The organism is Pseudorhodoferax soli, assembly GCF_003337555.1.
Taxonomy (GTDB): Bacteria; Pseudomonadota; Gammaproteobacteria; order Burkholderiales; family Burkholderiaceae_C; genus Pseudorhodoferax; species Pseudorhodoferax soli.
Genome location: NZ_QPJK01000008.1, coordinates 331,853 through 386,410, shown reverse-complemented (window position 1 = coordinate 386,410; position 54,558 = coordinate 331,853). Strand labels below are relative to the sequence as shown.

At 70.6% G+C, this 54,558-nt stretch carries 54 protein-coding genes and 1 pseudogene (2 of these 55 only partly in view); 26 read left to right on the top strand and 29 right to left on the bottom strand.

The annotated features are described in order from the left end of the window. Nucleotides 1-405 carry the 3' portion of an aminotransferase-like domain-containing protein gene (locus DES41_RS27145; protein WP_114470721.1) on the top strand. Its footprint begins 930 nt before the window's first position, so only the last 405 of its 1,335 coding nucleotides appear in the window; the start codon falls outside the window, past its left edge; the stop codon is at nt 403-405. Nucleotides 406-507: 102 nt separating this feature from the next. Here DES41_RS27145 and DES41_RS27140 read toward each other — a convergent pair whose 3' ends face one another. Continuing rightward, entirely contained in the window at nt 508-1,497 is a 990-nt protein-coding gene (locus tag DES41_RS27140) for an NAD(P)H-quinone oxidoreductase (RefSeq protein WP_114470798.1), read from the bottom strand. A 102-nt stretch (nt 1,498-1,599) separates the two neighbouring features. On the opposite strand from DES41_RS27140, the gene DES41_RS27135 reads away from it, so the two are divergent. Both DES41_RS27135 and DES41_RS27130 read left to right on the top strand, forming a co-directional pair. Then, nucleotides 1,600-2,475, top strand: a complete 876-nt coding sequence (locus DES41_RS27135; protein WP_114470797.1) for a LysR family transcriptional regulator — start codon at nt 1,600-1,602, stop codon at nt 2,473-2,475. A 249-nt stretch (nt 2,476-2,724) separates the two neighbouring features. Then, nucleotides 2,725-3,237, top strand: a complete 513-nt coding sequence (locus DES41_RS27130) for a GAF domain-containing protein (protein ID WP_114470720.1) — start codon at nt 2,725-2,727, stop codon at nt 3,235-3,237. Here the strand turns inward: DES41_RS27130 and DES41_RS27125 are convergent. From DES41_RS27125 to DES41_RS27110, 4 genes are all read right to left on the bottom strand, one after another. Further along, on the bottom strand, nt 3,234-4,787 hold the full coding sequence (locus DES41_RS27125) for a malonate--CoA ligase (protein ID WP_114470719.1): 1,554 nt from the start codon (nt 4,785-4,787) through the stop codon (nt 3,234-3,236). The two genes, DES41_RS27130 and DES41_RS27125, sit on opposite strands and share 4 nt — an antisense overlap. 19 nt (nt 4,788-4,806) lie before the next feature. Continuing rightward, on the bottom strand, nt 4,807-5,793 hold the full coding sequence (locus DES41_RS27120) for a Bug family tripartite tricarboxylate transporter substrate binding protein (protein ID WP_114470718.1): 987 nt from the start codon (nt 5,791-5,793) through the stop codon (nt 4,807-4,809). Nucleotides 5,794-5,880: 87 nt separating this feature from the next. Continuing rightward, nucleotides 5,881-7,302, bottom strand: a complete 1,422-nt coding sequence (locus DES41_RS27115; RefSeq protein WP_114470717.1) for a malonyl-CoA decarboxylase — start codon at nt 7,300-7,302, stop codon at nt 5,881-5,883. Nucleotides 7,303-7,324: 22 nt separating this feature from the next. Then, the gene (locus tag DES41_RS27110; RefSeq protein WP_114470716.1) at nt 7,325-7,993 is read right to left on the bottom strand and encodes a GntR family transcriptional regulator; all 669 of its coding nucleotides are present in this window, start codon (nt 7,991-7,993) and stop codon (nt 7,325-7,327) included. Nucleotides 7,994-8,182: 189 nt separating this feature from the next. On the opposite strand from DES41_RS27110, the gene DES41_RS27105 reads away from it, so the two are divergent. Genes DES41_RS27105 through DES41_RS27095 form a run of 3 tightly spaced genes read left to right on the top strand, consistent with a single transcriptional unit; the run spans nt 8,183 to nt 9,245 of the window. Continuing rightward, nucleotides 8,183-8,689, top strand: a complete 507-nt coding sequence (locus DES41_RS27105; protein ID WP_114470715.1) for a CinA family protein — start codon at nt 8,183-8,185, stop codon at nt 8,687-8,689. Next, nucleotides 8,686-8,904 carry an oxidoreductase-like domain-containing protein gene (locus tag DES41_RS39340; protein ID WP_245965884.1) on the top strand — a complete coding sequence of 73 codons (219 nt, stop codon included), beginning with the start codon at nt 8,686-8,688 and terminating at the stop codon, nt 8,902-8,904. Before DES41_RS27105 ends, DES41_RS39340 begins: the two co-directional genes overlap by 4 nt. After that, a complete protein-coding gene (locus tag DES41_RS27095) occupies nt 8,904-9,245 on the top strand; it encodes a tetratricopeptide repeat protein (RefSeq protein WP_114470714.1) in 342 nt (113 codons plus the stop codon). Before DES41_RS39340 ends, DES41_RS27095 begins: the two co-directional genes overlap by 1 nt. Nucleotides 9,246-9,289: 44 nt before the next feature. Here the strand turns inward: DES41_RS27095 and lgt are convergent, their stop codons facing one another. The 8 genes from lgt to DES41_RS27055 form a co-directional block, all read right to left on the bottom strand. Beyond that, nucleotides 9,290-10,111, bottom strand: coding sequence for a prolipoprotein diacylglyceryl transferase (gene lgt / locus DES41_RS27090; RefSeq protein ID WP_114470713.1), 822 nt, complete (start codon nt 10,109-10,111; stop codon nt 9,290-9,292). Nucleotides 10,112-10,146: 35 nt separating this feature from the next. Next, nucleotides 10,147-10,725, bottom strand: a complete 579-nt coding sequence (locus tag DES41_RS27085) for a DUF924 family protein (RefSeq protein WP_114470712.1) — start codon at nt 10,723-10,725, stop codon at nt 10,147-10,149. Then, nucleotides 10,700-12,490, bottom strand: coding sequence for a monovalent cation:proton antiporter-2 (CPA2) family protein (locus DES41_RS27080; protein WP_114470711.1), 1,791 nt, complete (start codon nt 12,488-12,490; stop codon nt 10,700-10,702). The genes DES41_RS27085 and DES41_RS27080 overlap by 26 nt, the downstream gene beginning before the upstream one ends. 83 nt (nt 12,491-12,573) lie before the next feature. Next, nucleotides 12,574-13,764 carry a low temperature requirement protein A gene (locus tag DES41_RS27075; RefSeq protein ID WP_245965883.1) on the bottom strand — a complete coding sequence of 397 codons (1,191 nt, stop codon included), beginning with the start codon at nt 13,762-13,764 and terminating at the stop codon, nt 12,574-12,576. Between the two features lie 11 nt (nt 13,765-13,775). Next, entirely contained in the window at nt 13,776-14,045 is a 270-nt protein-coding gene (locus tag DES41_RS27070) for a hypothetical protein (RefSeq protein WP_114470710.1), read from the bottom strand. Nucleotides 14,046-14,084: 39 nt separating this feature from the next. Next, nucleotides 14,085-14,618 (bottom strand): hypothetical protein, encoded by a 534-nt coding sequence (locus DES41_RS27065; RefSeq protein WP_147282972.1) that lies wholly within the window; start codon nt 14,616-14,618, stop codon nt 14,085-14,087. Nucleotides 14,619-14,720: 102 nt separating this feature from the next. Further along, nucleotides 14,721-16,097, bottom strand: a complete 1,377-nt coding sequence (locus tag DES41_RS27060; protein ID WP_114470708.1) for an aldehyde dehydrogenase family protein — start codon at nt 16,095-16,097, stop codon at nt 14,721-14,723. Nucleotides 16,098-16,132: 35 nt separating this feature from the next. Then, complete coding sequence (locus tag DES41_RS27055; protein ID WP_114470707.1) at nt 16,133-16,906, bottom strand: SDR family oxidoreductase; 774 nt, start codon at nt 16,904-16,906, stop codon at nt 16,133-16,135. Nucleotides 16,907-17,010: 104 nt separating this feature from the next. Between DES41_RS27055 and DES41_RS27050 the strand changes: the two genes are divergently transcribed. The 4 genes from DES41_RS27050 to DES41_RS27035 all read left to right on the top strand — a co-directional run bounded on the left by DES41_RS27050 (nt 17,011) and on the right by DES41_RS27035 (nt 23,754). Beyond that, the gene (locus DES41_RS27050) at nt 17,011-17,916 is read left to right on the top strand and encodes a LysR family transcriptional regulator (protein ID WP_114470706.1); all 906 of its coding nucleotides are present in this window, start codon (nt 17,011-17,013) and stop codon (nt 17,914-17,916) included. 140 nt (nt 17,917-18,056) lie between these two features. After that, nucleotides 18,057-21,461, top strand: a complete 3,405-nt coding sequence (amt, locus tag DES41_RS27045; protein WP_211333089.1) for an ammonium transporter — start codon at nt 18,057-18,059, stop codon at nt 21,459-21,461. A 97-nt stretch (nt 21,462-21,558) separates the two neighbouring features. After that, nucleotides 21,559-22,779, top strand: a complete 1,221-nt coding sequence (locus DES41_RS27040) for an MFS transporter (protein ID WP_245965882.1) — start codon at nt 21,559-21,561, stop codon at nt 22,777-22,779. A gap of 84 nt (nt 22,780-22,863) precedes the next feature. Next, entirely contained in the window at nt 22,864-23,754 is an 891-nt protein-coding gene (locus DES41_RS27035; RefSeq protein ID WP_114470704.1) for a LysR family transcriptional regulator, read from the top strand. 35 nt (nt 23,755-23,789) lie between these two features. Here DES41_RS27035 and DES41_RS27030 read toward each other — a convergent pair whose 3' ends face one another. The 4 genes from DES41_RS27030 to DES41_RS27010 all read right to left on the bottom strand — a co-directional run bounded on the left by DES41_RS27030 (nt 23,790) and on the right by DES41_RS27010 (nt 27,858). Continuing rightward, on the bottom strand, nt 23,790-24,452 hold the full coding sequence (locus DES41_RS27030; protein ID WP_114470793.1) for a carboxymuconolactone decarboxylase family protein: 663 nt from the start codon (nt 24,450-24,452) through the stop codon (nt 23,790-23,792). 139 nt (nt 24,453-24,591) lie between these two features. Further along, nucleotides 24,592-25,077: a (R)-mandelonitrile lyase gene (locus DES41_RS27020; RefSeq protein WP_114470703.1), complete on the bottom strand. Its 486-nt coding sequence runs from the start codon at nt 25,075-25,077 to the stop codon at nt 24,592-24,594. Nucleotides 25,078-25,120: 43 nt separating this feature from the next. Then, entirely contained in the window at nt 25,121-27,391 is a 2,271-nt protein-coding gene (locus DES41_RS27015; protein WP_114470702.1) for a xanthine dehydrogenase family protein molybdopterin-binding subunit, read from the bottom strand. Further along, entirely contained in the window at nt 27,388-27,858 is a 471-nt protein-coding gene (locus DES41_RS27010) for a (2Fe-2S)-binding protein (RefSeq protein WP_114470701.1), read from the bottom strand. The genes DES41_RS27015 and DES41_RS27010 overlap by 4 nt, the downstream gene beginning before the upstream one ends. Before the next feature lie 201 nt (nt 27,859-28,059). Here DES41_RS27010 and DES41_RS27005 point away from each other — a divergent pair, with 201 nt between their 5' ends. Continuing rightward, nucleotides 28,060-28,533, top strand: a complete 474-nt coding sequence (locus tag DES41_RS27005; RefSeq protein ID WP_245965881.1) for a cyclophilin-like fold protein — start codon at nt 28,060-28,062, stop codon at nt 28,531-28,533. A gap of 11 nt (nt 28,534-28,544) precedes the next feature. On the opposite strand, the gene DES41_RS27000 is transcribed toward DES41_RS27005, so the two are convergent. After that, a complete protein-coding gene (locus DES41_RS27000) occupies nt 28,545-29,474 on the bottom strand; it encodes a LysR family transcriptional regulator (RefSeq protein WP_114470700.1) in 930 nt (309 codons plus the stop codon). A 112-nt stretch (nt 29,475-29,586) separates the two neighbouring features. Here DES41_RS27000 and ilvD point away from each other — a divergent pair, with 112 nt between their 5' ends. Then, a complete protein-coding gene (gene ilvD / locus DES41_RS26995) occupies nt 29,587-31,278 on the top strand; it encodes a dihydroxy-acid dehydratase (protein WP_114470699.1) in 1,692 nt (563 codons plus the stop codon). Nucleotides 31,279-31,293: 15 nt separating this feature from the next. Here ilvD and DES41_RS26990 read toward each other — a convergent pair whose 3' ends face one another. Continuing rightward, entirely contained in the window at nt 31,294-31,536 is a 243-nt protein-coding gene (locus tag DES41_RS26990; RefSeq protein WP_114470698.1) for a TIGR04438 family Trp-rich protein, read from the bottom strand. Between the two features lie 95 nt (nt 31,537-31,631). Between DES41_RS26990 and DES41_RS26985 the strand changes: the two genes are divergently transcribed. The 3 genes from DES41_RS26985 (at nt 31,632) to DES41_RS26975 (ending at nt 33,419) form a co-directional block, all read left to right on the top strand. Further along, the gene (locus DES41_RS26985) at nt 31,632-31,943 is read left to right on the top strand and encodes a c-type cytochrome (protein ID WP_114470697.1); all 312 of its coding nucleotides are present in this window, start codon (nt 31,632-31,634) and stop codon (nt 31,941-31,943) included. Nucleotides 31,944-32,028: 85 nt separating this feature from the next. Then, entirely contained in the window at nt 32,029-32,742 is a 714-nt protein-coding gene (locus DES41_RS26980) for a helix-turn-helix transcriptional regulator (protein WP_114470696.1), read from the top strand. 62 nt (nt 32,743-32,804) lie between these two features. Further along, the gene (locus tag DES41_RS26975) at nt 32,805-33,419 is read left to right on the top strand and encodes a glutathione S-transferase family protein (RefSeq protein WP_114470695.1); all 615 of its coding nucleotides are present in this window, start codon (nt 32,805-32,807) and stop codon (nt 33,417-33,419) included. Between the two features lie 126 nt (nt 33,420-33,545). On the opposite strand, the gene acs is transcribed toward DES41_RS26975, so the two are convergent. Beyond that, nucleotides 33,546-35,549, bottom strand: a complete 2,004-nt coding sequence (acs, locus tag DES41_RS26970; RefSeq protein ID WP_170168303.1) for an acetate--CoA ligase — start codon at nt 35,547-35,549, stop codon at nt 33,546-33,548. 324 nt (nt 35,550-35,873) lie between these two features. Then, nucleotides 35,874-36,032, bottom strand: a pseudogene (locus DES41_RS39910) (SDR family oxidoreductase); the annotation flags it as partial. Between DES41_RS39910 and DES41_RS26965 the strand changes: the two are divergent. Together DES41_RS26965 and DES41_RS26960 are read left to right on the top strand one after the other, a co-directional pair. Next, on the top strand, nt 36,025-36,279 hold the full coding sequence (locus DES41_RS26965) for a trehalase family glycosidase (RefSeq protein WP_425466398.1): 255 nt from the start codon (nt 36,025-36,027) through the stop codon (nt 36,277-36,279). The pseudogene DES41_RS39910 and the gene DES41_RS26965 overlap by 8 nt on opposite strands. 45 nt (nt 36,280-36,324) lie before the next feature. Beyond that, on the top strand, nt 36,325-37,215 hold the full coding sequence (locus DES41_RS26960; RefSeq protein WP_114470791.1) for an ion transporter: 891 nt from the start codon (nt 36,325-36,327) through the stop codon (nt 37,213-37,215). Nucleotides 37,216-37,261: 46 nt separating this feature from the next. Here DES41_RS26960 and DES41_RS26955 read toward each other — a convergent pair whose 3' ends face one another. Both DES41_RS26955 and DES41_RS26950 read right to left on the bottom strand, forming a co-directional pair. After that, nucleotides 37,262-38,536 carry a cation:proton antiporter gene (locus DES41_RS26955; RefSeq protein WP_114470692.1) on the bottom strand — a complete coding sequence of 425 codons (1,275 nt, stop codon included), beginning with the start codon at nt 38,534-38,536 and terminating at the stop codon, nt 37,262-37,264. After that, nucleotides 38,520-39,866 (bottom strand): DUF2254 domain-containing protein, encoded by a 1,347-nt coding sequence (locus DES41_RS26950; protein ID WP_114470691.1) that lies wholly within the window; start codon nt 39,864-39,866, stop codon nt 38,520-38,522. The genes DES41_RS26955 and DES41_RS26950 overlap by 17 nt, the downstream gene beginning before the upstream one ends. Nucleotides 39,867-40,046: 180 nt before the next feature. On the opposite strand from DES41_RS26950, the gene DES41_RS26945 reads away from it, so the two are divergent. The 3 genes from DES41_RS26945 (at nt 40,047) to DES41_RS26935 (ending at nt 42,861) form a co-directional block, all read left to right on the top strand. Continuing rightward, complete coding sequence (locus DES41_RS26945) at nt 40,047-40,652, top strand: TIGR00645 family protein (RefSeq protein ID WP_114470690.1); 606 nt, start codon at nt 40,047-40,049, stop codon at nt 40,650-40,652. A 74-nt stretch (nt 40,653-40,726) separates the two neighbouring features. Continuing rightward, nucleotides 40,727-41,392: a response regulator transcription factor gene (locus DES41_RS26940; RefSeq protein WP_114470689.1), complete on the top strand. Its 666-nt coding sequence runs from the start codon at nt 40,727-40,729 to the stop codon at nt 41,390-41,392. Further along, the gene (locus tag DES41_RS26935; protein WP_114470688.1) at nt 41,389-42,861 is read left to right on the top strand and encodes an ATP-binding protein; all 1,473 of its coding nucleotides are present in this window, start codon (nt 41,389-41,391) and stop codon (nt 42,859-42,861) included. The genes DES41_RS26940 and DES41_RS26935 overlap by 4 nt, the downstream gene beginning before the upstream one ends. On the opposite strand, the gene DES41_RS26930 is transcribed toward DES41_RS26935, so the two are convergent. Together DES41_RS26930 and DES41_RS26925 are read right to left on the bottom strand one after the other, a co-directional pair. After that, nucleotides 42,786-43,976, bottom strand: a complete 1,191-nt coding sequence (locus tag DES41_RS26930; RefSeq protein WP_114470687.1) for an alpha/beta hydrolase — start codon at nt 43,974-43,976, stop codon at nt 42,786-42,788. The two genes, DES41_RS26935 and DES41_RS26930, sit on opposite strands and share 76 nt — an antisense overlap. Continuing rightward, a complete protein-coding gene (locus DES41_RS26925; protein WP_114470686.1) occupies nt 43,976-44,788 on the bottom strand; it encodes a MipA/OmpV family protein in 813 nt (270 codons plus the stop codon). The genes DES41_RS26930 and DES41_RS26925 overlap by 1 nt, the downstream gene beginning before the upstream one ends. Nucleotides 44,789-45,317: 529 nt before the next feature. Between DES41_RS26925 and proV the strand changes: the two genes are divergently transcribed. From proV to DES41_RS26900, 5 genes are all read left to right on the top strand, one after another. After that, nucleotides 45,318-46,517 (top strand): glycine betaine/L-proline ABC transporter ATP-binding protein ProV, encoded by a 1,200-nt coding sequence (proV, locus tag DES41_RS26920; RefSeq protein WP_114470685.1) that lies wholly within the window; start codon nt 45,318-45,320, stop codon nt 46,515-46,517. Nucleotides 46,518-46,539: 22 nt separating this feature from the next. Further along, a complete protein-coding gene (proW, locus tag DES41_RS26915; RefSeq protein WP_114470684.1) occupies nt 46,540-47,793 on the top strand; it encodes a glycine betaine/L-proline ABC transporter permease ProW in 1,254 nt (417 codons plus the stop codon). A 25-nt stretch (nt 47,794-47,818) separates the two neighbouring features. After that, the gene (gene proX, locus DES41_RS26910) at nt 47,819-48,838 is read left to right on the top strand and encodes a glycine betaine/L-proline ABC transporter substrate-binding protein ProX (RefSeq protein ID WP_114470683.1); all 1,020 of its coding nucleotides are present in this window, start codon (nt 47,819-47,821) and stop codon (nt 48,836-48,838) included. Nucleotides 48,839-49,007: 169 nt separating this feature from the next. Continuing rightward, entirely contained in the window at nt 49,008-49,859 is an 852-nt protein-coding gene (locus DES41_RS26905; RefSeq protein WP_114470682.1) for a hypothetical protein, read from the top strand. After that, nucleotides 49,856-50,065, top strand: a complete 210-nt coding sequence (locus DES41_RS26900) for a hypothetical protein (protein WP_114470681.1) — start codon at nt 49,856-49,858, stop codon at nt 50,063-50,065. The genes DES41_RS26905 and DES41_RS26900 overlap by 4 nt, the downstream gene beginning before the upstream one ends. A 30-nt stretch (nt 50,066-50,095) precedes the next feature. Here the strand turns inward: DES41_RS26900 and DES41_RS26895 are convergent, their stop codons facing one another. After that, a complete protein-coding gene (locus DES41_RS26895) occupies nt 50,096-50,533 on the bottom strand; it encodes a hypothetical protein (RefSeq protein WP_147282971.1) in 438 nt (145 codons plus the stop codon). 160 nt (nt 50,534-50,693) lie between these two features. On the opposite strand from DES41_RS26895, the gene DES41_RS26890 reads away from it, so the two are divergent. Continuing rightward, nucleotides 50,694-51,458 carry a PEP-CTERM sorting domain-containing protein gene (locus DES41_RS26890; protein ID WP_170168299.1) on the top strand — a complete coding sequence of 255 codons (765 nt, stop codon included), beginning with the start codon at nt 50,694-50,696 and terminating at the stop codon, nt 51,456-51,458. Here the strand turns inward: DES41_RS26890 and DES41_RS26885 are convergent. The 3 genes in view from DES41_RS26885 to DES41_RS26875 are tightly spaced (at most 22 nt apart) and all read right to left on the bottom strand, a layout consistent with a single transcriptional unit that may run on beyond the window. After that, on the bottom strand, nt 51,455-52,447 hold the full coding sequence (locus DES41_RS26885; RefSeq protein WP_114470678.1) for an acrylyl-CoA reductase family protein: 993 nt from the start codon (nt 52,445-52,447) through the stop codon (nt 51,455-51,457). The genes DES41_RS26890 and DES41_RS26885 overlap by 4 nt on opposite strands. A gap of 1 nt (nt 52,448) precedes the next feature. Next, the gene (locus tag DES41_RS26880) at nt 52,449-53,447 is read right to left on the bottom strand and encodes a tripartite tricarboxylate transporter substrate binding protein (RefSeq protein WP_114470677.1); all 999 of its coding nucleotides are present in this window, start codon (nt 53,445-53,447) and stop codon (nt 52,449-52,451) included. A gap of 22 nt (nt 53,448-53,469) precedes the next feature. Then, nucleotides 53,470-54,558, bottom strand: the 3' portion of a protein-coding gene (locus DES41_RS26875) for an acyl-CoA dehydrogenase family protein (RefSeq protein ID WP_114470676.1). The gene runs 81 nt beyond the window's last position; only the last 1,089 of its 1,170 coding nucleotides appear in the window; its start codon lies off the right edge, out of view; it ends in the stop codon at nt 53,470-53,472.

Genomic DNA, 54,558 nt, shown 5'->3' with positions numbered 1-54,558 from the left:
CGCATCGAGCGCGCCATCCGCGCGACGACCTGGAACACGCCTGGCGTGATGACGGCCATCGCCTGCGGCTGGATCGAGGACGGCACCGTGTTGCAGCTCGAAGCCGGCAAGCGCCAGGACGCCGCGGCGCGCCAGGCGCTGGCAAGCCTGGCCTTCGCCGGGCTGCGCACGGTGCGGCATCCGAACGGCTACTTCGTCTGGCTGCCGCTGGCCGCGGAACTGCGGGCCGACAAGGTGGCGCAGGCACTGCTGCACGAGGGCGTGGCGGTGTCCACGGCCGAGCCGTTCTCGGCCTCGGAACATGTGCCGCACGCGCTGCGCGTGGCGCTCGGCTCGGTCCCGCTGGAGACGCTGGGCGCGGCACTGGCCACGGTGCGCCGTGTCATCGACGCACAGCCGCCCTGACCAGGGGCCGGGCCACAGCTTCGCCTTGCCGGGCCAGGCGGAGCGGCGATCGCTCCGGCTCCCGTGCCGGCCCGGGCCGCGCACCTTGGCCGGCCTGCATGGTCAGGACGCGTCCGGCAGCAGCAGGATCTTGCCCACGCTGCGCCCCGATTCCATGCGCCGGTGCGCCTCGGCCGCCTGCGACAGCGGATAGCGGCTGTCGATGACGGGCCGGATGCTGCCGTCGGCCAGCGCGGGCAGCCAGCGCGCGGCGAAGCGCTGCACCATGGCCTGCTTGACCGCGGGCGGGCGCGACTTCATCACCGTGCCGAAAATCTGCAGGTGGCGGAACAGCAGCAGGTCCATCGGCAGCGGCGCCGCCTCGGCACCGCCCAGCAGGCCCACGACCACCAGGCGGCCGCCCAGCGCCAGCGAACGCAGGTTGCGCTCCAGGTAGGGCGCGCCGATGAAGTCGATCACCACGTCCACGCCCCGCCCCGCGGTCTCGCGCGCCACGGCGGCCTGGAAATCCTCGCCGCGGTGGTCGATGAAGACATCCGCACCGAAGCCCGCCACGGCCTCGCGCTTGTCGGCACTGGCCGTGGCGAACACGCGCGCACCCGCCGCGTGCGCCAGCTGCACCGCCGCCGAACCGACACCGCCCGCGGCCGCATGGACCAGCACCGACTCGCCGGCCTGCAGCCGGGCCAGGTGGAACATGGCCTCGTGCGCGGTCACGAAGACCTCGGCCACTGCACCCGCATCGGCCAGCGCCAGGCCCGGCGGCACCGGCATGGCCATGCGGTGGTCGATGCGCGAATACTCGGCATAGGCGCCGCCGCCCACGATGCCCATCACGCGGTCGCCCACGGCGAAGCCCTGCACCTGCGGTCCGGCCTCCACCACGGTGCCGGCGATCTCCAGGCCCATGGTGTCGGCGTCGCCGAAATGGGCGCGGCCGTAGGCGCCCTTGCGGTGCGCGACGTCGGCGCGGTTCACGCCGATGGCGGCGTTGCGCACGAGCAGGTCGTGGGGGCGCAGTTCGGGCCGCGGGAGCGCGCGCGCCACGAGCACGTCGGGGCCGCCGAACTCGTCGAAGACGATGGCTTGCATGGTGTGGTGTGTCATAGGCTGCGCAGCTTAGGGCAGGACAGCGCATGCAAAGTGCAGCGATTTCGCTCTACAGTGCTGCAAATCTGCATCACCGCCATCACCATGAACTGGGACGACGCCCGCATCTTCCTCGCCTTGACGCGCCAGCCATCGCTGCGCGCGGCGGCACGCAGCCTGGGCATCGACCAGGCCACGGTGGGCCGGCGCCTGAATGCGCTGGAGGCCGAGCTGGGCGCCAAGCTGTTCCTGCGCGCCCGCGACGGCTACCTGCTCACCGCGGCCGGCGAAGCCGCCCTCGGCGCGGCGCGTCGCATGGAAACCGCGGCCCTGGAGCTGCGCAGCAAGATCGAGGGCCAGGACGAGAACCCCACGGGGCTGGTGCGCGTGACCAGCTCGGACAGCATCGCGGCCGAATACCTGCTGCCCGCCATCGCCCGCCTGCAGCAGCGCTGGCCGCAGATCCGCGTGGACCTGGAGGTCTCGGCCGAGCTGCTCAACCTCGGCCGCCGGCAGGCCGACATCGCCTTGCGCAATGTCCGGCCCGACACGCCGGACCTCGTCGTGCGCCGCGTCGCAGCGTGGCCGGTGGGCCTGTTCGCAAGTGCCTCCTACCTGGCCCGCTGCGGCGCACCCGCGCCGGAGGACGAGCTGCGCGGCCACCAGCTCGTGGCCTACGGCCCCTATCTCGCCCAGGCCCCTGCGCCCACCGCGGCCGACGTGCCGGCCCGCCATGCCAGGATCGCGCTGGCGGTCAACTCCAGCCTGCTGCTGCGCAAGGCCGTGGCGGCCGGCATCGGCATGGGCGAGATGCCGGTGCAGATGGGCGAGCGCGAAGGCCTGGTGCGGGTCTGGCCGGGCCGGCACCGTGCCCGCGCGCACGAGGTCTGGCTGGTCATGCACCCGGACCTGCAGCGCACGGCCCGCGTGCGCGCGACGGCGCAGTGCCTGGCGGAGGCATTGGCAGAACCGCCTGGCTGAGCCGACCGCGCCCGCACTGGACGCACCCCCGCTGCGCGTGGTGCCGGCGACACGCCCATGCAGCTGCCGAAAAGGCTCGCGGGAGGCACGGCCGGCGCACCGCATGCCCGTGCCGGCGGCGGGGATCGTCGCCATGCCGGGCGCAGGCCACGGCCGCCCTGGCTAGACTGCGCAGCAGACGAGAGCGCCGGCGCCACAGCGTGCCGGCAGCGAACCACCCACGACGATGCAAGAGGACGACTGGCTGGCATGCACCTGAACTACAACCCCGACGACCTGGATGTGCAGATTTCCGAGCTGCTCGTGGCCACCTGCGACGCAGCCGACCCGGCGCTGCCGCCGGCGGTGCAGGAGGTGCTGCAGCTGCTGCGCGTGCGCCTCGGCATGGACGTCGCGTTCGTGTCGCAGATCGCCGATGGCCGCCGCACCCTGCAGATCGTGGACAGCGCGCCCGACTTCCCGCTGCTGCAGCCCGGCATGTGCGACCCGGTCGAGGAAAGCTGGTGCCAGCGCGTGGTGGACGGCCGGCTGCCCGAACGCATGGACGATGCCGCGCCCTACGTCGCCACGGGGCGGGCGCCCGATCCCGGGTTTCCGATCGGCACGCACCTGAGCACGCCCGTGCGGCTCGCCGACGGGCGCGTCTACGGCACGCTGTGCTGCTTCAGCCGCGGCGTGCAGGCCGGGGCAGACATCGACCGCCTGCGCTACACGGCGCGCCTGCTCGCCGACCGGCTGTCGCCCCGGAGCGCGGCGCCCTAGGCAGCGAACAAGCCCTTGTGCTGCTCGCGCAGCAGGTTCTTCTGCACCTTGCCCATGGTGTTGCGCGGCAGGCTCTCCACCACGAAGGCGCGCTTGGGGATCTTGAAGTTGGCCAGCTGCTGCCGCAGCGCGGCCAGCAGCGCATCGCCGTCGAGTGCCGCGCCGGGTTTGCCGATCAGCACGGCCACGCCGACCTCGCCGAAGTCCGGGTGCGGCACGCCGACCACGGCGCTCTCGGCCACGCCCGGCATCTCGTTCAGGAAGCCCTCGATCTCGGCCGGGTAGACGTTGTAGCCGCCGCTGATGATGAGGTCCTTGCTGCGGCCCACGATGGTCACGTAGCCCGCGGCATCCACGCGGCCCACGTCGCCGGTCTTGAAGAAGCCGTCCGCCGTGAACTCCTCGGCCGTCTTCTCGGGCATGCGCCAGTAGCCCTGGAAGACATTGGGGCCGCGCACCTGGATGCCGCCGATCTCGCCCGGCGGCACGGCCTGGCCCGCATCGTCGACCACGCGCAGATCCACGCCCGGCAAGGGGAAGCCCACGGTGCCGCCGCGGCGCTCGCCGTCCTCGGCGCGGTAGGGGTTGGAGGTCAGCATGGCGGTCTCGCTCATGCCGTAGCGCTCCAGGATGGTGTGGCCGGTGCGCGCCTGCCAGTCCTTGAAGGTCTCGATCAGCAGCGGTGCAGAGCCCGAGATGAACAGGCGGATGTTGCGCACCGCATCCTTCGTGAGTGCAGGATCGGCCAGCATGCGCACGTAGAGCGTGGGCACGCCCATGAAGACCGTCGCCTCGGGCAGCTTGGCGATGGCCACCTTGGGGTCGAACCTGGCCATCCACAGCATCTTGCTGCCGTTCAGCAGCGCGCCGTGCAGCGCCACGAACAGGCCATGCACATGGAAGATGGGCAGCGCGTGCAGCAGCACGTCGCCCTCCTTCCAGCCCCAGTAGTCCTTGAGCACGCGCGCGTTGCTGAGCAGGTTGCCATGGCTCAGCATGGCGCCCTTGCTGCGGCCCGTGGTGCCGCTGGTGTACAGGATGGCGGCCAGGTCGTCGGCTGCGCGCTGCACGGGCGCGTGCTGGTCGCTGCAGTGCGAGGCGCGCTCCAGCAGCGTGCCGCTGCGGTCATCGCCCAGCGTGAACACGTGGCGCGTGCCGGCCTTGAACGCGATCTTGCTGACCCAGCCATGGTTGGCCGGGCTGCAGACCACCACGGCAGGCTCGGCGTTGCCGACGAAGTAGCCGATCTCCGCGCTCTGGTAGGCCGTGTTGAGCGGCAGGAACACATGGCCGGCGCGCAGCGTGGCCAGGTACAGCAGCACGGCCTCGACAGACTTCTCGACCTGCACGGCGATGCGCGAGGCCGGCGGCAGCTCCAGCGAATCCAGCAGGTTGGCGACCATGGCGCTGGCGCGTTCGAGGTCGCGCCAGCTGTAGCGCAAGGGCTGGCCGCCGGGCTCGGTGGCGTCGATGGCGACCGCGTCCAGGTCGGCGGGGAACGCCGCGCGCAAGGCGGCGTAGAGGTTCTGGTTCTCGGTGGCGGTGCTCATGGTCACGGGAAGGAAAGGCTCATTCGAGTTTTGCGCCGGATGCTTGCACGACGGCGGCCCAGCGCTTGATCTCGGCGCTCACGAAACTGCCGAACTGCGCGGGCGTGAGGGTACCGAATTCTGCGCCGTTGCTGGCCCAGACCGTCTTGATCTCGTCCGAGGCGCCGGCGCGCCGCACCTCCTCGACCACGCGGGCCTGGACCTCTGCCGGCGTGCCCTTGGGCGCCCACAGGCCATACCAGGTCGTCACGGTGTAGTCGGGCAGGCCGACCTCTGCCGCGCAGGGCACGTCCGGCAGGGCCGGATTGCGCTTGGCCCCCGACACCATCAGCGGCTTGATGCGGCCGCCCTTGATGTGCGCGGCCGATGAGCCCAGGCCGTCGAACATCACATCCACGTTGCCGGCGATCAGGTCGGCCAGCGCCGGGCCGGCGCCGCGGTAGGGAATGTGGGTGATGAAGGTGCCCGTCTGCTGCTTGAAGAGTTCGCCGGCCAGGTGGTGCGAGGTGCCGGCGCCGGCCGAGGCGTAGTTGTAGCGCGCCGGGTTGCGCTTGACGAGCGCGAGGAAGCTCTTGAGGTCGGCGACTTCCACGCGCCTGGGGTTCACCACCACCACCTGCGGCACATTGGCCAGCAGCGTGAGCGGGATGAAGTCCTTCTCCAGGTCGTAATCCAGCCGGGGGTACATCGAGGGCGCGATGGCGTGGTGCACGGCGCCCATGAAGAGGCCATAGCCATCGGGCTGCAGCTTGGCCGCGACGCTGGCGCCCAAGGTGCCGCCGGCGCCGCCCCGGTTGTCGATGACCAGCGTCTTGCCCGTGAGCTTGGCAAACTGGGCCGCCAGCGGCCGCGCGAAGGCGTCGGTGCCGCCGCCAGCCGGGAACGGCACCACCATCGTGACGGGTTTGCTCGGCCAGCCGGACTGGGCACGGGCCGCCAGCGCCACCGGCAGCAGGCCGGCGCCTGCGAGCCGCAATGCAGCGCGGCGCGTGATGTGAACATCCATGTCTTGTCTCCTGTCGTTGCGAAAGAAAAGGCGGTCTGCTGCCGCCTGCGGTGCTGCCGCCTGCGGTGCTGCCGCCTGCGTGTGCTGCTAGAGCAGCCAGCGCTCGACCTCGGACGACAGCGGGATGTTCCCCGCCACCGTCATGGCCCGGTGCTTGTCGAGCCGGCGCAGATCGTACAGATAGTTGACCATGAGCCCGCAGGATTGCTTGAAGCCCTTGGCCGAAGGATCGCCGGCCCAGTTGATGCGCTCCACGCGCGCGCCGTTGCCCAGGTGGAAGCGCGCCACGGGATCGAGCGGGCGGCCCTGGTCGAGCTCGCGGCCCAGGTACTCGGCCGCGCAGCGCATCAGGAACTGGCGCGCGGGCGACTTCTCCTCCAGCGCCAGCACGCGCTCGGTGGCGGCCAGCACATGCTCGGCCTCGGGCACCTTGGCACCTAGCGCGCGGCCGAGTTCGGCGCGCGCCTTGTCGGGCATGCGGCCCAGCATCGCCCCGGCGTTCTTCGCCAGCCAGGCGCGAAAGCCCGGGATCGGCGACAGCGTGGCGAACTGCTTGAGCTTGGGGAACTCGGCGCGCAGCGTCTCCACCACGCGCTTGATCAGCGAGTCGCCGAACGAGACGCCGCGCAGCCCGGTCTGCGTGTTGCTGATGGAGTAGAAGATCGCCGTCGTGGCCTTGCCGATGTCGTGCACGGCCGCCTGCTCGTCCAGCAGCGGCGCGATGCCGCCGGCCAGGTGGTCGATCAGGGCCACCTCGACGAAGATCAGCGGCTCGTTTGGCATCCGCGGGTGGAAGAAGCCGTAGCAGCGCCGGTCGCTGTCGAGCCGGTTCTTCACGTCGGCCCAGCTGCGGATGTCGTGCACGGCCTCGTACTTGATGAGCTTCTCGATCAGCGAGGCCGGCGAGTCCCAGCTGATGCGGCGCAACTCCAGGAACGGCAGGTCGAACCAGCTGGAGAACAGCGCCGCCAGTTCGGCGTCCAGCGGCTGCAACCGGCGCTCGGACTTGAGCTGCGGCAGCAGTTCGGCGCGCAGGTCGACCAGGAAGTGCAGGCCCTGCGGATCGACGGCGAAGCGCTGCAGCATGCGCGTGCGCGGCGAGATGAAGGCGCTGCGCAGCCGGATCTCGGCAGCGCCCTGCTCCGGCGTGCCGTGCACGGCGTCGTAGTGCTCGCGCGCGGCGCGCACCTCGTCGGCGTCGGGCGCGAACTGCTCGACCAGCAGCAGCCACAGGTCGCGCCGCTCGCTGGCCGCGGCTGCGCCGTACCAGGCCATGACCTGCTGCGCGCGGCGGCCGGCCTCGGCCTCGCTGACATGCGGGTCGACCACGGCCTGCAGCTGCGCAAGCAGGCGGCGCAGCGCGCTGGGCGTCAGCGCCTCGGGCTCGCGGCGCAGCGTGGCGCGCAGGCGCTCGGCCATGGGGCGCGGCGTGTCGGCAGCGGCGGCCGGTGGCTTGGCGGCCGGCTTGAGCAGCGCCAGGCTGCGGGCAATCCAGTCGGTGGCGTTCATGGTGTGTCCTTGGAATGCATGTTCAGGGAGCGATGCGGTTGGCCTGGCTGCGCGCCACCTCGCGCAGCGCCTCGCGCTGGCGCACCAGGTGCTCGTGCATGGCCGCCTGGGCCGCCGGCGCATCGCGCGCCTGCAGGGCGGCGAACAGCGCCAGGTGCTCGGCGCAGCTTTGCTCCAGCCGGCCCGGCGCCTGCAGCTGCTGCAGCCGCGCGAGCTTGGCCAGCTTGCGCAGGTCGCCGATCACCATGGCCAGCCACGGGTTGTCGGCCAACGCGATGATGGCTTCGTGGATGGCGACGTTGGCGGCGTAGTAGTCGGTGATGCGGCGGGCCCTGGCATGGCGCTGCAGCCGCGCGTGCAGCTCCTGCAGCGCCTGCAGTTCGGCGTCGCTGGCCTGCTGGGCGGCCTCGAAGGCGGCGCGGCCCTCCAGCAGCGCGAGCATCGGAAAGATCTGGTCCAGGTCCTGTGCGGTCACCTGGTTCACGAAGCTGCCGCGGCGCGGCTCGTGCCGCACCAGGCCCTCGGCCGCGAGCACCTTGAGCGCCTCGCGCAGCGGCGTGCGCGAGATCGCCAGGCTGGCGCACAGCGCGGGCTCGTCGATGAAGCTGCCAGGCGCCAGTTCGCCGTCGAAGATCAGCGTGCGCAGCCGCTCGGCGACCTCGTCGTGCAGGGAGCTTCGGACAGCGCGCATGGCGTGGTGGGCAGATGGGGTGGCGCCCCGCAGCCGCGGTGGCGCCGTAATTTCCAGTAATTACGGCTAATTATTGAGCCGGCTTTGCCATCCTGCAATTCCGGGGGATGCCCCGCCGGCCGCTGCGGCCACTGCGGGCGGCAGCCCTTCCGGGGCACCCCTGCGGCGCGGCTGACACAATCGCGGCCCATGTCCGCACCCACCGAACTGCCCTCCCTGTCCGATCTGGCCGCCCGTGTGGCCGCGCGCCTGCGCGAGCGCCGCGACACCGTGGCCGTGGCCGAGTCCTCGGCCGGCGGGCTCGTCGCCGCCGCGCTGCTGGCTGTGCCAGGCGCCTCCAGCTACTTCCTGGGCGGTGCCGTTGTCTACTCGCGCCGTGCCGGCAAGGCCCTGCTGGGCCTGGTGCCGGCCGACATGGAAGGCCTGCGCGCCGAAACCGAGCCCTATGCGCTGCTGCTCGCCGGCAAGGTGCGCGCGAACCACCGCGCCAGCTGGGGCCTGGGCGAGACCGGGGCGGCCGGCCCGTCCGACAGCCCGGCCGGCGATCCGGCCGGCCGCGCCTGCCTGGCCGTGGTCGGCGCCGCGGAACGCAGCCGCACGGTGCTGACGGGCAGCACCGAGCGTGCCGCCAACATGGAGCTGTTCGCGCGGGAGCTGCTGGCCCTGTTCGACGACGTGCTGGCCGAGGCGCCGTGACGCCGCCGCCGACCGACGCAGCGTCGGCGCGCACCGCCATCGCGGCGGTCGCGGCGCAGCTCGCGGCATGCGGCATCGACGGCATGCGCGCACCGCCGCCCGAGCCCACCACCTGCTGCGGCCGCGGCTGCAACGGCTGTGTCTGGGAGGGCTACCTGGGCGCTGTTGCCTGGTGGTGCGAGGACGCCCAGGCCCTGCTGGCCGAGGCCAGCTGATGGCGGCCGACGCCCGCGCCGCGCTGCGCGCCAACCTGGAGAAACTGCTGGCCAGCGGCCGCGACGGCGCGTTGCTGCGCTTCGGGCTCGGCCAGGCGCTGCTGCAGGAAGACCAGCCACAGGAAGCGGCCCTGCACCTGCAGCAGGCCACCGCCCAGGACCCGCACTACTCGGCCGCCTGGAAGCTGCTGGGCAAGGCGCTGGAGCAGCTGGGCCGTGCGGACGAGGCCGAAGCGGCCTGGAGGCAGGGCCTGGCAGTCGCCGGGGAGCGCGGCGACATGCAGTCCGTCAAGGAAATCACCGTGTTCCTCAGGCGCCTGCAGCGCGCGCGCGGCGGCTGAGCAGCCGAACGCTCAGAACGTGCGAGCGGTGCGTTCACACGTTCTCAGGCCCGGGCCGGCAGCGCGGCGGCGCGCCGCCCGCACCAGACCCACATCACGATGCCCGCCAGCACCATGGGCACGCACAGCCACTGGCCCATGCTCATGCCCAGCGACAGCAGGCCCAGGAAGGCATCGGGCTCGCGGAAGAACTCCGCCGTGAAGCGCAGCAGGCCATAGCCGATCAGGAACATGGCGGCGACCTGCCCTTCGGCGCGGCGCTTGCGCGCGTACAGCCACAGCAGCACGAACAGCAGCAGGCCTTCCAGCAGGAACTGGTAGACCTGCGAGGGGTGGCGCGGCAGCATCGAGCCGCTTTGCGGGAACACCATGCCCCAGGGCAGGTCTGCGCTGGAGAAGCGGCCCCACAGCTCGCCGTTGATGAAGTTGCCGACGCGGCCGGCCGCCAGGCCCGTGGGCACGCAGGGCGCGACGAAGTCGGCCACCTGCATCCATGGCCGCTGGCGCGAGCGCGCGAACCAGACCATGGCCGCGATCACGCCCAGCATGCCGCCGTGGAAGGCCATGCCGCCCTGCCAGACGTAGAAGATCTCCAGCGGGTGCGTGAGGTAGTGGCCCGGCTTGTAGAACAGGCAGTAGCCCAGCCGGCCGCCGACCACCACGCCGACGACGCCCAGGAACAGGATGTCTTCCACGTCCTTGCGGGTCCACGGCGGCACCAGCGAGGCGAAGGGTTCGTGGCGCAGCCGCAGGTTGCCCAGGAACATGAACAGGCCGAAGGCGACCAGGTAGGTGATGCCATACCAGTGGATGGCGACAGGACCGATCTGCAGCGCGACCGGATCGATCTGGGGGTACAAAAGCATCCGGCCATTTTGCCTGCCATGCCCGCCGGCCCGGCTCAACCCGAAAAGCCGCCCTCGGCCAGAAAGGCCTGCTCGGCCGCCGTGGTCTCGCGCGCCAGCAGCGCATTGCGGTGCGGGAAGCGCCCGAAGCGCGCCACGATGTCCAGGTGGCCCTGTGCATGGCTGCGGAACGGCTCGCCCAGGGCCCGGTTCAGCGCCAGCGCACGCTCCTGGTCCGGCAGGTGTTCGGCGTGCGAGAGCGGCAGGTAGAAGAACAGCCGCAGTTCTTTGTCGACCTGCTGGTCCAGCCCCGCGTCCAGCGCCTGCCTGGCGAACATGCGCGCCAGCGGATCGGTCGCGTACATGTGGGCGGTGCCACGGAAGCTGTTGCGTGGGTACTGGTCCAGCAGCAGCAGCAGGGCCAGCGCGCTTTGGGCCGTCGCTGCCCAGGCATCGCAGCGGCGCGCCGCCGCCGCGAAGTGCAAGTCGTGGAAGCCTTCGCGGAACTGGCGGTCGAAGGCGGTGTCCTTGGCGAACCAGCGCGCCGAGCCGGCGTCGCGCCAGAACTGCACGACGCCGGCGGCTTGCGCCGGCGGCACTGCGGCGCCTTCAGGCGGGCCTGGCCTGCGTGCCATCGCCGTTCTCCTTGCTGCGCAGGTGGCCCAGCACCAGGGCCCGGCCGGCAAAGGCGTCGCCGGCCACCTCGAGGTCGAAGCGCTCACCGTCCAGGCGGCGCAGGTCGGCCATCACCGCATCGGCCTCCTCGGGCGTGGCGCCCGTGGCCAGCACGGCCTCGCGGCCCAGCAGCATGGCCGATTCGAAGGTCTCGCGCACCACGTAGTCCGCGCCCCCGGCCTTGACCAGATCCAGCGCATGCTCGCGGTCGAAGGCCCGCACCAGCACGCGCGCATGCGGGCATTCGGCCTTGGCGCTCTCGGCGATGCGCGTGGCGGCGGCCTTGTCGTCCACGCAGACCAGGATCGCACTGGCGCTGTGGGCGCCGGCCGCGTGCAGCACGTCGGCGCGGGCGCCGTCGCCGTAGTAGACCTTGAAGCCCAGGTACGACTGGGCATCGCGGATCACCTGGGTGTCGTTGTCGATCACGGTGAGCGAGGCGCCGCGCGCCACCACGCCCTGGCTGGCGATCTGGCCGACGCGGCCGAAGCCGATCACGAGCACGCTGGCCTGTCGGTCCTGCGCCGCCTCGGCGCCCTCCATCGACACCGTGGCGCGCGGCCCGAAGCGCCCGTGCAGCAGCACCACCAGCGGTGTGAGCGCCATCGACAGCACCACGATGGCCGTCATGTTGGCGTTGACGGTGGCGTCGATCACCCCCGCACCCAGCGCCGCGGCAAACAGCACGAAGGCGAACTCGCCGCCCTGGGCCATGAGCACGGCGCGGTCGAGTGCGTCGGCATGCGAACTCCTGGCCAGCCGCGCCACGCCGTAGATGCACAGCGCCTTCACCGCCATCATCGCGACCACGCCGGCCGCGATCAGCGGCCAGTTGCGCGCCACCACGGCCAGGTCCAGCGACATGCCGACGCCCAGGAAGAACAGGCCCAGCAACAGGCCGCGGAAGGGCTCGATGTCGGCCTCCAGCTGGTGGCGAAAGGTCGATTCGGACAGCAGCACGCCGGCCAGGAAGGCGCCCATGGCCATGGACAGGCCGCCCAGCTGCATGAGCAGTGCCGCGCCCAGCACCACCAGCAGCGCCGCGGCCGTCATCACCTCGCGCGCCTTGGCGGTGGCCAGCACGCGGAACAGCGGGTTGAGCAGCCACACGCCCGCCGCCACCAGCGCGGCCAGCGCCGCCAGCGCCAGGCCGATGACGCTCCAGCGCGATGGCACCACCGCGGCCGCGTCCAGCGCTGGCGGCGCGATGAAGGCGACGATGGCCAGCAGCGGCACGATCAGCAGGTCCTCGAACAGCAGGATGGACACGATGCGCTGCCCGCGCGGCGCGGCGATGTCGCCGCGCTCGCCCAGCAGTTGCATGACGATGGCCGTGGAAGTCAGCACGAAACCCATGGCACTCACGAAGGACACCGCCAACGGGAAGCCGAAGCCGATGCCCACCAGCGTCAGCAGCACGCCGCACACCAGGCACTGCAGGCTTCCGAGGCCGAAGATCTGGCGGCGCAGGCTCCACAGGTGCGAGGGCTGCATCTCCAGCCCGATGACGAACAGGAACATCACCACGCCGAGCTCGGCCACGTGCAGGATGGCCTGCGGATCGTCGAACAGCTTGAGCCCGAACGGCCCGATGGCCAGGCCCGCGGCCAGGTAACCCAGCACAGAACCCAGGCCGAGCCGCTTGAACAAGGGCACGGCCACCACGGCCGCCCCCAACAGGCTCACGACCTGGACCAGATCGCTGCCACTCCCCTCGATTGCCATATCACGTTCCCCCCGTCAAAGCGGGGGCGACCATAGCAGAACGCCGCCAGTGGACGACACGGCTGCGCCGTGCCGGCAGGCTGTCACGCAGCGTGGCGCACACCACCGCGGGCAGCCGCCAACCGCCGCGCCAGCGACGATTCCCACGCCGTGACGGCGACCATCACGGCCGTGGTCAGCAAGCCGGCCATCAGCAGGTTGAGCTGCGGCATCAGCGGCAACAGCGCCAGCAGCAGGACCATGCCAATGGCGTGCGATCGCGGGAAGCGGCCATAGACGATGCGCTTGAACAGCGCGTTGCCCAGCAGGTACACCAGCGGCCCGCCGGCCAACACCAGCGCGTACTTGAGCTTGACGGCGTCCAGCGGATGGGCCACCACCAGGTCGTCGGCCACCGCGCAGACAATCACGCCGGCGATCAGCACCACATGGATGTAGTGGAAGTACGAACCGAGGCGGCCCGGATCGTCCGAATGCTCGATCACGTGCGCGGCGTCGCCGCTGGAGGTGTCGAAGTACATCCACCACATCGCCACGCAGCCGACGAACGAAACGACCATGGCCAGCCACACCGCCGGGCCGGGATGCGCGGCATTGGCGAACGAGGCGCCTGTCGCGAGCACCGATTCGCCGAGCGCGATGATGACGAACAGCTGGCAGCGCTCGGCCAGATGGCCGCCGTCGATGGTCCAGTCAGACGTCTGCGAGCGGCCCAGGCCCGGCACCGGGAACCCTGCCATGGGCGAGAGGTACTCGCAGGCCACGGCCGCCAGCCACAGGCCCAAGCGCAGGTCGCCTTCGCTCAGCCCACCAGCGATCCACAGCGCGCCCGACAACAGCAGCCAGCACAGCATGCGCAGGAAGTTGGGCCGCAGAACGTGGCCCCGGCCCAGGCTCCACAGCACGAACAGCGTGCGGCCGACCTGGATGGCGGCATAGCTGCAGGCGAACAGCAGGCCCTGCGCGCCAAAGGCATCGGGAATGGCAGCCGACACCAGCAAGGCCAGGCCCATCAGCGCCATCAGCATGAGGCGCATGACCAGGTGGTCGGGGTTGAACCAGTTGGTGACCCAGGCCGTGTACTGCCAGCCCAGCCAGACCGCGAACCACAGGGTCGCGGTCTGCAGCGCCCCCATGGGTGTCAGGTGCTCCAGCAGGTAGTGCGACAGCTGGGTGATCGCGAAGACATAGACCAGGTCGAAGAACAGCTCAAGGTTCAAGACCTTGGCGGCCTTGTCGCGCGTGCGCAGCAGCGAGATGGAGGGCGAACTCAAGATGCCGCCTGTCAGCCGCGGGATAGTTGCCAGGCAGCGATGCCGGCCACGACCGCCGGCACGGCGAACACGATCAGCAGGATCGGCAGTTCCTCGCGGACGGTGTAGCCGGCGTGCGTCACGCCGACCCACATGTTCGCCAGCGCCACCAGCAGCCACACCGGCATGAATGCCTTGGCGGCCAGCGCCATGGCGGCGCCGCTCGCACCCCACTGCCAGCCGAACAGCACGAACACCACGAGCAGCAACACGCCCCCACCCATCGTCATGGCCATGTGCATGGCACCCTCCCTTTCATTGTTGAAGAACCGTGTCCCGGGTCAGCTGCGGGCCAGCGTGCGGTAGAAGTCCGCGCCGGCCTGCAGATGCGGTGCCAACGGTAGCCCACGGCGCAGCATGTCGTCCAGCTCCGGCTGGGCGATCTCCATCACATAGCTGGGCCGTGTGGCCACGAGCCGCGTCGGCGGCAGGCCCAGCGCCTGCATGGCGCGCCCGCCATACCACTTGGCGGGATCGGCGTGGCCGGCATCCACATGGCGGCCGGCCACTTCCACGCGCCAGCCGCCATCCAGCAGCGTCCAGAAGCTGTCGATCCCGCGCTGGCTGCTGGCGACCTCGGCGCCGGGCTGGACCGACCATTCACGCGAATGGTCGATCACCCACTGCAGCTGCTCGTTCGACATGCCGCGGAACATCGGCACCTTGGCTAGCAGGTGCAGGTAGGTGACCGAGGCCTTCATGCCCGGGCCGGGTGGCGTGGCGCCGGAGCTGGCACAGCCCGGCAATACTGTGCCGAGCGGCAGCGCGGCCAGGGCCATGAGCCAGCGGCGCCTTGCAGGTGCGGGCGCTGTCATTGCGCCTGCCCGGTCCAGGCGGGGCTGTCGCCGCGCTGCAGGGCTTCGATGGCGGCACGCACGATGGGGCGCCGCAGCTGTTCGGTTCGAATGCGCATGAAATCACTCCGAGAAGACGGACAGGTTCTTCGCGATGTCCTTGCCCGCATAGGGCGGGAAGACGTCGAGCACCGTGTCGGGGTTGCCCACCAGCAGGGCCTTGGTGTTGGACAAGGCATCGAAGCCCGCCTTGCCGTAGTACTTGCCCATGCCCGAATAGCCCACGCCGCCGAACGGCAGGCTGTCGATCCAGCAATGCAGGTTGGTCTGGTTCACGCAGCCGCCGCCGAAGGACACACGGCCCAGGAAGTCGTCGATGTGGTCCTGGTTCTTGCTGAAGATGTAGGCCGCCAGCGACTTGGGCTTGCGCATCACCGTCTCCACCATGGCGTCGAAGTCGTCGTAGGGCAGCACCGGCAGCACGGGGCCGAAGACCTCCTGCTGCATGGCCGGATCGTCCCAGGTCGAGGGGTAGAGCACGGTGGGCTCCACATAGCGGTCGGCTACGTCGACCCGGCCGCCATGCACCACCTTGCCGGGCAGGATGTAGGAGGCCACGCGCTCGGTGTCGTGCGCGCTGATCATGCGTGCGAAGTCGGGGCTCTGCTGCGGGTCGGTGCCGTACATGGCGGCCAGCGAGCGCTTGAGGCGGGCGATGAAATCGTCGGCGATGGAGCGGTGCACATACACGTAGCCCGGCGCGATGCACCATTGGCCCGAGATGGCGTTGTGGCCCCAGGCGATGCGGTCCACCGCGATGTCCAGGTTGGCGGTCTCGTCCACCACCGTGGGGTTCTGTCCACCCAGCTCCAGGATGACCGGCGTGAGGTGCTCGGCGGCGGCGCGCATGACGACCTTGCCGACGGCGGAGCTGCCGGTGAAGAAGATGAAGTCGAAGGGCAACTCCAGCAGCGAGGCAATCTCCTCGCGCCCGCCCGTGACGATGGCAACCGCCTCGGGCTCGAAATAACGCGGCACCAGTTCAGCCAGCAGCGCGGCTACGCGCGCCGTGGTGTTGGCGGGCTTGAGCACCACAGTGTTGCCAGCCGCCAACGCGGCGATGGCCGGGTCGAGCAGCAGCAGGATGGGCGCATTGAATGGCCCGATCACCAGCGTGACGCCGTAAGGCTCTTTGTGGACCACGCCACGGTTGCCCGTCGCCTCCAGCCCCTTGGGGATCGCCACCGGCTGCGGCGCCATCAGTTCGGCCAGGTTCTTGCGGTAGTAGCCGATGACGCCCAGCGGCACCGTGATCTCGAACAGCTGCTCGAACGGCGGCTTGCGGAAATCCTGGTACAGCGCGTCGCACAGGGCCTGCTGGTTCTCGCGCAGCAGGCGTTCCATGCGGTCCAGTTGGTCCAGCCGCCACGCGAGCGAGCGGCTCGCGCCGCCGAAGAAGAACTCACGTTGACGGTCCAACAGAGGTTGGAAGCGGTTCATGGCGGTCCTTCCGGGGGGCGCGTGCTGGGCCGGCTTCAGCGGGTGGTGTAGCCGCCGTTGACGAAGATCGTCTGGCCGGTCATCCACCAGCCTTCGGTCACCAGGAACTTGACGAACGGGGCGATGTCCTCGATGTCGGTCAGGCCCTTCTTGGAGTAGCCCGACAGCGCCGCAGCCGACGAGTGGTAGGCGACCGCCTCCTTGGACTCCTGGCCATAGAAGAACGATGTGTCCATGGGGCCGGGGCCGATGGCGTTGACGCTGATGCCGCGCGCGCCGAACTCCTTGGAGGCCGCGCGCGTGTAGTGCTCCACGGGCGCCTTGCTGCCGGGGTAGATGGCATAAGAGTCGGTGTAGGCAGCCAGCAGCGAGCTGACGATGGTCACGATGCTGCCGCGCTCGGCCAGCACGCGGCCAGCCTGCTGGATGAAGAAGAACGCGGCCTTCGAATTGGCGGCAAAGCTCTTCTCGTAGTCGGCCTCGGTCACCTGCAGAATGGGCTTCTTGATGACGACACCGGCGGTGTTGATCGCCACGTTGACCGCGCCGAAACGTGCCACGGCCTGGTCGAACATCGCGGTGCAGTTGTCGACCACAGACAGGTCGCCCTGGAACGTCAGCACGTCCACGCCCTTGGCCTTGAGCGCGGCGGCGGTCTTTTCAGTTTCCTCGCGCGAACTGTCGCTGTTGTAGTGCAGCACCAGGCCTTTGGCGCCGGCATCGGCAAACTGGTTGGCGATCAGGGCGCCCAGGTTCTTGCCGCCGCCAGCGATGACTGCCACTTTGCCTTGGAGAGTAGGGAAGGACATCGGTAACCCTTTTTTGTATGGAATGGAAATGCCAGTCTATGTTTGGAAACAATCGAGATAAAGTGCCTCTTTTCGTCTACACCTTCCAGGAACCCTGAACAATCATGGACCGGCTGGACCACCTGCGGATCTTCCTGCGCATCGCCCAGTGCAGCAGCTTCACCCAAGCTGCCGACCAGCTTGGCCTGCCGCGCGCCAGCGTGTCCGGCGCTCTGCAGCAACTGGAAGCCCGTCTCGGCACGCGTCTGCTGCACCGCACCACGCGCCGGGTGCGCCTGACGCCGGACGGCGAGAGCCTGCTGGAACGCGCACGCTCCCTGGTCCACGGCATGGAGGTGCTGGAGCAGCAGTTCAGCGCTGCCGGCCAGGGGATGCAGGGCCGGCTGCGGGTGGACGTGCCCAGCCGCATCGCGCACCACCTGCTGGCACCAGCGCTGCCCGAGTTCCTGGCACGCCATCCCGGCATCGTGCTCGAACTCGGCTCGAACGACCGCACGGTCGACCTGGCCCAGGAAGGCGTCGACTGCGCCCTGCGCGTGGGGGCATTGGCGCCCAGCGGCCTGGTGGCGCGCCCGCTCGGCACCTTCTCGCTGATCAACTGCGCCAGCCCCGACTACCTGCAGCGGCACGGCGCGCCGGCCAACGTGGCCGACCTGCAGGCCCACGGCCACCGCCAAGTGAACTACGCCCCGTCCGCCGGGGGCCGCTACGCACCGTGGGAATGGGTGGAAGACGGGCAGTTGCGCACCATGGTGCTGGCCGGCTACGTGGCCGCCAGCAATGTCGAGACCTACATCGCCTGCGCCGTGTCCGGCATGGGCCTGATACAGGTGCCGGCGTTCGACGTGCAGGAGCAGCTGCTGGCCGGCACTTTGGTGGACGTGATGCCGCTGCACCGTGCGCCGCCGATGCCGGTCCACCTGGTCTATCCGCACCGCCGCCACCTCGCACAGCGCGTGCAGGCATTCGGGGACTGGATCGAAACCATGTTGGCGCCGCACCTGGACTGAGCCAGCGCCGACAGCGCCCGAGGCGCTGGGCCAACGCGGGAACATTCCTTGCTTGCCTGTTGCAAGGAGACAGAGCAAGCCCCCATGCCCGCACACCCATCCGCAACGACACATTCCCCGGCGCTCGCCGAGCCGCCCCGGTGAGCGCCGCCCAGCCGCTGGACCTGCTCTGGATCCTGCTCTGCTCAGCCCTGGTGTTCTCCATGCAGGCCGGTTTCCTGTGTCTGGAATCGGGCCTCACGCGCAACAAGAATTCGATCAACGTGGCGGTCAAAAACGTGGCCGACTTCGCCATCGCCACCGCCGTGTACTGGACGGTCGGCTTCGGTCTCATGTTCGGCAACTCGCTGGACGGCTGGTTCGGCACCTCGCACTTCGGCCTGCTCGACCAGCTCTCGCTGCATGCGCCGCTGATGGCCTTCCTGCTGTTCCAGCTGATGTTCTGCGCCACCTCGGCCACCATCGTCTCCGGCGCCGTGGCCGAGCGCATGCGCTTTTCGACCTACATGGCGGTGACGGCCGGCGTCGCGATGGTGATCTACCCGGTGTTCGGCCACTGGGCCTGGGGCGGCAGCCTGGAAGGCAAACCCAGCGGCTGGCTCGGCCAACTGGGCTTCGTGGACTACGCCGGCTCCACCGTCGTGCACAGCGTGGGCGGCTGGGTCTCGCTCGTGGCCGTGGCCATGATCGGCCCGCGCACCGGCCGCTTCGTGCCCGGCGAGCCGCCGCGCCCGCTGCCGGCCGGCAACCTGCCGCTGGCCATGCTGGGCGTGTTGATCCTGTTCTTCGGCTGGTTCGGCTTCAACGGCGGCAGCACGCTGGCGCTGAACGAGCGGGTTCCCGGCATCCTGGTCAACACGGTGATCGGCGGCGCCGCCGGCATCGTCGGCGGCATCGCCATGGGCATCTGGCGGCGCGGCTACTGCGAGATCGGCTACCTCATCAACGGCGCCATCGCCGGCCTGGTGGCGATCACCGCGAGCTGCCATGTCGTCTCGCCGCTGGCCGCCTGGCTCATCGGCCTGGTCGCCGCGTTGCTGATGGTGCTGGTGTCCGAATGGCTGCTCGCCTGGCGCCTGGACGATGCGGTCGGATCGATCCCGGCGCACCTGGCGCCCGGCATCTGGGGCACGCTGTCGGTGGGCCTGTTCGGCGACCTGGAGCGCATCGCCAACGGCAACACGCGGCTGGAGCAGATGGGCGTGCAGCTGCTGGGCGTCCTCGCCTGCTGCCTGTGGGCCAGCCTGATGGCCTGGCTGCTGCTGCGCGGCATCGGCCGCTTCGGGCCGCTGCGCGTGCGCCCGCAGGACGAGCATGTGGGCCTGAACGTGTCCGAGCACGGCACGCGCACCGACCTGATCGAGCTGGTGGACGCCATGGAGGAGCACCGGCGCAGCGGCGACCTGCGCCAGCGCGTGCCGGTGGAGCCGTTCACCGAGGTCGGCCAGGTGGCCTCGGCCTACAACCGCGTCATCAGCGCGCTGGAAGCCGCCACCGACCAGACCCGTGCCATCGTGCGGGACATGCGCGACGGCATCGTCACCTTCACGCGCGAAGGCGTGCTGACCAGCCTGAACCCGGGCGCCGAGAAGCTGCTGCAGCTCAGCGCCGACCAGGTGGTCGGCCACCCGTTCCAGGCGCTGCTGCGCGAGGCCGGGTACAGCGGGCCGGCGGCGCGCGAGGACCTGTGCCGCCCCGGCACCAAGCTGGAGCTGCGCAAGGTCCGTTCCGGTGCGCCGCGCGTGGTTTATGAGATCTCGGTCAGCGAGAACCGGGTGGGACCCGAGCTGCGCTTCACGGGCACCGTGCGCGACATCTCCGAACGCAAGCACTTCGAGGCGCAGCTGCACCGCGAGCGCGACCTGGCCCAGGTCACGCTGGCCTCCATCGGCGACGGCGTGATCACCACCGACGAGGCCGGCATGGTGCAGTACATCAATCCGGTGGCCGAGCGGCTCACGGGCTGGTCGGCCGCCGAGGCCCAGGGCCGCTCCATCAACGACATCTACCGGCTGCGCGACGCCCAGAGCGGCGACGTGCTGCCGGTGCCGGTGCGCGAGGTGCTCACGCGCGGCCGCGTCGTCGCGCGGCTCGAGCACGCGCTGCTGGTGCGGCGCGACGAATTGCCGATCCCGGTGCAGAACACGGCCGCGCCGATCCGCTCGCGCGAGGGCTTCCTGATCGGCGCCGTGCTGGTGTTCCACGACGTCACCGTCACGCTGAACCTGGCCCAGGAACTGCAGCACCAGGCCAGCCACGACGCGCTGACCGGCATCCCCAACCGGCGCGCCTTCGAGCGCCGCCTGGGCGAACTGCTCGACCGCCCGCGCGACGCCAGCCAGACGCACGTGGTGTGCTTCCTCGACCTGGACCAGTTCAAGCTCGTCAACGACACCTGCGGCCATGTGGCCGGCGGCGAGCTGCTGCGCCAGGTGGCCGCGCTGATCCGCAGCCACCTGCGCGCCTCCGACATGCTGGCACGGCTGGGCGGCGACGAATTCGGCCTCGTGCTCGAGTCCTGCCCCATGCAGCGCGCCATCACGCTGGCCGATGCGATCCGCGAAGACATCGCCGACTTCCGCTTCGCCTGGGAGGGCAAGTCCTTCTCGATCGGCGTGTCGATCGGCCTGGTGCCGGTGCTGGGCGCCGACCGCGACCTGGGCGCCGTGCTGTCGGCCGCCGATGCGGCCTGCTACGCCGCCAAGGACGAGGGGCGCAACCGCATTCACGTCTACCAGATGAACGACCACGCGCTGATGGAGCAGCAGGGCCAGATGCAGTGGGCCACGCGGCTGCAGAACGCGCTGGACGAAGACCGGCTGCGGCTGTATGCCCAGCCCATCGTGCCGCTGCCCTCGGGCGTGGACCGGGCGCCGCACTTCGAGATCCTGGTGCGCATGGAGGAAGGCGGCCGGGTGATCGCGCCCGGCAGCTTCCTGCCTGCGGCCGAGCGCTACGGCCTGATGCCGCGTGTGGACCAATGGGTGGTGCGCAACACGCTGGCCTGGATCGGCGACCGCGTGCGCCGCGAGGGCGCGCTGCCCGGCGTCTACAGCATCAACATCTCGGGCGCCTCGCTGTCGGACGAGCGCTTCCGCCAGGACCTGCGCGAGACGCTGGAACGCCTGCAACTGCCGCATGGCGCCATCTGCTTCGAGATCACCGAGACCTCGGCCGTGGCCAACCTCAGCAAGGTCGTGCCCTTCATCCGCGAGATCAAGCAGCTGGGCTGCTTCTTCGCGCTGGACGATTTCGGCAGCGGGCTCTCCTCGTTCGCCTACCTGAAGAACCTGCCGGTGGACTTCCTGAAGATCGACGGCAGCTTCATCAAGGACATCGCGCACGACCCCATCGACCTGGCCATGGTGGAGGCCATCAACGCCATCGGCCACGTGATGGGCCTCCAGACCATCGCCGAGTACGTGGCCGACGAGGACATCTTGCGCCGCGTGGAGGCCATCGGCATCGACTTCGCCCAGGGCTACCACCTGGGTGTGCCGCAACCGCTGGCCGACCAGCGCGCGGTGCGCATGATGCCGCGCTGAGCGCGTGCCCGCCGCGGCGCATTGGGTGGTTTGGCTGATAGGTGCATGCGCGATCCATCGGCTAGTCAAGTGGGACGGCCTGGCCGAACATGCCGCCATGCGCACTTCGCCTCCCGCCCCGTCCCACGCCGCAACGGCGCCTTCCCACGCCCGCGCCTGGAGCGCCGTGTTCGCGATGGCGGTGTGCACCTTCGCGCTGGTGGCGTCGGAGTTCATGCCGGTCAGCCTGCTCACGCCGCTGGCCACCGACCTCCAGGTGAGCGAAGGCATGGCCGGCCACGGCATCGCCATCTCCGGCGCCTTCGCGGTGGCGACCAGCCTGTCCCTGCCCCTGTGGGCCGGCGGCCTGGACCGCAAGCGGGTGCTGCTGGCCCTCACGGCCGCGATGGCCCTGTCGGGCGCCATCGTCGGCCTGGCGGCCAGCTACCCGGCCTACCTGCTGGGGCGGGCGCTGGTCGGCGTGGCCATCGGCGGCTTCTGGTCCCTGTCCGCGGCCACCACCATGCGGCTGGTGCCGGCGGCGCAGGTGCCGCGCGCACTGGCCATGCTCAATGGCGGCAATGCGCTGGCCACGGTGCTGGCTGCGCCGCTCGCCGCCTATCTCGGCACGCTGCTGGGCTGGCGCGGCGCCTTCCTGTGCCTGGTGCCGGTGGCCCTGATCGCCTTTGTCTGGCAGTGGCGTGCATTGCCCCCGATGCAGGCGCAGCGCCGGCCCCGGCGTGGCGGCGCACTGCAGGCCTTCGCACTGCTGCGGCGCCGCCATGTGGCCTGGGGCATGGCCGCCAGCAGCGTCTTCTTCATGGGCCAGTTCGCGCTGTTCACCTATGTGCGGCCGTTCCTGGAAACCGTCACGCAGTTGCAGGGGCCGGCCATCTCCGGGGTGCTGCTGGTCATGGGGCTGGCGGGGTTCGCGGGCACGCTGCTGGTGGGCCTGGCGCTCGCCCGCGGCTTCTACGGCACGCTCATCGCCATCCCCTTGGTGATGGCCGCGGTCGCCGTGGCGCTCGTCGCCGCCGGCGGCTGGACCGCCGCCGTGGTGGCCCTGCTGGGCCTGTGGGGCCTGGCCGGCACGGCGGCACCGGTGGGCTGGTGGGCCTGGATCGCGGCCAGTTTTCCCCATGAGGCCGAGGCCGAGGCTGGCGGCGGGCTGCTGGTGGCCGTGGTGCAGCTGGCCATTGCCCTGGGCTCCGCGCTGGGCGGCCTGCTGCTGGACCACAGCGGCCACGCCACGCTGTTCCTGGCCAGCGCGGCGCTGCTGCTGCTGGCCGCCGGGCTCACGCGGATGGCGGCGCGCACCGCCCCGGCACCGGCTGCGTAACCCCGCTGGCCGTACGGCCGGGCGGGCGCTGCGGCCGCAGTCGGTTAGGCTCGCGCTCCCACCATGCGGGCACGGAACGAAGCAGTGGCACGGCGCAATTTCAACGACCTTCTCGGATTTGTCACGGTGGCCCGCGAGGGCAGCTTCACCAAGGCTGCCGCGGTGCTGGGCGTCACCCAGTCGGCGCTGAGCCAGACCATCCGGGCACTCGAGGAGCGGCTGCAGATCCGGCTGCTGACGCGCACCACGCGCAGCGTCTCGCCCACGCTGGCCGGCGAACGCCTGATGAACGCCATCGGCCACCGCTTCGACGAGATCGAGGCCGAGCTCGACGCGCTCACCGACCTGCGCGACAAGCCCGCCGGCACGGTGCGCATCACCTGTGGCGACGGCGTGCTGCACAAGGTGCTGCTGCCCAAGCTGGCGCCGGTGCTGCAGGCCTACCCCGACATTGCGCTGGAATTCGACGTGAACTACGGCTTCCGCGACATCGTGGCCGACCGCTTCGACGCCGGCGTGCGCCTGGGCAGCACCATCGACAAGGACATGGTGGCCCTGCCGATCGGCCCGCCCATGCGCATGGCGGTGGCGGCCTCGCCCGCCTACTTCGCCGCGCATCCGGCACCGAAGACACCACAGGAGCTGACGCAGCACCGCTGCATCAACCAGCGCATGCCCACCTCCGGCGGGCTGTACGTCTGGGACTTCGCGCGCAAGGGCAAGCAGGTCAACGTGCGTGTGGACGGCCCGCTGATCTTCAACACCGTGGCGCCACAGGTGGACGCGGCGCTGCTGGGCCTGGGCATCGTGCTGCTGCCCGAGGACGAGATCGCCGACCAGCTGGCGCAGGGCGGCCTGCTGCGCGTGCTGGAAGACTGGTGCCCCGTGTTTGCGGGCTACCACCTGTACTACCCGAGCCGGCGCCAGCCCTCGCCGGCCTTCTCGCTGGTGCTGCAGGCCCTGCGGCTGCGCTGAGCGCGCCGCTCGGCCTTCCCGCTCGGCCTTCCCGCTCAGCCCGCCGGCTTGCCGGCCAGGTGCCGCGCCAGCGCGTCGCGCACCCGCTGGCCGCTGTCGGTGCCCACGCGCTCGGCGAGCAGCTGGCCGACCTCGCGCAACTGGCTGGCCGTCATGCCGATGTGGGTGGCGATGCGGATGTGGGCCAGCAGCTGCGGCTCCACGCCGGTGATCGCCGCCAGCATGCTGACCGTGGCCACCTCGCGGCTGTGCCAGTCCAGGTTGTCGCGCTCGAAAATGTCGCCGAACAGGTGCGTGCGCAGGTACTCGTTGGCCACCGGCGCGAAGTCGAACAGCGGGCCCTGCACCGGCGCGCCGGACAGCCGCGTCTGGTTCGCCGTGCCGGCGGCCAGCAACGCGTCGCCCTGGGGGATCGGCCTGCCGGGCGCACGGCCCGGCGCGTCCCGCAGGCCGCGCTGCTGGCGCGCATCGACCACCTGCATGAGCTCGGCCAGTGCGTTCAGGCTGCGCGGAAAGCCGGCGTAGGCGTACAGCTGCACCAGCACCTCGCGCGCCTCGCTGACCGTGAGGCCCGCATCGAGGCCCTGGTTCAGCGCCGCGTTCAGGCGCGGCATGTCGCCGGCGGCCGCCAACGCGGCGATCGGCACGATGGCCTGCTGCGCCACGCTCAATCGTTCGGATGTCGGTGGAATCGTCATGCTGTGGCTGGATGGGTTGCGGGTGCCAGCGGAGGTGGCGGAGGTGGCGGAGGTGGCGGAGGTGACGGCGCCGGCGGAGGTGGCGGACAGGGCCAGGCCGGCCGCCGCAGCGGCGCCCAGGGCCACCAGGCGGCGGCGCTCAGCGTGCGCTGTACTGTTCATCGCTGACCTTCTCCAGCCACTGCACGTTTTGGCCGTCCACCGTGCCCGTCACGGCCAGGTGGCTCATGGCGGTGGTGGGGGCGGCGCCATGCCAGTGCTTGACGCCGGGCGGGCACCAGACCGTATCGCCGGCGCGGAGCTCCTGCACCGGCTTGCCCCATTCCTGCGTGTAGCCCACGCCCGAGACCACCAGCAGGCGCTGGCCGGCCGGGTGCGTGTGCCAGGCCGAGCGCGCACCGGGCTCGAACGTGACCATGCCGCCGGACGCATTGATCTCGGCGCTGGCCGGCCAGAGCGGCTCCACGCGCACGCGGCCGGTGAAGAACTCGGCCGGACCGACGGCGGCGGCCTGGCTGCCGGCCCGCGCGATCTGCTGGGCGGCCGGGCCCTGTGCCTGGGCGGCACCCGCAGTCGCCAGGACGGCGACCATCGCCGCCGAGCAAAGTGGACAGCTGTTGACCATGTGTTGTTCCTTTCCGATGTGATGGATGGTGTGGTGCCGGCCGTCAGGCCAGCGTGCGCAACGGCAGGCTGCGCACGCGCTTGCCGGTGGCCGCGAAGATGGCGTTGCACAGGGCCGGCGCCACAGGCGGCACCGGCGGCTCGCCGACGCCGCCGGGCATGGCCTCGGGGTCGTCGTTGACCAGGTGGGTGCGGATCACGCGCGGCGACGCGTGGTGGCGCAGCACCTCGTAGTCGTGGAAGTTGCTCTGCACCACGCGCCCCTTCTCGAAGCGGATCTCGCTGGCCAGCGCGAGGCCCAGGCCCATGACGGCGCCGCCCTCCAGCTGCGCGCGGATGCGTTCGGGGTTGACCTGCGGGCCGCAGTCGATGGCCATGTCGACCTCCAGCACCTGGACGCTGCCGTCCTCGCCCACTTCCACCTCCACCACCGTGGCCGTGTAGCTCAGGAAGCTGTAGGCGAACGCCAGGCCCAGGCCACGGCGTGGCGGCAGCTTGCGGCCCCAGCGCGCGCTGCGCGTCGCCGCTTCGAGCACGGCCCGCATGCGGCCGGTGTCGATGGGATAGCGCTCGGGCGATTCGCCGTAGTTGAAGGCGTCGGCCAGGGTGCCGGGGTCGATGCGCCGCGGCGGGCCGATCAGGTCCAGGGCGTAGCGCAGCGGGTCTACGCCGGCCCGGTGCGCCAGTTCGTCGATGAAGCTCTGCGTGGCGAACACATGCGGGATGTTGGCGACCGAGCGGAACCAGCCGATGCGGGTGTGCGCCACGGCTTCGGCGCGCTCCACGCGCACATGCGGCACGGCGAAGGGCATGTTCACGGCCGACATGCCGGCCTCGAACGGCGCGGACACCTTGGCACCTGCACTGAACAGCGCCGCAATGGTCGGTGCCGCCGTGCGGTGCAGCCAGGCCTGCGGTCGGCCATCGGGCTGCAGCACGGCTTCGAGCCGGTCGACCGACACCGTGTGGTAGTAGCCGTGCCGGATGTCGTCCTCGCGCGTCCAGACCAGCTTGACCGGCGTGCCGGGCAGCGCCTTGGCCACCAGCACGGCCTCGGTCACGAAATCGGGCTTGGACTTGCGGCCGAAGCCGCCGCCCAGCAGCAGCACGTGCACCTGCACCTGCGCCGGCTGCAGGCCCAGCGCGGCTGCCGCACCGGCCTGCGCCGCGGCGGGGTTTTGCACCGAGGTCCAGACCTCGCAGCCGCCTGCGGTCACACGCGCGGTGGCCACCGGCGGCTCCATGGGCGCATGGGCCAGGTGGGGCACGTGGTACTGGGCTGCATGGCGGCGCCCTGCTGGCGCCTGCGCCAGCGCCTGCAGGGCGTCGCCGTCGTTGCGCACCGCGATGCCAGGAGCCTGCACGGCGGCTTCCAGGGTGCGCCGGTAAGCCGCGGAGTCATAGCCGGCATGGGGGCCGTCGTCCCAGTCGAGCACGAGCGCGGCGCGCCCCTGCATCGCAGCCCAGGTATTGCGCGCGACCACCGCCACGCCGCCCAGCGGCTGGAAGCCCGGCGCACCCTGCGGGCCGGGAATTTCCACGACCTGGAGCACGCCGGGCAGCTGCAGCGCCGCGGCGCTGTCCACCCGGCGCAGCCGGCCGCCGAGCACGGGCGGGCGCGCCACCACGGCGTAGACCATGCCGGGCTGGCGCGCGTCCATGCCGAACTGCGCCCGGCCACGGCCGATGTCGTCCAGGTCGCAAAGGCGCACCTCGCCCTTGCCCATGTAGCGCCATTGCGCCGGCGCCTTCAGGCGCAGCGCATCGCCGGCCGGCACCGGCAGGCGCATGGCCTCGGCGGCCAACGCGCCATAGCCCAGGCGCCGGCCGCTGGCCGGGTGCAGCACCTCGTGCTGCACGGCTTGCACCTCTTGCACCGGCACGCCCCAGCGCGCCGCCGCCGCGGCCTCCAGCATCTGGCGCGCGGCGGCGCCCACGCGGCGCATGGGCTGCCAGAAGTGGCGCACGCTGCGCGAGCCGTCCACGTTCTGGTTGCCGTAGCGCGCCTCGTCGGCGCCGGCCTGCACGATGGCCACGCGGTCCCAGCGCGCCTCCATCTCGTCGGCCACGACCATGGGCAGGCTGGTGCGCACGCCGGTGCCCATCTCGGCGCGGTGCGCGACGATGGTGACGGTGCCGTCGGCCGCGATGCGCACGAACACCAGCGGGCTGTCCACGGTGCCGCCGGGCATTGCGTCGGCCCCGTACTTGCGCAGCTGCGCCGTCTGGCCAGGGCCGGGCAGGCCCACGGCCAGCGTCAGGCTGCCGGCGGCGAAGTGCAGGAAGCCGCGGCGCTGCAGCGTCACAGCGCTCATGCCGCCTCCCCTGCCAGGCTGCGCGCGGCACGCCGGATCGCGGCGCGGATGCGCGGGTAGGTGCCGCAGCGGCAGATGTTGCCGCTCATGGCCTCGTCGATCTGCGCCTCGCTGGGCTGCGGCGCAGCCTTGAGCAGGGCCACCGCCGCCATGATCTGCCCGGCCTGGCAGTAGCCGCACTGGGCCACGTTCTCGGCCACCCAGGCCTGCTGCACCGTGCGGCCGATGCGGTCGCTCTCCATGTGCTCGATGGTCTGGATTCTGCGGCCTGCAAGCGACGAAGCCGGCGTCACGCAGGCGCGCGTGGGTTGCCCATCCACATGCACGGTGCAGGCGCCGCACAAGGCCAGGCCGCAGCCGAACTTGGTGCCGGTCATGCCGAGCTCGTCGCGCAGCACCCACAGCAAAGGGGTGTCGTCGGGGGTGGCGAGCGCGCGCGGCCGGCCGTTGATCTGCAAGGTGGTCATGGGGGGGCAAGGGCCTGTGGAAGGGAGCGGGAAAGTTAGCCGCCATGCCGCGGCATGACTAGCCGCCCGGGGCTGAATGCACCTATCGGTCCGGCTCATGAATGGCAGCCGGGGCCGGTGGATTGATCAGCTTGGCTGATGGGGGCCAGCAGGCCGGGCGCCTTGATCGCGGGGGCGCGCCTGCCTACAGTGCGCCATGCCATGCAACGCCCTGCCCTCATCCCTGCGGCCATCCCTCCGGCCATCCGCCGCCTGTGCACCGGCGCAGCGCTGGTGCTGCTGTCCGGCGCGGCCGGCGCCCAAGCCATGCCCCTGAAGATCCGCATCCTGGTCGGTGAACACACGCTGCACGCCACGCTGGAGGACAGTGCGGCGGCGCGCGACTTCGCCAGCCTGCTGCCGCTGTCGCTGGTGCTGGAGGACTACGCCGCCACCGAGAAGATCGCCATGCTGCCGCGCCGCCTCGATGTGTCGGCCGCGCCGCGTGCCTCCACGCCGCAGCCGGGCGATGTGAGCTACTACGCGCCATGGGGCAACCTGGCGCTGTTCCACAAGCCGTTCGAGCGGTCGCCAGGCCTGGTGCGGCTGGGCCGGATCGAGGGTGGCGTGGCGTGGCTGCGCCAGCCGGGCAAGCTGGCCGTGCGGCTGGAAGCCGTGCCCGCGGCAGTGCCGTAGGCGGCGCGCCTTCAGCGCGGGATGCGCGCGCGCACGAAGTCCACGAATCGCGCCAGCGCGGGCGACATGCCCCCGGCCGGCCACACCAGGCTGGTCTCGCAGACCGGCAGCACCGGCCGCTTGCGTCCCAGGGTCAGCTGCGCCGCCTCCCGGTAGACCACGCCGGCGCGGCGAAACTGCATCACGCTGGCCGGCACCCAGGCCAGGCCGTTGCCGCCCCAGACCAGGTTGACGATGGTCTGCATCTGGATCGCCTCCTGCGCCACCTGCGGCACCGCCCCCTGCGTGCGGTAGAGCTCGACCACCGCGTCGTGCAGCGACGGCAGGATGCGGCGCGGGAACAGCACCAGCGGCTCGGCCAGCACCGCGGCCAGCGGCAGGGGGTCGAGCCGCGCCAGCGCATGGCGCGCGCCCAGCGCCAGCACCAGCGGCTCCTGGCCCACGGCCAGCCGCTCCAGACCGGCCGGTGCCTGGCCCGGCGCGTGCAGCATGAGGCCGGCGTCGATGCTGCCACGCGCGAAGGCGTCGAGCTGCACGTCGCCTGTCGCCTCCACCAGCTCCAGCGCCACGCCCGGGCTCTGCGCGTGGAAGTCGCGTACCCACAGCGGCAGCTGCGCGAAGCCCACGGTGGAGACGAAGGCCAGCCGCACGCGCCCCTGTTCGCCCGCCGCCGCGGCACGCGCGCGCGCTGGCAGGGCATCGGCGCGCGCCAGCAGTTCATGCACCTCGGGCAGCAGCGCCGCGCCGGCCGGCGTCAGCGCCACATGGCGGCGCGTGCGTTCGAAGAGCAGCACCGCCAGGCCGCGCTCCAGCTGGGCGATGGCCTGGGTCAGCGGCGGTTGCGTCATGTGCAGGCGCTTGGCGGCGCGGCCGAAGTGCAGCTCCTCGGCCAGCACGGCGAACTGGCGCCACACGCGCAGGTCGGGAGAGGCGTTTTTCATATGCCGAGCATATCAATCCGCGCTGCAAAAGCGATTGGAAGCAATCAGCCTTCATTGGCATACTGCGCTCCGTTCCCCACCGCGACACCGCACCAGAGAGAGACGCCCCACCATGGAAACCAAGACCATCCAGATCAACCGCCGTTCGGCCAACATCACCGAAGGCAAATCGCGCGCGCCCAACCGCTCCATGTTCTACGCCATGGGCTATGAGGAGGGCGACTTCAAGAAACCCATGGTCGGCGTGGCCAACGGCCACAGCACCATCACGCCGTGCAACAGCGGCCTGCAGAAGCTGGCCGACGCGGCGATCGCCGGCATCGAGGAAGCGGGCGGCAACGCCCAGGTGTTCGGCACGCCCACCATCTCGGACGGCATGGCCATGGGCACGGAGGGCATGAAGTACTCGCTCGTCAGCCGCGAAGTCATCAGCGACTGCATCGAGACCTGCGTGGGCGGCCAGTGGATGGACGGCGTGCTGGTGGTCGGCGGCTGCGACAAGAACATGCCGGGCGGCATGATGGGCATGCTGCGTGCCAACGTGCCCGCCATCTATGTCTACGGCGGCACCATCCTGCCGGGCCGCTACAAGGGCCAGGACCTGAACATCGTCAGCGTGTTCGAGGCCGTGGGCCAGAACGCCGCCGGCAACATGAGCGACGAAGACCTGAAGGAAATCGAGAAGCGCGCCATCCCCGGCACCGGCTCGTGCGGCGGGATGTACACGGCCAACACCATGTCCAGCGCATTCGAGGCTCTGGGCATGAGCCTGCCCTATTCGTCCACCATGGCCAACCCGCACGACGAGAAAGAGAACTCGGCCAAGGAATCGGCCAAGGTGCTGATCGAGGCCATCAAGAAGGACCTGAAGCCGCGCGACATCGTGACCAAGAAGGCCATCGAGAACGCCGTGGCCGTGATCATGGCCACCGGCGGCTCGACCAACGCGGTGCTGCACTTCCTGGCCATCGCCCACACGGCCGGCGTGGAATGGACGATCGACGACTTCGAGCGCATGCGCAAGAAGGTGCCTGTGATCTGCGACCTGAAGCCCAGCGGCAAGTACCTGGCGGTGGACCTGCACCAGGCCGGCGGCATCCCGCAGGTCATGAAGGTGCTGCTCGATGCGGGCCTGCTGCATGGCGACTGCATGACCATCACCGGCAAGACGATTGCAGAGACCTTAGCCGACGTGCCTGCGCTGCGCGCCGACCAGGACGTGATCCGCCCGATCGACAAGCCCATGTACGACGAAGGCCACCTGGCCATCCTGAAGGGCAACCTGTCGCCCGAAGGCGCCGTCGCCAAGATCACGGGCCTGAAGAACCCCGTCATCACCGGCCCGGCGCGCGTGTTCGACGACGAGCAGTCGGCCCTCAAGGCCATCCTGGACGGCAAGATCGTGGCCGGCGACGTGATGGTGCTGCGCTACCTGGGCCCCAAGGGCGGCCCCGGCATGCCCGAGATGCTGGCGCCCACGGGTGCGCTGATCGGTGCCGGCCTGGGCGAAAGCGTGGGCCTGATCACCGACGGCCGCTTCTCCGGCGGCACCTGGGGCATGGTGGTCGGCCACGTGGCGCCCGAGGCCGCGGCCGGCGGCACCATCGCCTTCGTGCAGGAGGGTGACTCCATCACCATCGACGCGCACAAGCTGGTGCTGGAACTGAACGTGCCCGAGGCCGAGATCGCCAAGCGCCGCGAAGGCTGGACGGCGCCCAAGCCGCGCTACACGCGCGGCGTGCAGGCCAAGTTCGCGTTCAACGCGAGCACGGCCAGCAAGGGCGCCGTGCTCGACGACTACTGATCCGGCCGGGCGGCCTCAGCGCCGCTTTCTGGAATGGAGCCCCAGCGCGTCGCGCTGGCGGTCGATGCGGGCGGCCTTGCGTGCCGCATCGCGTTCCATGGCCTTGCGCTTGGTGTAGCCCGAGGCATCCGCCCAGGCCCACCACAGGATCGCCAGGACGAACGGCGCCAGCACCACCCACCAGGGCCAGCCGGCGACGGACCCCCACCCTGCCCACTTGAGCAGCAGCAGCACCAGGCCCAGACCCAGCAGATACATGGCAACCTCCTCGAGCGTGTTGTGTCCGGAGCCAGGGAACCCTGCTCTCTAGAATGGGTCGAAAGACTGTACCCCAACCCCCACGAGGAAGAACGATGAAACGAGTGTTGCTGAGCGCCATCCTGCTGGCTGGCGGCGTACTGGCTCTGCCGAGCTGGGCGGACGAGGCGCTGGCCAAGTCCAAGAACTGCATGGCCTGCCACTCCGTCGACAAGAAGCTGGTCGGCCCGGCCTACAAGGACATTGCCGCCAAGTACAAGGGCGACGGCACGGCCGTCGACAAACTGGCCACCAAGATCCAGAAGGGCGGCTCGGGCGTCTGGGGCCCGGTGCCCATGCCCGCCAACCCGCAGGTCAACGAGGCCGACGCCAAGAAGCTGGCGACCTGGGTGCTGGGCCTGAGCTAACCGCCCCCAGCCCGACGACCAGCCCGCTGCACAGCGGGCTTTTTTGCGGCAGTCCGGCGGGGTGGCGCCTGCCTACACTGCGGCCATGTCGAGAGCCGCCCGCCTGCTGCAACTGCTGGAACTCCTGCGCGCCCAACGCCGCCCGCTGCCCGGACCACAACTCGCGGCGCAGGCCGGCATCAGCCTGCGCACGCTGTACCGGGACATCGCCACCCTGCGCGAACAAGGCGCGCGCATCGAAGGCGACCCGGGCGTGGGCTATGTGCTGCGGCCCGGCTTCACGCTGCCGCCGCTGATGTTCAGCGAGGAGGAGCTGGAGGCCCTGGTGCTGGGCGCGCGCTGGGTCGCCAGCCAGTCCGCCGATCCGGTGCTGGCGCGCGCCGCCCAGGGGGTGATGAACCGCATCGGCGCCACGCTGCCCGAGGCGCTGCGCATGGCGGTGGAGACCAGCGGCCTCTTCGTTCCGCCCAGGTCCGGCCCGTGCCCCACCGCACCCTGGCTGCCGGCGCTGCGCCAGGCCGTGCGGGCCGAACACGCCGTGTGGCTGGAGTACCTGGACGAGGCGGGGCAGACCACCCGCCGGCGCGTGTGGCCGTTCGCCGTGGCCTTCTTCGACCAGGCACGGCTGATGGCGGCCTGGTGCGAGCTGCGGCAGGACTTCCGGCACTTCCGCGCCGACCGTGTGCTGGATTTGACCGACACGGGCGAGCGCTATCCCGAGCGGCGCCACCTGCTGATCCGCCGCTGGAGCGTCCACATGGGCCACGCACGCCACGCGCGCACTGCTGACAGAAGCTGACATCCGCCCCCCTGACACTGGGGCCGCACTCTCTCCTGCAACACGACGAAAGGACCCGCACCATGAGCGCTGCACTGACCTTCTATACCAACCCCATGTCGCGCGCCCGTGTGGCGCGCTGGATGCTCGAAGAGACCGGCCTGCCCTACCAGACCGAGATCCTGGAGTACGGCACCAGCATGAAGGCCCCCGCCTACCGCGCCATCAACCCGATGGGCAAGGTGCCGGCGATCCGCCACGGCGACACCGTCGTGACCGAGAACGCCGCCATCTGCATGTACCTGGCCGACCTGGTGCCCGAGAAGAAGCTGGCGCCGCCCGTGGGCAGCGCGGCGCGCGGTTCCTACTACCGTTGGATCAGCTTCATGGGGCCACTGGAGCAGCTGATGGTGGCCAAGTCCACCGGCGGCAAGCTGCCCGATCCGGGCATGGCCGGTTTCGGCACCGAGGAAGACCTGGTGCAGACGCTGGCCGGCGCCGTGGAGGGCCGCGACCACCTGGCAGGCGACAGCTTCACGGCAGCAGACCTGCTGGTCTCGGCCTACATCGGCTGGTATTTGCAGTTCCAGCTGCTCCCGGCCTTGCCCGCGTTCACGCGCTTCGTCGAACTGCACCGCAACCGCCCGGCGGCGGCGCGTGCGAACGAACTGGACGGGCCGATCCCCGAGCGCGCCTGATTCAGTAAGCCTGGCCCAACTGCTCAAGGATGGCCGGATTCTGCCGGCACATCACATCGCCTTCGGCGATATGAGTGCCGTCAAACCCCGCAAGCGCCACGCGCTCGCGCCTACGGCGCGACTGGATCAATTGGCTTGCGCCAATTGATCCAGTATTGCGGGGTTTTCCAAGGTCGACGTGTCCTGCGTGATCGCCTCGCCCTTGGCAATCGAGCGCAGCAGGCGCCGCATGATCTTGCCGCTGCGCGTCTTGGGCAGGTTGTCGCCGAAGCGGATGTCCTTGGGCTTGGCGATGGGGCCGATCTCCTTGGCCACCCAGGCGCGCAGCTCGGCGGCAATCGCCTTGGCCTCCTCGCCCGTGGGCCGTGAACGCTTGAGCACCACGAAGGCGCAGACGGCCTCGCCCGTCACATCGTCGGGCCGGCCGACCACTGCCGCCTCGGCCACCAGGTCGGTCTTGGAGACCAGGGCGGATTCAATCTCCATCGTGCCCAGGCGGTGGCCCGAGACGTTCAGCACGTCGTCGATGCGGCCGGTGATGCGGAAGTAGCCGCGGTCGACCGAGCGCACCGCGCCATCGCCGGCCAGGTAGATGGTGCCGCCCATCTCTTCGGGGAAATAGGCCTTCTTGAAGCGCTCGGGGTCGTTCCAGATGGTGCGGATCATCGAGGGCCAGGGCCGCTTGATGACCAGCATGCCGCCCGCGCCGTTCGGAATGTCCTTGCCGGTCTCGTCGACGATGGCGGCCACGATGCCCGGCAGCGGCAGCGTGCACGAGCCCGGCACCAGCGGCGTGGCGCCCGGCAGCGGCGTGATCACGTGGCCGCCGGTCTCGGTCTGCCAGAAGGTGTCGACAATGGGGCAGCGCTCGCCGCCCACATTGCGGTGGTACCACATCCAGGCTTCGGGGTTGATCGGCTCGCCGACCGAACCCAGGATGCGCAGGCTCTGCAGGTTCCAGTTCTTCGGGTGCACCTTCTCGTCGGTGTCGGCCGCCTTGATCAGCGAGCGGATCGCCGTGGGCGCCGTGTAGAAGATCGACACCTGGTGCTTCTCGATCATCTGCCAGAAGCGGCCCGCGTGCGGGAAGGTCGGCACGCCCTCGAACACCAGCTGCGTGGCACCGGCCGCCAGCGGCCCGTAGGCCACGTAGCTGTGCCCGGTGATCCAGCCGATGTCGGCCGTGCACCAGAACACATCGTCCGGCCGCAGGTCGAAGGTCCAGTCCATCGTGAGCTTGGCCCACAGCAGGTAGCCGCCGCTGGCGTGCTGCACGCCCTTGGGCTTGCCGGTGGAGCCCGAGGTGTAGAGGATGAACAGCGGGTGCTCGGCATCCACGGGCACCGGTGCGCAGTCGGTGCTTTGCCCGGCCAGCGCCTCGGCGAAGGTCTTGTCGCGCCCGGCCACCTTGTTCCAGGCCGTGGGCGTGCGCTCGTAGACCAGCACGGTCTTCAGGGTGTCGCAGCCGCCCAGCGCCAGCGCGTCGTCGACGATGGCCTTGAGCGGCAGCTCCTTGCCGCCGCGCAGCTGGTAGTTGGCCGTGACCACGGCCACCGCGCCCGCATCGATGATGCGCTCCTGCAGCGCCTTGGCCGAGAAGCCGCCGAACACCACCGAGTGCGTGGCGCCGATGCGCGCGCAGGCCTGCATCGCCACGATGCCTTCGACGCCCATGGGCATGTAGACCACCACGCGGTCGCCCTTGGCGATGCCCTGGGCCTTGAGCGCGTTGGCGAACTGCGCCACCCGGGCCAGCAGTTCGCGGTAGCTGACCCGCGTCACCGTGCCGTCGTCCGCCTCGAACACGATGGCCGTCTTGCCCTCCACGGGCGTGCCCATGTGCCGGTCCAGGCAGTTGGCCGAGACGTTGAGCTGCCCGTCGTCGAACCAGCGGTAGAACGGGGCGTTGGATTCGTCGAGCACGCGCGTGAAGGGCCTGGTCCAGGCCAGGTTCTCGCGCGCCAGCCGGGCCCAGAAGGCCTGCGGGTCGCGCTCCGCCTCGTCGCACAGCGCCTGGTAGGCGGCCATGCCGGCGATGCGCGCGCCCTGCACGGCGGCGGCGGGCGGGTTGAACACGCGGTTCTCGACCAGCACGGATTCGATGGCAGACGACGCGGGCGAAGTGCTCATGGTTTGTCTCCTGGTGGCACGCGGAACAATGCAGGGAATGTGGGGCTTGGCACATACAGGCGACCGCCACAGGCGGCCGATGCCCAGCCCCCCTATCTTCGCCCAACCGACCGGTGCTCTGGTCTGGAACTGGGATTCAGGCAGCCGCCCGACCGATCCGCACGTGCTGCGCAAGCGCAGCATGTGGGGCGTCACCCTGGTACAGGGCGGCGTCGTGCCTTGCAGCCCTGCGGCTTCGGACGCCGTGCGCAAAGCCCGGAAACAGGTCATGCCGCCGTCGACATAGAGCGAGGTTCCGGTCACGTAGTCGGATGCGTCCGATGCCAGCCACACCCCGGCCTGGGCGATGTCGCTCGGCTCGCCGACGCGCTGGTAGGGAACGAGCTTCATCAGTTCCGCACAGGCCTGCGGCGTCTCCCATGCTTCGGCATTGATCGGCGTGCGGATGGCGCCGGGGGCGATGGCGTTGACGCGGATGCGCATCGGTGCAAGTTCCTGGGCCAGGCTCTTCATCAGCATCAGCACGATCCGCACGCGCTGGCTGAAGACGGTCGAGGAGGTCTACGCGCGCGAGGCCAAGCTGGTCGAGAAGTACGCCTTGCGGCCGACGCCCGACGCGGCGTCGACCGGCGGCGGTGGTGGGGAGTATCCGCTGCAGGACGCCTTCGGCTGGACCAATGGCGTGGTGCGCCAGTGGCTGGTCGAACCGGGTGCGGGCGTGGCCGGCTGATCCGCCCGTCCGTGGGTGCGCCGGGCACCTTATAAGATGCCGGCCATGCCGTCCTTCCCCCCTCGCCCGGCCACGGCGGATGCCGCCTTCGGCCGTCCCGAACGTGGCTTGCGGCTGCAGATGTACACGGTGATCTTCGAGGCCGACACCCGCGCCGGCCGCCTGTTCGATCTGGCCCTCATCGCACTGATCCTGGCCAGCGTGGCGGTGGTGCTCATGGACAGCATGGCATCGCTGCACGCCCGCCACGCCGGCCTGTTCCGCGCGCTGGAGTGGATCTTCACAGCCGCCTTCACGGCCGAATACGTGGCCCGGCTCGCCTGCGTGCGGCGGCCGCTGCGGTACGCGCGCAGCGCCTTCGGCATCATCGACCTGCTGGCGCTGCTGCCCACCTACCTGGCGATCCTCGTCCCCGGCCTGTACGCGCTCATCGACGTGCGCGTGCTGCGCCTGCTGCGCATCTTCCGGATCCTCAAGCTCACCGAGTACGTGGCCGAATACGGTGCGCTGGGGCAGGCGCTGGCCGCCTCGCGGCGCAAGATCATGGTGTTCATGTCCTTCGTCATGCTCGTGGTGGTGGTCATGGGCACGCTGATGTATGTGGCCGAAGGCCCAGCCCATGGCTTCACCAGCATCCCTGTCGGCATCTACTGGGCCATCACCACCATGACCACCGTCGGCTTCGGTGACATCACGCCGCAGACCGACCTCGGCCGTGTCATCGCCTCCGTCATGATGCTGCTGGGCTGGGGCACGCTTGCCGTGCCGACCGGCATCGTCAGCGCAGAGTTCACGTTGCAGCGGCACCAGCATGCGCCCACCACACGCACCTGCCACGAGTGCCTGAGCGAAGGCCACGCCCCCGCCGCGCGCTTTTGCAGCGACTGCGGCGCGCCGTTGCCCGTCTGGCGCCATGAGGTGTCCGACAGCGCCTGACGGAGCGGCTGCCGCCAGGGCGCCACCACGCGCCCGCGCCCCCGGATCAACGCGCGCTGCCCACCGCCGCGCCGACCACGCGGCCGATGCTGAGCCCCTGCACCATGATGGAAAAGACCACCACGCAGTAGGTCAGCGCCAGAATCACTTCGCGCTGCGGGCCGGGCGGCAGCGACAGCGCCAGCGCGACCGAGATGCCGCCCCGCAAGCCACCCCAGACCAACACCAGGTGGGAGCCCGGGGGCAGCTTGAACAGGCCGCCCGCAGCGCCCACTGGCAAGCCCACCGTGAGCGTCCGGGCAGCCAGGGCGACCACGATGGCGGCGGCACAGCCCATGAGGATCGGGCCGGTGAATTCGATCAGCAGCACTTCCAGGCCGATGAGCACGAACAGGACGGCGTTGAGGATCTCGTCGACCAGTTCCCAGAACATGTCGATGTAGCGCCGCGTCTGGTCCGACATGGCGAGGGCGCGCCCGCCATTGCCGATCATCAGTCCGCAGACCACCATGGCCAGCGGCCCGGAGACATGCAGATGGCTGGCCAACGCATAGCCCCCGACCACCGCCGCCAGCGTGAGCAGCACCTCGACCTGGTACTGGTCGATGCTGCGGATCAAGCGGAACGTCACGTAGCCGAGCACCAGCCCGAACGCGATGCCGCCGCCCGCCTCGCGCAGCAACAGGACGCCAGCGCCCTGCGCCGAAGGCACGGTCCCGCTCGCCAGCAGGCCCAGCAGCAAGGCGAACAGCACCACGCCCACGCCGTCGTTGAACAGGGACTCGCCGGCAATCACGAGTTCGAGGTTCTTCGGTGCGCCCGCGGAGCGCAGGATGCCCATGACCGCGATCGGGTCCGTCGGCGAGATCAGGGCGCCGAACAGCAGGCAATGGAGCAGGGACAGCTCGACACCGGCCAGCGGCAGCACCGCCCACATGCTGAAGCCGACGACGATGGTCGACAACACGGTGCCCAGCAGCGCCAGCACAGCCACCTGCCATCGGTACCGCCGCAGCGCGCGCAGGTCGACATGCAGCGCCCCGGCGAACAGCAGGAACGACAACATGCCCTGCATCAGCAAATCGGAGAAATCGATGGCGCGCAGGAACGACTCCTCGTATTGCCGCAGGCCGTAGTCGATGTCCAGCGCGTCCAGGCCCAGCATGCACAGCGAGATCCCCAGCGCAATGGCCATCACACCGATGGTGGTGGGCAGCCGGACGAAACGGTGGTTCAGGTAGGCGAGGACTGCCGTGACGACGAGGCAGATCGCGGCGATGTCCAGAACGGTCGGCGCTCCCGAACTACGGCACGCCCGCATCCGCGGCGTCGGCGATGCCCACTGCACCGATCGTGCCGAGGGCGCCGTGGTCCAGCGTGCGATGCAAGGTCGCGAAGCGCCGGCCCACATCCGCCAGGTCGGCCGCATTGCCGATGTCGCGCTGCGCATCCGCCCAGACCAGCTCGGCATGGCGCACGAGTTCCTGGCGCCGCGACTGGCTGCCTTCGCAGGCGATCACCACCGTCAGCACGTCTAGCAAGCGCACCATGAGGGCGGCGCTGCCCGCGGCGTTCTGCCGGACCATGTGGAACATGGCGTCCACCAGGCTGCGGTAGCTCACGGTCGGCACGACCAGCGCGACCGCGCCGTCGCGCAGGGTGACCCCGCTGGGCAGTTGGCGGCCGGCCAGGTCGCACAGCGCGACGCCAAGGCGGTCCAGCACGCTCATCGCAGTATGCGGGTCGTTGATCCCCGGCGACAGGGCCCGCACCGCAACCTCCACCAGCTGGCGCACGGCGTAGTCCACTTCGCCGCGGCTGCCGCGGGTGGGCCCCAGCGCAGTGGCATCGCGGATGGCCTGCTCGGCACCTGGCACCTGGACCGACATCACGGCGATGGGCGCGCCGGGAAACACGAAGTCTCCCCTGCGCACGAGCAGGCGCAGCGCGGTGCCGTGGCGATGCGCCCAGTCGGCCAGACCCGCCTCGTCGAGCTGCTGGAGGTAGCCGCGCCGCGCATCGACGACGGTCGTCGCGCCCGACCAGTGGCTGGCAGGCGGTGGCGCGGCCTGGGCCTTCTCGGTCACCACGCTGTCCATGGCAGCCTGGACATCGCCGCTCACCAGCTCGACCACCGTGTCGACGTTGATCCGGTTGGCCATGTGGCCGACGAAATAGACCAGCGTGGCCACGCAGGCGAACGCCAGCACGATGCCGAAGCTCAGGGCGAGATGCGGCGTGAACGGCCCCTCCTCCTGCGTCCTGACGCTGCGCAGCACCATCAGCGCGTAGGAAAAGGTGCCGAGATAGGCGCCCAGCGTGACCTGCACTCCGCGGTCGCGCGTGAAGTTGCGCAGCAGCCTCGGGCCCATCTGCCCCGCCGCCAGCGACAGCGCGGCGATGGTGATGGAGAACACCGTGCCCGCCACGCCGATGGTCGACGACGCGATGGCCCCCAGCAGGGTGCGCGCACCGGTGCCGCCGCCGTTGTAGAACCAGGGGCTGGTGGTCAGCCAATCGGGCAGGTGGCCGCCACGGTCGACCCCCAGAAGCGCAATGGCGAGCACGATGCCGCCGAACACCATGGCACCCGGTACGAGCCAGAAGGTCTCTGCGAGCTGGTTGGCGAATCTGCGGAGTCGGGCGGTCATGGTGCAGCTGCATCTCCACGGTGGCTCGCAAGCCTAGGGCCAGGCGGGTGCAGGCGCTGTCAGGCGATCCCGCATGCGCCGACAGGACGGCACGCTGCACGCCTGGCGCAGGCATCCAGGGCATGCTGCACCGCAGCACCGGGGCTCTACAATCCAGCGCCCTCACCACCGACCACGTCCATGTCCGACCCCCTGCAGCCTGCCAAGACCTCCCCGATGCGCCCGCTGCCCAAGCTGATCTTCGCCAGCCGGTGGCTGCAGTTGCCGCTGTACCTGGGCCTGATCGTGGCGCAGGCGGTCTACGTGGTGCACTTCCTGGTCGAGCTCACGCACCTGGTCGAGGCCGCGTTCGGCAGCCAAACGGCGCTGCAGGCCCTCATCAACAGCATCGGCTACAAGACCGAGGCCCCCATCACCACCCTCAACGAGACCGTGATCATGCTGGTGGTGCTGGCGCTGATCGACGTGGTCATGATCTCCAACCTGCTGATCATGGTCATCGTGGGCGGCTACGAGACCTTCGTCAGCCGCATGAACCTGGAAGGCCACGAGGACCAGCCCGAGTGGCTGAGCCACGTGAACGCCTCGGTGCTCAAGGTCAAGCTGGCCATGTCCATCATCGGCATCAGCTCCATCCACCTGCTCAAGACCTTCATCAACGCCGACAACTACAGCGAGAAGGTGCTCATTGCGCAGACCGTGATCCACGTGGCCTTCCTGCTGTCGGCCATGGCGATTGCCTACACCGACAAGCTGATGTCGTCGACGGCCAACGGCAAGCACTGAGCATCGGGCCCAGGGCCGCCCGGCGCCCGCCTGCGTTAACGGAAAGCTAAAACCCGCTGGGCATACTGCGGGCCATGCATCTGCTGCTGGTAGAGGACGACCCCATGCTGGCGGAGGCCATCCTGGATGGCGCGCGCCAGATCGCCTGGGCCATGGACCATGTGGGCGACGCCACGGCCGCGCGCCTGGCGCTGGCAGACCACGCCTATGCCGCCGTGCTGCTGGACATCGGCCTGCCGGGCGACTCGGGCCTGACGGTGCTCAAGGCGCTGCGGGGCCGCTACGACCCCACGCCCGTACTCATGCTGACGGCCCGCGGCCAGCTCAGCGAGCGCATCCAGGGCCTGGATGCCGGGGCCGACGACTACCTGGTCAAGCCGTTCCAGTTCGACGAGCTGTGGGCGCGCGTGCGCGCCGTGGTCCGGCGCAGCGAGGGGCGCGTGGTCCCGGTGTTCCAGCACGGCAGCGTGCGGCTGGACCGCAGCAAGCGCGTCGTCACGCGCGACGGCGTGGGCGTGCCCTTGAGCGCGCACGAGTACCGCACCCTGCTGGCGCTGCTGGAGCGGCCGGGGCACGTGCTCACGCGCGACCACCTCCAGGACGTGGTGTACGGCACGGCCAGCACGGTGGAGAGCAACACCATCGCCGTCTTCATCCACCAGCTGCGCCGCAAGCTGGGCGAGGGCTTCATCACCACCGTGCACGGGCGCGGCTACATGGTCGGGGAGCCCGACGCATGAAGTCGCTGCAGGGCCGGCTGTTGCTGGTGGTGGGCATCACCATCTTCCTGTGCTGGGCGGGCGCACTGACAGCGCTGGCGATGTACCTGTCGCACAGCAACAGCAGCGTCTGGGACGACAAGCTGCGGGCGATCGCCACCCGGATGCTGATCACCATCCCCACCAAGGCGACGCTGCCCAAGCAAGAAACGCCGGCCCTGCAGCTGCGCGGCAACGGGCGGGCCGACAGCGAGACGCTGGCCTTCCAGGTGTGGCTGGACCAATCGCGCCTGCTGGTGCGCACCCCGCAAGCGCCGGCCACGCCGTTCAAGGCCGACTTCGCCGACGGCTTCGCCAGCCCCGACGTCGGGGGCCAGCGCTGGCGCGTGTATTCCGTGTCCGACAGCACGGGCAAGGTGCATGTGCAGGTCGGCAACCTGCACAGCGTGATCGATGCCCAGCTGCGCCACAGCGCCTTCGTTGCGCTGGCCCTGGCCACGCTGCTGCTGGCGCTGGTGGGTGCCGGCATCTGGTGGGCCGTGCGCCGCGCGCTGGCGCCGGTGGTCGCGTTGCAGGCCAGCTTGCGGCGTCGGCACCACTTCGACCTCACCCCCTTGCCCGCGGCGCCGCTGCCTACCGAACTGCATCCGCTGGTCGATGCGTTCAACCATGTGCTGCAGCAGCTCGACCAGGCGGTCGAGGGCGAGCGCCGCTTCATCGGCGACGCCGCGCACGAGCTGCGCACCCCGCTGGCGGCCCTGCAGGCGCAGGCCCAGGTGGCGCTGCAGGCGCGTTCCAGCGCCGACAAGGACGCCGCGCTGGTCAAGCTGCTGGCCGTGGCCCAGCGCAGCACACGTTTGTCGGAACAGCTGCTGGACCTGGCCAGGCTCGACGCCGGCCAGCACGCCGCGCACCAGTCGCAGGCCGACCTCAGCGAACTGGTGCTGCACGTGGTCCGCGAGTTCGACGTGCAGGCGCAGCAGCAGCAGCGCAGCATCGTGCTGGCAACCGCGTCCTGCAGCATCGACTGCAACGTGGACGAGATCGGCATCCTGCTGCGCAACCTGCTCGACAACGCGCTGCGCTACACGGGCCCCGGCGGCCGCGTGCGCATCCACTGCGCGCAGCTGGCAGTGCAGGGCCGCGAACAGGTGCTGCTGGAGGTGGCGGACGACGGGCCGGGCGTGCCGCCCGACGAACACCAGGCCATCTTCCAGCGCTTCCACCGGGTGGCGGGCAACCGTGCGCGCGGCAGCGGCATCGGCCTGTCGCTGGTGGCCGGCATCGCGCAGCTGCACGGCGCCCGCATCGAGACCGGCCCCGGGCTGGACGGCCGCGGCTTCGGCGTGCGCGTGCTGTTCCCGGTGGCGGCTGCGGGCGCGCCCGGCGACGCACCGGGCGCGCCGGCTGCGGCTCACTCCACGCCGCCCATCACGCCGGCCATCACCCCGGCGATGACGCCGGCCTGCCAGTCGAACCAGGGGTTGTAGGTCAGCCGCGCGTGCACCTTGCCGCTCTCGCGGTAGCCCCACTCGGAGTACCACACGGGATCGCCCGCCAGGCAGCGCGCCCGTTCGATGTGGCCCTGGCCGTTCCAGCAGATGCGCTGCGTGCCCTGCACCCCATACAGCGGGTTGCCCGGCGCGAACAGCACGCCCATGTGCGAGAACTGGCTGATGCGCTGCTCGGCCAGCCGGTCCGTGCGCACCAGCACGCGCGCGGGCCTGGCCTGCGGTGCCAGCGTGCCGTAGTAGATCAGCCGGCTGCCCGGGTGCGTGAAGCGCGTGTCGAACGTCTGCAGGGCATGCTGCACGTCGACCACCGAATCGTGCTCGGCCAGCACCAGCACGGCCGGCTTGTCGAACTGCGCGCGTGCGAGCTGCTTGCGCACGGCCACGCTGCTGCGGTAGTACTGCGCGAAGGCGTTGGTGGGCACGTTCTGGTAGCGCAGCGCCGACTGCTGGGGCGCGTCGGCGGAGGGCGGGCGCACCCAGGTCGTCACACGGGCCAGCCAGGGCAGCAGCCAGTCGCCGGACACGCCCGACTTCAGCGCCGGCGAGAACAGCAGCAGGCCCTGCACGTGGTCGTGCTCCAGTGCGTACTCGAGCGCCAGGTTGGCGCCGGTGGAAAAGCCGCCCAGGTACACCTGCGGCACGTCGCGCGCCAGGATGGCGGCCTGCTCGCTCAGCACGCGCCGCCAGTCGTCCAGGTTCACGCCCACCAGGTCGGCCGGCCGGGTGCCGTGGCCCGGCAGCAGGGCCGTGCGCACCAGGTAGCCCTGGGCCGCCAGCGCCTGCCCGATGTCGGTGAACGACCACGGCGAATCGCCCAGGCCGTGCACCAGCAGCACACCACGCGTGGCCGGGCCGGTGGGGCGCCACTCGCGCGGGGCGTTCCAGTCCAGTTCGTCGGCCGTGCTGCCGGTCTGGAAGTCGCGCTGCCGGGCGATCCAGTCGCGGGTCTCGCGCGCGTAGGCGGCGAAGCTGGGCTGGCCCGTGGGCGCCATCGCGGCCGGCGCGCGGGGGCCTGCGCAGCCCGCCGCCATCACCGCGGCCGCCAGCGCAGCCAGCGCGGCCACCGCTGGCCGCCTGCGGTGCGCGGCCATCAGAAGCGGTACAGGTAGCCGACGCGCACACCCGCCGTGCCGGAGCGGTCGACCAGCGGGCTGTCCTGGATCGCGTCACCCAGGCGTGTCGCGCTCACGTCCAGGAACACGCTCTGCCGGGGCGCCAGCGCGTAGTCCACGCGCACGCCCAACTCCACGTTCACCGCCGCATCGCCGCGGTGGAATGCACGGCCGACGCGGGCCTCGCCGGCCTGCACGCCGTAGTAGTAGTCGACGTACTTGTCGTCCATCCAGTGGCCGGCGATGCGCGGCGTGAAGCCGAAGTCGCCGCGCTGGATGCGCCGCTCCATCTGCAGCCTGAACTGCGCACCCTTGCTGTGGCCCGACGCGTCGCCCAGCAGCTCGGCAGACAGGGTGCCGAAGCCCGCGCGCCAGGTGGCGCTGCCGCCCAGCCACAGGCTGTCCTTGCGCTCCGCCATGCCGGCCAGGAATGGCGAGTCGCCGGCGTCGTAGCCATCGAAGGCATAGCGCGCGCGCAGGCTGAACGCGACCGGGCCGTATGCCGGCAGCTTGAGGTCGGCACGCGTGCCCAGCAGGCTGACATGGCGGTTTTCGAACATCAGCAGCGGCAATGCGCGCGCCTTGTCGTCGAAGTCGCGGTAGGGCTTGCGCTCGTAGCCTAGGCCGACGCCCAGGCCCCACTGCGAGGCCGAGCCGCTGTCGGTCCCGCCGCTGCCTGCGGTCTGCGCCGCGGCGCTGCCCAGGCCGGCGACGGCCAACGCGCAAGCCGCCAGCGCGGCGCGCAGCCGAGGGGTCGGCAGGGAGAAAGACAGGGAGGTGGAATGGTGCATGCGTGGTCCTCAGGTTGGCGAAGTGGCGGTGCGCGGTCAACTGGGGCGGCTGCTGTCCGCATGCCATGGCCGTGTTCTGCCCGATGGTGCAGGCAAGCGATTAATCGCCGTTTAGCCCTGTTAAGAATTTCTTGGACCGCACGGCGGCGCGTGCCCTGGCCGGGAATCTGTCATGCCTTGACATTCCTTAGATCGAAAAGTTACAATGCGCCCCGTTCAAACAGTCAACACGATATGTTGACGGTCTGAGCGCTACTCGCGGAGCCACATGCCTCCCGTCGCGGCGCCAGACATCCCCTGCCGGGTTCGCCCGGCAACCGGCTGGTTCTCCAGCCAACCGACGCCGCGTCGCATCGCTCCGTTCAGCCCCTTCGACCAGGCCCGCTGACCGGCTCCGCCTTGCGTGACGGGCGCTGGCTGCGTCGTTGCTTCGTCGTCTTCAGTGCCTGCCGTGCGGTGGCGGATCGCGGCCGTCTGCGCACTCGCTTCAGACGGCCATTGCCAAGCCCCAACCAGGAGGCCCGCCGCAATGGCAAAAGACATCCAGATCGAACACGTCTTCAAGGTGTTCGGCGACGACCCCGACGCTGCCCTCGCGCTCGTGCGCCAAGGCCGCAGCAAGCAGGAGATCCTGGCCGAGACCGGCCAATCCATCGGCGTCTTCGACGCGCACTTCGACATCCAGGCCGGCGAGATCTTCGTGATCATGGGCCTCTCGGGCTCCGGCAAGTCCACGCTCGTGCGGCTGCTCAACCGCCTGATCGAGCCCAGCGCCGGGCGCGTCGTGGTCGATGGCGAAGACATCTTCGAACACAGCGGCCGCCAGCTGCGCGCGCTGCGCCGCAAGGACATCAGCATGGTGTTCCAGTCCTTCGCGCTGATGCCGCACATGACCGTGCGCGACAACACCGCCTTCGGCCTGGAACTGGCCGGCACCGACAAGGCCGCGCGCCTGGCCCAGGCCGACGCCGCGCTGGCCCAGGTGGGCCTGGCGGGCTGGGGCGACAGCTACCCCGACGAACTCTCGGGCGGCATGCAGCAGCGCGTCGGCCTGGCGCGCGCGCTGGCGTCCGACCCGTCCATCCTGCTCATGGACGAGGCCTTCTCGGCGCTGGACCCGATCATCCGCACCGACATGCAGAGCGAGTTGCTGCGCCTGCAGCAGGTCAAGCGCCGCACCATCGTCTTCATCTCGCACGACCTGGACGAGGCCATGCGCATCGGCGACCGCATCGCCATCATGAAGGACGGCCAGGTGGTGCAGGTCGGCACGCCCGAGGAGATCCTGCGCAACCCGGCCGACGACTACGTGCGCAACTTCGTGCGCGGTGTGGACGCGGCCAAGGTCTTCAAGGCCGGCGACATCGCGCGGCGCAGCCAGGTCGTGGTGTCCGAGAACCCCACGCGTGGCGCCCGCCCGGCCCTCAAGCTGCTGGAAGACCAGGACCGCGAGTTCGCCTACGTGGTCGACCCGCAGCAGCGCTTTTTGGGCATGGTCTCGGCCGACTCGCTGCGCACCGCGCTCAAGGACCACCAAGGCACGCTGGGCCTGCAGCGCGCCTTCCTGCCGGGCGTGCAGACGGTGGCCGCCATCCACCCCGTGAACGAGCTGTTCGGCCAGGTGGCGCAATCGCCGTGGCCGCTGCCCGTGGTCGACGACGAGGGCCGCTACATCGGCGCGATCAGCAAGACCACGCTGCTGCGCTTCATGGACAAGAACAGCGATTGACCCCATCGCGGAGGAACGACAGATGAACGATCACACCACCCTCGCCCAGGCCAACCCCGCCGCCGGCACCGATCCCTGGGCGACCTCGGCACCCGATGCCGCGTCCGCCGTGGAATCGGCACCGGCCGCCGACCCCTGGGGCGCCGCCGATGCAGCGCCCGCTGCCGACAGCACCGACGCCTGGTCCACCGGCACCGACGCGGCCGCCGGCAGCGACTGGCTCGGCGCCGCGGCCGATGCCGTGCCCGCCACGCCGGACGGCTTCTCGCTGGCCCAGCTCTGGGACGGCAGCCTGCCGGTGGAGTCCTGGATCAACCAGGGCCTGGCCTGGACCGTGGAGCACTTCCGCCCCTTCTTCCAGACGGTGCGCGGCCCCATCGACGCCACGCTGCAAGGCGTCGAAGGCCTGCTGCAGTCCGTGCCCACCCTGGCCATGATCGCCCTGCTGGGCCTGCTGGCCTGGCAATTCGCCGGCCGCGCCATCGCCATCGGCGGCGTCGTCTCGCTGCTGCTCGTGGCCATGCTGGGCATCTGGCCCGAGGCCATGGTCACGCTGTCGCTGGTGCTGACCTCGCTGGCCTTCTGCCTGGTGCTGGGGCTGCCGCTGGGCATCCTGCTGGCTTCCAGCGACCGCGCCAACCGCATCGCCCGCCCGGTGCTGGACGCCATGCAGACCACGCCGGCCTTCGTCTACCTGGTGCCCGTGGTCATGCTGTTCGGCATCGGCAACGTGCCCGGCGTGATCGTGACCATCGTGTTCGCGCTGCCGCCGCTGGTGCGCCTGACCACGCTGGGCATCCGCCAGGTGCGGCCCGACCTGATCGAGGCCGCCCGCGCCTACGGTGCCTCGCCCTGGCAGATGCTGGTCAAGGTGCAGCTGCCGCTGGCCATGCCGTCCATCATGGCCGGTGTCAACCAGGCGCTGATGCTGTCGCTGTCGATGGTGGTGATCGCCTCCATGATCGCCGTGGGCGGCCTGGGCCAGATGGTGCTGCGTGGCATCGGCCGGCTCGACATGGGCCTGGCCACCGTCGGCGGCCTGGGCATCGTGCTGCTGGCCATCACGCTGGACCGCATCACCCAGGCCATGGGCCAGCCCAGCCGCGGCGCGCGCCACTGGTGGCAGACCGGGCCGGCCGGCCTGGTCTGGCGCCAGCTGCACAGAAACAAGCCCGCCTCGACGGCGCCGGCCGGAGCCGCGGCCGCCGGCAAGGCGGCCACGGCAACCGAATCCGAATCCGCATCCACGGCCGCCCTGGCCGTGCACATCCACTGAATCCACAACGCAAAGGAGTCTTCGCATGAACTTCCCGACCACCACCTCCACCTGGCGCACGGTGCTGGCCTGCGGCCTGCTGGCCGCCGGCAGCGCCGCCGCCATCGCCCAGGACCTGCCCGGCAAGGGCATCAAGGTGCAGCCCCTCAAGAGCTCCATCGCCGAGGAAACCTTCCAGACGCTGCTGGTCAGCCGCGCGCTGACGAAGCTGGGCTACGACGTGCAGCCGATCCGCGAGGTCGAGTACGCCACCGCCTACCTCGCCATCGCCAACGGCGACGCCACCTTCCTGGCCTCGGCCTGGAAGCCGCTGCACGACGACTTCTTCAAGAACGCCGGTGGCGACGCCAAGCTGTACCGCCAGGGCACCTACTCGATCAATGCGCTGCAGGGCTACCTGATCGACAAGAAGACGGCCGATGCGCACAAGATCCGCAGCATCGACCAGCTCAAGGAGCCGGCCATCGCCAAGCTGTTCGACACCAACGGCGACGGCAAGGCCGACCTGACCGGCTGCAACCCGGGCTGGGGCTGCGAGGCGGTGATCAACCACCATCTGCAGGCCTACGGCCTGTCGAACAGCGTCACGCACCAACAGGGCAGCTACGCGGCGCTGATGGCCGACACCATCACGCGCCACAAGGAAGGCAAGCCCATCCTGTACTACACCTGGACTCCGTTCTGGGTCAGCGGCGTGCTGCAGCCCGGCAAGGATGTGGTCTGGCTGCAGGTCCCGTTCTCCTCGCTGCCCGGCGAGCAGAAGGGCATCGACACCCAACTGCCCAACGGCCAGAACTACGGCTTCACGCCCAACACCCAGCACATCGTGGCCAACAAGGCGTTCGCCCAGGCCAACCCGGCCGCGGCCAAGCTGTTCGCGCTGATGCAGGTGGCCGTGGGCGACATCAACGCGCAGAACCTGCGCATGCGCGATGGCGAGAACAACGCCGCCGACATCGCGCGCCACACCGATGCCTGGATCAAGGGCCACCAGAAGACCTTCGACGGCTGGATCGCCCAGGCGCGGGCGGCGGCCACGGACTGAGCGAGGCCACGCCCACACGGGCCGGCGCCTGAGCCCGCCTTGCCGGGTTGCGGCCGGCATCCGGGCATGTCCTACAGACGCCGCGCCGCGCGCGGCGTAGCGTGTTGCCGCACGACAGGACAGGCCATGCAGCAGCACAACAAGAACCACCGTCCGCGGGCAGCCCGCCATGGCTGACCCCGTCACCCTGTGGCGCACCGCCCTCTGGACGGTCGCGCTCCTCAACATCGCCGTCTGGAGCTGGACGGCCTGGCGCGTGCACCGCGCCGACCTGCCCCGCGATGCCCAATGGCACGGCCTGCGCCGCCTGCAGCTGTGGCTGTCGGCCGGCTATGTGTTCGGCTGCGCCTTCCGCTCGGTGGTGCCGGTCTACGACATCCCGCGCCTGGTGATGGTGGATGCGCCCTGGTCCAGCGTGCTGGTGGGCCGCTCGGTCGCCACCGTGGCCGAGCTGTGCTTTGCAGCGCAATGGGCGCTGATGCTCAAGGACACCACGCGCGGCGGCGACCGGCCGCTGGCGCGGCTTGCGGCGCTGCAGATCGTGCCGCTCATCCTGATCGCCGAGTTCTGCTCCTGGTACTCGGTGCTGAGCACCTCCAACCTGGGCCACACCCTCGAGGAAAGCCTGTGGGGCCTGTGTGCCGCGCTGGTCGCGCTGTGCCTGCTCACGCTGTGGCCCCGCGTGGCGCCGGCCCAGCGGCCGGTGCTGGCGCTGTGGGTGGTGGCGGCCGGCGCCTACGCGCTGTACATGTTCGCGGTGGACGTGCCCATGTACTGGCAGCGCTGGCTGGCCGACGAGGCCGCCGGCCGCAACTACCTCGGCCTGGCCGCCGGCGCGGCCGACGTGGCGGGCCGCGTGCACGTCTCCACGCACTGGGCCGACTGGAAGACCGAGGTGGTCTGGATGACGCTGTACTTCAGCGTGGGCGTGTGGGCCAGCATCGGCCTGGTCCATGCGCCGCGGCTGCAGCTGCGCGCCCCGGCCAGCCGGCCCCGGCCATCGCCGAAAATCGCCGCATGACGACCACCACCTACGAGATCAGCCTGATCCTGCCCGACCCGCACGACCCGCGCCCGCGCAGCATCCAGGTCAGCGCGGCCTACATCGACAACGAGAAGGACCTCAGCCCCGCGCAGAAGGCCGCCATCCGTGCGCTGCCGCCCGGCGGGGTGTGGACCGGGCGCGCCATCCAGATCAAACGCCTGGCGGACAAGCCCAAGGCCTGACGCCAGCGCAGCGCAGGCCGCGCGCCGCGGCTAGCGCCCCTTGGCGTCCGAGAGTTCGTCCACGCGCCGTTCGAAGGTTTCGGCACAGCGCCGGTAGCCCTTGTGCTCCTTCTCGAACTTGGCCACCGCCTCGCGGTCGGCCGGCTCGAACAGCTGGCCGATGCCCTGCTCCACGGGCTCGAAGCCGCGGTGCGCGAACAGCAGCAGCCGGCGCGGCGTGAGTGCCAGCTGGGCCTGCTCGAAGCTGCAGCCGCACACGTCGCGCGTGGCGCGCAGGTAACCCAGCGACTTCGCACCGAAGCCGGCCTCCTTGGACAGCCGGTTCAACAGCAGCTCGTCCAGCGGGTACAGCAGCGCCGTGCAGCGCGCCATGTAGGTCTCGCGGTCGACCTCGATCTTCTGGGCCGAGGCCAGGCCGGGCAGGAGCAGCAGCAGGGCCGAGCAGGCCAGCGCGGAAATGGGGCGCATGGGCATCGTGTGGGCGGGTTCAGCGGCCGGCCATGGTAGTACAGGCGGGCGGCCGGGCCGGCCATGCCCGCCGCCCGTCGCGCTGTGTAACCTTCCTCACCGACAGGGCGCCACGCCGTGGCCAGACTGCGCTGCATCCCCTTCAACCAACGGAGTTCCGATGCACCGCACTTGTTCTGCACTGCCCACCCTGCCCACCTGCGCCGCCGCGCTGGCCGCCCTGCTCTGCGCCCCGGCCCAGGCCGGCCTCGTCAACTGGCAGCAGGCGCTGGCCAGCGGCACGCGCGCCACCTTCAGCGCCACCCACATCACCAGCCCCACCGTTGTCGACATCGGCAACGTGGGCAGCAACCGCGAAGGCGATGCCACCTACGAGTTCATCGTGCAGGGCAACTGGCATGCCATCGCCGGCAGCCTGCTGGGCTCCAACACGGGCGGCCAGCACCAGGCCATCCGCTTCCAGCAATACGGTTCGGCCACGGTCGGCGCGACCGAATACGGCGTCTACGACCATTCCTTCGACGTGCCCACGGTGTTCGGCCAGCCCGTGGTGCTGACCTTCACGAGCTTCGGCCAGTACGGCCAGACCTTTCTGTACGTGAACGGCAAGCTCATGCGCGACTACGCCACCGGCGTGGGCTACGTCGGCATGGCGCTCACGCTGCACGGCCAGGTGGCGCTGGGCGGCACGCTGGTGGATGGCGGCGGACTGCTGGGCGCGGACAACTTCAACGGCAGCATCCTGGGCTTCGCGGCCTACGACGACCTGCCCGACGTGCACGAGATCCGTGCGCATGCCAATGCCTTCTTCGCCGATGACCCGGTCACCGAGCCCGAGCCGAACCCGGTGCCCGAACCGGCCACCGCACTGTTGTTCGGCCTGGGCCTGGCCGGCCTGGGCTGGGCCGGGCGGCCGCGGCGCTAGAGGGCCACCACCATGCGCCCGCGCGTGCCGCGCTCGCGCATGCGCGCCATCGCCTCGGGCAGCTGCGCGAACGGCAGCTGCTGCGCGATGCGCGCCAGGTGGCGCGGCTTGTAGTCGCTGGCCAGCCGCGCCCACACGGCCTGGCGCAGCGGCATCGGGCTGTTGGCGTTGATGCCGATCAGCCGCACGCCGCGCAGGATCAGCGGCAGCACCGTGGTGTGCAGCTCGGCGCCGCCCGCATTGCCGAAGCTCGTGACCACGGCCTCGGGCGCCGCGCTGCGCAGCAGCCAGGCCAGCATCTCGCCGCCTACGGCATCGACGGCGCCGGCCCATTGCGCCTTGTCCAGCGCGCGGCCCGCACCCGCGGCCGCATCGGGGGCCAGCACGCGCGCCGCGCCCAGCGCGCGCAGGTAGCCGTCGGCATCGCCCTTGCCGCTCACCGCCACCACCTCGTAGCCGCGCCCGGCGAGGATGTCGATCGCCACGCTGGCCACGCCGCCGCTGGCGCCCGTCACCACCACCGGCAGGCCGCCCGGCGCCAGGCCGTTGTGCTCCATCCAGTGCACGCAGAGCGCCGCCGTGTAGCCGGCCACGCCCAGCGTGCCGGCCTCCTCCAGGCTCAGCCCGGCCGGCAGCGGCAGCGCCCAGTCGGCGCGCACGCGGGCGTACTCGGCATGCCCGCCGTCGTGGTCCACGCCGATGCCGAAGCCGTGGACCACCACCGCGTCGCCCGGCGCGAAGCGCGGGTCGCCCGACTGCACCACCAGGCCCGCCAGGTCGATACCGCCGATGCGCGGGTACTGCCGCACGATCTGGTTCAGGCCGGCCGCCGCCAGCGCGTCCTTGTAGTTGATGCTGGTGTAGGCCACGCGCACCAGCAGCTCGCCGGGCGAGAGATCGTCCACGCCCAGCTCGACGAAGCGGCCGCAGACGGGGCCGTCCGCCGCGTCGCGGTGCAGGCGGAAGGCATGGAAGCGTTCGGGCGCCATCTCAGTCCGCCTTGATGTTGGCGGACTTGCTGACACGGCCCCATTTCTCGGTCTCGGCCTTGATCAGCGCGGTGAACTCGGCCGGGCTGCAGCTCTCGGGCTCGATGCCCAGGCGCGCCAGGTGCTCGCGCATCTGCGGCGTGGCCAATGCCTCCACCATGGCCTTGTTCAGCGTGGCGACGATGGCCGGCGGCGTGCCGGCCGGCGCCAGCAGGCCCCACCAGGACGAGGCCTCCATGGGCACGCCCAGCTCGCCCGTGGTCGGCACCTCGGGCAACAGCGCGCTGCGCTTGGCGGCGGCCACGGCCAGCGGGCGCAGCTTGCCGGCCCGGATCATGCTGTTGGTGGGCGGCAGGTTGTCGAAGCTCAGGTCGATCTGCTTGCCCACCAGCGCCGCCACCGCCTCCGAGCTGCCCTTGTAGGGCACGTGCAGCAGCTGCGCACCGGTGGTGGCGCGGAACAGCTCGCCCGCCAGGTGCGGAATGCTGCCGTTGCCGGCCGTGCCGTAGCTGAGGCCGTCCTTGGTGCTGCGGGTCTGGGCGATCAGGCCCTTCAAGTCCTTGAGCGGCGACTCGGCGTGGACGACCACGTACACCGGCGCCTTGGTGATCAGCGAGATCGGCGCCAGGTCGCGCTGCGCGTCGTAGGGCAGCTTGTCGAACAGCACGGCGTTGGTCGCCAGGTTGGCCGTGCCCAGCAGCAGCGTGTAGCCGTCGGGCGCGGCACGCACCACCGCCAGCGTGCCGCTCTGCGTCGAGGCGCCGGCCTTGTTCTCCACGATGAAGCTCTGGCCGAAGACCTCCGTCAGCCGCTGGCCGATGGCGCGTGCCGCGGTGTCGGCACCGCCGCCCGGCGCATAGGGCACGATGATGCGCACGGGCTTGTCCGGGTAGCCGGCGGCGTGGGCCGCGGGCAGTGCCGCGGCCAGGGCCAGCAGTGCGGCGGTGGCCGCGCGGCGCGTGCAGGCCGCGGCGGAGAAGGTGGTGGTCGGGGCGCGCATGTCGGTCTCCTGGTGTGTGTGTTCAGCGCAGTTCATGGCCGGCGCGGGCCAGCGTGCGCTTGGCGATGTTGAGCTGGTGGATCTGGCTGGTGCCCTCGTACAGGCGGAACAGCCGCACGTCGCGGTAGAAGCGTTCGATCGCATGGCCGCGAATGAAGCCCGTGCCGCCCAGCATCTGCACGCAGCGGTCGGCCACGCGGCCGCACATCTCCGAGGCGAAGTACTTGCACATCGAGGCCTGCATGGTCACGTCCTCGCCGGCGTCGCGGGCGCGGGCCGTCTCCAGGATCAGCGCACGCGCGGCGTGGATCTCGGTCTGGCAGTCGGCGATCAGCGCCTGCACCAGCTGGAAGCCCGCCACCGCCTGGCCGAACTGCGTGCGCTGCGCAGTGTGCGCCACGGCCTCGTCCAGCATGCGGATGGCCGGGCCCGTGCACAGCGCGGCCAGGTGGATGCGCTGCTTGTTCAGCACCTTCATCGCGGTCTTGAAGCCGTTGCCGGTGTTGCCGGCGCCGCCCACGATCTGGTCGGCGTGCACGCGGCAGTTGTCGAAGAACACCTCGGACACCGGCGAGCCGGCCTGGCCCATCTTGTCGTAGGGCTGGCCCGTCGAGAGGCCCGGCGTCTCGCGCTCGACCAGGAAGGCCGTGATGCCGCGCGCCGTGCGGTCGTCCGGGTCGGTGCGCGCCATCACCGTGAACAGCCCGGCGATGGGCGCGTTGGTGATGAAGCACTTGGCGCCGTTCAGCACGTAGTGATCGCCGTCGCGCACGGCGCTGGTCGTGAGGGCCACGGCATCCGAGCCGGCCTCGGGCTCGGTCAGCGCGAAGCAGCCCGTCAGCTCGCCGCGCGCCATGCGTGGCAGGTAGCGGTCCTTCTGCGCGGGCGTGCCGTCGGCCACCAGCGCCTCGGAGCCGATGCCGGTGTTGGTGCCCACGCGGGCGCGGAAGGCCACCGAAGCCTGCGACAGCTCCATCGCGGCCAGCACCAGCTCCTCGGTCGTCATGCCGGCGCCGCCGTAGGCCTCGGGGATGGACCAGCCGAAGTAGCCGCTGCGCGCCAGCGCGGCCACGAGGTCGGCCGGCACTTCATCCAGCCGCTCGACCTCGGC

Excerpts from the sequence above, each read along its gene's own strand:
- DES41_RS27040 (WP_245965882.1), top strand. The coding sequence starts at position 21,559 with ATGCGCACTTCGCCTCCCGCCCCGTCCCACGCCGCAACGGCGCCTTCC.
- DES41_RS27120 (WP_114470718.1), bottom strand. The coding sequence starts at position 5,793 with ATGGATGTTCACATCACGCGCCGCGCTGCATTGCGGCTCGCAGGCGCC.
- DES41_RS27125 (WP_114470719.1), bottom strand. The coding sequence starts at position 4,787 with ATGAGCACCGCCACCGAGAACCAGAACCTCTACGCCGCCTTGCGCGCG.
- DES41_RS26985 (WP_114470697.1), top strand. The coding sequence starts at position 31,632 with ATGAAACGAGTGTTGCTGAGCGCCATCCTGCTGGCTGGCGGCGTACTG.
- DES41_RS27020 (WP_114470703.1), bottom strand. The coding sequence starts at position 25,077 with ATGGTCAACAGCTGTCCACTTTGCTCGGCGGCGATGGTCGCCGTCCTG.
- DES41_RS26905 (WP_114470682.1), top strand. The coding sequence starts at position 49,008 with ATGGCTGACCCCGTCACCCTGTGGCGCACCGCCCTCTGGACGGTCGCG.
- proX (WP_114470683.1), top strand. The coding sequence starts at position 47,819 with ATGAACTTCCCGACCACCACCTCCACCTGGCGCACGGTGCTGGCCTGC.
- DES41_RS26955 (WP_114470692.1), bottom strand. The coding sequence starts at position 38,536 with ATGCGGGCGTGCCGTAGTTCGGGAGCGCCGACCGTTCTGGACATCGCC.
- ilvD (WP_114470699.1), top strand. The coding sequence starts at position 29,587 with ATGGAAACCAAGACCATCCAGATCAACCGCCGTTCGGCCAACATCACC.
- DES41_RS26975 (WP_114470695.1), top strand. The coding sequence starts at position 32,805 with ATGAGCGCTGCACTGACCTTCTATACCAACCCCATGTCGCGCGCCCGT.
- proV (WP_114470685.1), top strand. The coding sequence starts at position 45,318 with ATGGCAAAAGACATCCAGATCGAACACGTCTTCAAGGTGTTCGGCGAC.
- DES41_RS27085 (WP_114470712.1), bottom strand. The coding sequence starts at position 10,725 with ATGGCACGCAGGCCAGGCCCGCCTGAAGGCGCCGCAGTGCCGCCGGCG.
- DES41_RS27130 (WP_114470720.1), top strand. The coding sequence starts at position 2,725 with ATGCACCTGAACTACAACCCCGACGACCTGGATGTGCAGATTTCCGAG.
- DES41_RS26885 (WP_114470678.1), bottom strand. The coding sequence starts at position 52,447 with ATGGCGCCCGAACGCTTCCATGCCTTCCGCCTGCACCGCGACGCGGCG.
- DES41_RS26925 (WP_114470686.1), bottom strand. The coding sequence starts at position 44,788 with ATGCACCATTCCACCTCCCTGTCTTTCTCCCTGCCGACCCCTCGGCTG.
- acs (WP_170168303.1), bottom strand. The coding sequence starts at position 35,549 with ATGAGCACTTCGCCCGCGTCGTCTGCCATCGAATCCGTGCTGGTCGAG.
- DES41_RS27010 (WP_114470701.1), bottom strand. The coding sequence starts at position 27,858 with ATGACCACCTTGCAGATCAACGGCCGGCCGCGCGCGCTCGCCACCCCC.
- DES41_RS26880 (WP_114470677.1), bottom strand. The coding sequence starts at position 53,447 with ATGCGCGCCCCGACCACCACCTTCTCCGCCGCGGCCTGCACGCGCCGC.
- DES41_RS27105 (WP_114470715.1), top strand. The coding sequence starts at position 8,183 with ATGTCCGCACCCACCGAACTGCCCTCCCTGTCCGATCTGGCCGCCCGT.
- DES41_RS26930 (WP_114470687.1), bottom strand. The coding sequence starts at position 43,976 with ATGGCCGCGCACCGCAGGCGGCCAGCGGTGGCCGCGCTGGCTGCGCTG.
- DES41_RS27080 (WP_114470711.1), bottom strand. The coding sequence starts at position 12,490 with ATGGCAATCGAGGGGAGTGGCAGCGATCTGGTCCAGGTCGTGAGCCTG.
- DES41_RS27110 (WP_114470716.1), bottom strand. The coding sequence starts at position 7,993 with ATGCGCGCTGTCCGAAGCTCCCTGCACGACGAGGTCGCCGAGCGGCTG.
- DES41_RS26895 (WP_147282971.1), bottom strand. The coding sequence starts at position 50,533 with ATGCGCCCCATTTCCGCGCTGGCCTGCTCGGCCCTGCTGCTGCTCCTG.
- DES41_RS27055 (WP_114470707.1), bottom strand. The coding sequence starts at position 16,906 with ATGTCCTTCCCTACTCTCCAAGGCAAAGTGGCAGTCATCGCTGGCGGC.
- DES41_RS27140 (WP_114470798.1), bottom strand. The coding sequence starts at position 1,497 with ATGCAAGCCATCGTCTTCGACGAGTTCGGCGGCCCCGACGTGCTCGTG.
- DES41_RS26945 (WP_114470690.1), top strand. The coding sequence starts at position 40,047 with ATGTCCGACCCCCTGCAGCCTGCCAAGACCTCCCCGATGCGCCCGCTG.
- DES41_RS27015 (WP_114470702.1), bottom strand. The coding sequence starts at position 27,391 with ATGAGCGCTGTGACGCTGCAGCGCCGCGGCTTCCTGCACTTCGCCGCC.
- lgt (WP_114470713.1), bottom strand. The coding sequence starts at position 10,111 with ATGCTTTTGTACCCCCAGATCGATCCGGTCGCGCTGCAGATCGGTCCT.
- DES41_RS26950 (WP_114470691.1), bottom strand. The coding sequence starts at position 39,866 with ATGACCGCCCGACTCCGCAGATTCGCCAACCAGCTCGCAGAGACCTTC.
- DES41_RS27065 (WP_147282972.1), bottom strand. The coding sequence starts at position 14,618 with ATGACAGCGCCCGCACCTGCAAGGCGCCGCTGGCTCATGGCCCTGGCC.
- DES41_RS26935 (WP_114470688.1), top strand. The coding sequence starts at position 41,389 with ATGAAGTCGCTGCAGGGCCGGCTGTTGCTGGTGGTGGGCATCACCATC.
- DES41_RS27135 (WP_114470797.1), top strand. The coding sequence starts at position 1,600 with ATGAACTGGGACGACGCCCGCATCTTCCTCGCCTTGACGCGCCAGCCA.
- DES41_RS27060 (WP_114470708.1), bottom strand. The coding sequence starts at position 16,097 with ATGAACCGCTTCCAACCTCTGTTGGACCGTCAACGTGAGTTCTTCTTC.
- DES41_RS27005 (WP_245965881.1), top strand. The coding sequence starts at position 28,060 with ATGCAACGCCCTGCCCTCATCCCTGCGGCCATCCCTCCGGCCATCCGC.
- DES41_RS27115 (WP_114470717.1), bottom strand. The coding sequence starts at position 7,302 with ATGAACGCCACCGACTGGATTGCCCGCAGCCTGGCGCTGCTCAAGCCG.
- DES41_RS27030 (WP_114470793.1), bottom strand. The coding sequence starts at position 24,452 with ATGACGATTCCACCGACATCCGAACGATTGAGCGTGGCGCAGCAGGCC.
- DES41_RS26980 (WP_114470696.1), top strand. The coding sequence starts at position 32,029 with ATGTCGAGAGCCGCCCGCCTGCTGCAACTGCTGGAACTCCTGCGCGCC.
- DES41_RS26940 (WP_114470689.1), top strand. The coding sequence starts at position 40,727 with ATGCATCTGCTGCTGGTAGAGGACGACCCCATGCTGGCGGAGGCCATC.
- DES41_RS26890 (WP_170168299.1), top strand. The coding sequence starts at position 50,694 with ATGCACCGCACTTGTTCTGCACTGCCCACCCTGCCCACCTGCGCCGCC.
- DES41_RS27050 (WP_114470706.1), top strand. The coding sequence starts at position 17,011 with ATGGACCGGCTGGACCACCTGCGGATCTTCCTGCGCATCGCCCAGTGC.
- proW (WP_114470684.1), top strand. The coding sequence starts at position 46,540 with ATGAACGATCACACCACCCTCGCCCAGGCCAACCCCGCCGCCGGCACC.
- DES41_RS26965 (WP_425466398.1), top strand. The coding sequence starts at position 36,025 with ATGCGCATCGGTGCAAGTTCCTGGGCCAGGCTCTTCATCAGCATCAGC.
- DES41_RS27070 (WP_114470710.1), bottom strand. The coding sequence starts at position 14,045 with ATGCACATGGCCATGACGATGGGTGGGGGCGTGTTGCTGCTCGTGGTG.
- DES41_RS26960 (WP_114470791.1), top strand. The coding sequence starts at position 36,325 with ATGCCGTCCTTCCCCCCTCGCCCGGCCACGGCGGATGCCGCCTTCGGC.
- DES41_RS27095 (WP_114470714.1), top strand. The coding sequence starts at position 8,904 with ATGGCGGCCGACGCCCGCGCCGCGCTGCGCGCCAACCTGGAGAAACTG.
- DES41_RS26900 (WP_114470681.1), top strand. The coding sequence starts at position 49,856 with ATGACGACCACCACCTACGAGATCAGCCTGATCCTGCCCGACCCGCAC.
- DES41_RS26990 (WP_114470698.1), bottom strand. The coding sequence starts at position 31,536 with ATGTATCTGCTGGGTCTGGGCCTGGTGCTGCTGCTGCTCAAGTGGGCA.
- DES41_RS27000 (WP_114470700.1), bottom strand. The coding sequence starts at position 29,474 with ATGAAAAACGCCTCTCCCGACCTGCGCGTGTGGCGCCAGTTCGCCGTG.